This is a genomic window from Collinsella sp. AF36-3AT, assembly GCF_003475205.1.
Taxonomy (GTDB): Bacteria; Actinomycetota; Coriobacteriia; order Coriobacteriales; family Coriobacteriaceae; genus Collinsella; species Collinsella aerofaciens_AF.
On the sequence record NZ_QROZ01000011.1, the window covers coordinates 1 to 57,671 of the forward strand.

Consider the following 57,671-nt stretch of genomic DNA (forward strand, 5'->3'; position numbering starts at 1 on the left):
GCTGGGGTAGAGGTGGTAGAAGCCGTCGAAAAGGCTCTTGAAGCCAAAGGCTTGCTGCCAGTCCGTCATTCCGGCGCGCGCCATGCCTGCGCGGTTGTAATGGTTGAACCCGGCGGCGCTTGACATGCCCGAGCCGATGCCGACGATGATGGCGTCGGCATCGTCGATAAGGCTTCGAAGCCTATACGCTTCCCTCTCTAGAGACGGCATTGGGCAATCTCCTCGAAAGCCGGGGCCATATCGCCGTCAACGAGAATCGTCTCGCACGATGCATCGGGCGCCATAGCCTGGCTGTAGTTGAACACGATGTAGGTGGCGTGCTCGCAGACGTTCGCGATCTGGGCGAGCATGTGCTTTATGATGCCGTTGCGCAGTCCCACGCCAAGTTCGAGGATGGTGACCCTGCCGTTGCGATGGGCTTGCACAAGGCGCTCGAGCTCCTCGAGCTGGGTCATGGCGAGGGCGTCTGGATGGGCGAGGCGCCGCTCGTCAACCGACGTGCGCGTGCTCCCCTCAGTCTCGAGCACGCGCTCCTCGTCGAACCCGGCGCGCGCGAAGTGCCCGTCGATGTTGCATGTGACCACGAAGGTGTCGGCGTGCTCCGTAAGACGCCGCAGCCCGTTCATGAGCGAGCCGGGCTCATATTCGAGATACTCCTTTTGATGGAACCGCTCGGCCCATCGGCGTCGCACGCTGGCATCCGGGGAAGCGAGCCCCTGCAGTATGCAGCCGATGCCGTCTGCCTGAGCGAGGTCGCCGTACGCCTCTTGGAAATGAGCATCGGCGCAGAAAAGGTTGAGCCCCTCCGCCATGTCGAGTCCGTTGCTAGCGCCGATGATGACAAGATCCGCTTCGGCTAGCGCCCTGCCTATGCGAACTGCTTTCGCCGTCTCCATGCGCTACCTCCCCAGCGTCTTGCGCACGTCGGCGAGCACGTCGGCGATGTCGGCGCGAACGGCGAGCCCCCGATCCTCGATCGCGCGGGGGAGAAACTGCGTCTTGTTGTTTACGGCGATGTAGCTGGCCTGCGGTAACTGCGCCGTGAGGGCCCAGAACGGCTCCTGGATAAACGCGGGCGTCATGCGGCCCACACCCAGCTCGAGGAAGAGGATCCTCTGCCGTGCGTGCGCGTCGAGCCAGTCGGACACCTTGCGGTACTGCTCCTCGTAGAGTTCGCCCTGCAGGAAGTTGCCGTAGCCGCGAACCCAGGGGAACGCCTCTGCTCCGCAGTGCGGGCAGCGCGGCACGAGCTCTGTCGGAACCTCCAGACCGTCTCCCATGGCCTCTACCATGTGGGAGACCGGCTCGACCGCGTTCCACACCTCGTCGGTGCAACAGTGGGAGCACTGAAAGAAGCGGTGGTCGCCTTGGATCTCTGCCACTTTCTCCCAGGGATAGAGCTTCACAAACTGCGTGTCCTGGTTGGTGGTGAGCACGAAGAAATCCTTCTCGGCGAGAATGGTGTCGAGGTCCCTGTAGGGCTTGCGCAGCGGGGCGTTGAGCGTGGTGTCGAGGAAGGTGGCGAGGTATCCCCAGCGCGCCTCGGCGGTGGGCCAGCGGTAGAACGACCCCTCGAAAGCGCCCTTGAAACCGTAGCGCTCGGCGAATTTGCCGAAATGCCTGCGATAGGTTGCGTTGTCCTCGTAATAGAAGTCGCCGCCGCCCGCCGCGGAGAGCCCAGAGGCCCCGCCCACCAGCACGCAATCGGCTTCCTCGATCATGCGGGCGAAGTCCCTGATTTGCTGGTCGTAGGGCTCGGGCTCGCGGTCACTCAGCTCATAGGGCGTGCCGCCGCTGCGGTAGGCGGCCTGAAGGGAAAACGATTGGTTGGTGAGCTCGATAACGAGCTGCTCGTACAGGGTCACTGGATACCTTCTTTCAGCTATTATAAACAGGTGTCTATAAAAAGTATCCATGTCGATTTGCTTAAGAGCAATGAACAGCTTCGGCCTGCTGTCGATAAACGAGCGTTTGCCGGGCATTGTCGAGCGTTGCAATTGGAGGGGTAATGGAAGCGGGGAAGATCGATCGTCGCCGACGCTATACACTCTCGGTCATACGGGAGGCGTTCTTCGCGCTGCTGGCCGAGGTCGGCTTCGCGAAGATGACGGTAGCGGATATCTGCCGCCGCGCCGATATCAACCGTGGCACGTTCTATCTGCACTACGAGGACAAGTTCGCCCTGCTCGACGCGCTTATCGACGAGGCCTTGGCGGCGGTGCCGCCGCTCGAGGGAACGGAGGCGGGTGCCCTCTGCCAGCGTCCGCCGGCAAACGATGACTATTATCTGCTCTACTCGGATGACGACGCGTACGCCCGGGTGGCACAGCGCGTCGTCGAGCGCGGCGCCGAGCAGATGATTCCCTCGATCATGGAGGAGACTGGGCTTTCGCGCGAGGACGCCTATCTGCTCTTCGTCCACAACGTCCAGGGAAATCTCGCGGTCAACCGCCTGCTCGGTTGGAGGCGAGGGCCCGAGTTTGCCCACGCTCAGGAGCTGCTCAGCGCCTATTCCGAAGGGGGCATGCGGGCGGTGTCTGCCCGCTATGATTCTCGTAGTTCATCTTGACCACGGGTTCATTTCAAGTAAGCAGTGCAGCTATGAGCTGAGGATAAAGCGCCACAGTGTGCCCCGCGTTCTCGACTTCCCGGCAGAAACGTGAGTCCTTTGGTTAACGCATCTCAAGATTGAGCGTTGGTTCCGCTTTTGATTTGGTGGCATGACGGAGTGGACGGCATGGCATTGTCGCATCGCCGTGCTGTCGCAGCGCCAGACGTCTTCGTGGCTGCCGTTCAGCCCTCGTCGAGCTCCTTCAGCCGGGAGAGGCAGCGGTCCAGAAACCCGCTCCTAGCTTGCGCGGCAAGGAGTCCGTCGCAAAAGCGGTCGCCACGAACGCACCACGTGATGCATGCACGTATCAGGTCAATGTCCCCATGGTCGATGTCGCAGCTGTCTATACCTTCCGAGGTGTCGATGCTATGGCGTTCAAGCGTCTCGAAGTAGCTGGTGTCCGCGAACCCGTCCAGTCCATAGAAATCGTCGACGAAATCCTCGAGTCCGAACGTCCCGCCCCCAAACTCGACATTCATGTTTCTGTCCGCCAGCTTGCCAGCGTACTTGGTTAGTCTTTCGAACATGTTCGCTCCTTAGCTCAAAAGTCCGTTGTCGCCCAGGTAGTCCACGAAGGCATCGATGATCCGTGCCGTGCGAGTCGCGATGTCTATTTCGGTGAAGTCTCCCATGACTTGTGCCAGGCGCTTGAGTTCCGTGATCTTTGTTCCGGCTTTGCGCTTGCCATTGCCGTCGGTGTATCCCTCATAGTATTTGCGTTTATCGCAGAATCTGTAGTCGGCCGCGCGGATGTTTACACGCTTCTCGAGCAGCGCCTTGTTACCCAGCGCCTCCAGGCTGGATTGATCGACGAGCGGGTCTATCTCGTTGCGCTTCTTGGCATAGATGTGCTCAATTTCGAGCGTGGTGTCTAGGTCCATGAGTGGTTGATCTGGGTCTGCGTACGCCCACCAAGTGAGTATGGACTTTGTTACAGGCCTGCCGTTGGTGAACACGTAGGTTCGGAATCGCTCAGCAATATTTGCGCGATTGAAGTGGTGGTTAGGAAACTCCACCGGGCGGTGCTCCACGATGTTGATCATCTCGGGATACACTGGCGAACGCAGCGCGTTCACGCCGGGTCGCTCAATGGCGTAGGCGAAAATGAATGCCGTGATCTTGTTTAGAAAGCCGTAGAGTGCCTCGTCATCGAGGACACCTTTGCTGTCGCTGTTGGCAAGGAACCAGACGCTTAGCAGATAGGTCCACATGCCGTTGGGGGCGTAGTTCAGCACGAAGAGCCTGCGGAGCACGCGCTCGCTGAACCCTTCCTGCGCGTCGACGCGTTTCCAGAAGCCGAGCAGCGCCTCGAGATCGGCGAGCGTGGCGTCCTCCTTGAGCATGGCGTAACCATCGGCACCGAAGAAGTCGCGCAACGATGCGGTGGTCGTGTCGCGGATGCCTTTCTTCGCGCGGCGGTAGTACATGTAGCGCGTAAATAGCTCATCGGTTGGTGTGCCGCGCATGGGCCGGAAGATAGCGTTCGCTCCCTCCTCGAGTCCCTTCCAGCGACGGATGAACTCGTCCTTGCGCCCCGTGTCGGAATAATGCTTGTAGAACTGGCTCTTGAAGATGTCGGCATCCGAGAGAGGCAACCCTCGGTCGTTTAGAGTCGAGAAGATGCGTAGCGCGGTGTCCTGCGATTCCGCTTCAATGGGCAACAGTATCACATTGTTGATGACGCGTGTGGCCATGTAGACGGTGTAGGTGGGCCACTCGCTCACCAGTTGCTCAATTTTCCTCTGGAAGAAAGCGAAGTTGCGGGCATAGGCGCTCTTCCAGCCATCGCCTACATTGCCCTCTCGTAAAATCTCGAGGAATTCATTCTTGTCGTTGTCCGATGCAACCTCGGAGTCGATCTTGAGGCGTTCCATGTCGGGCTCGTCGAACTCGTCGGTTTTCCATACACAACGGGCGATTGCCTCGCGCATCTTCACAGACTGCTTATCCTTCATGTTGGTGAACTTGTCGTAGAACGCGCGGAGCAGCAGCATGATGGTGGTGAGGCGCTGCTGGCCGTCAATGATTTCGAGTTGGCCAGAGAGGTTCTTAAAGGTGACGATGGGTCCTAGGAAGTATTCGTCGTTCTCGCTGTCGAAGCGCTCGTAGTCATCGCCCGGAAAAGCGAACGCGAATAGGTCATCCCACAGCGTTGCGCATTCGTCCTCGCCCCAGGCGTAGGGCCTCTGGTAGTCGGGGATGAGGAAGTCTGATCGCTTATCGGTGAGAAGATCGCGAATCGATCGCTAGTCGATGTTGAGCTTGGACATGAGCTGTACCTTCCGCGCGGGAACAATCAAGATGACACGGATTATATCGCCGAAGTCGTCATTCGCTCTATTGCTGCGAGCTACTGAATCTGGCAACCTCTGGCCAACCCTTACGGTTTCATGTCGTGATCCATATCGGCGCTGATTAATGTCCGTGATGCTTCTGCTTGCACCTTCTTTGGAGAGCGCGAGCGAGAGATGCGATCTACAGACGTCTGAATAGCTCCATCCGTTTTGGTTACAACAAAATGTGTGCCGCGCGCCTGCGGCATGAAGAAGGGAGATTCTTGTGAATATCGTTGTATTGAGCGGTAGCCCGCGTAAGGGCGCCAATACAGATACCATGGTCGAGGCGTTTGCCGAGACCGCGCGTGAGGGCGGCAATACGGTCGAGGTCGTCCGCGTTGCCAGCAAGAAGATCGCCGGCTGCTTGGGATGCCAGTACTGCTTCGCTCATGAGGGCGTCTGCGTGCAGAAGGATGACATGGTCAACGTGATCGAGTCGCTGAAAGACGCAGATATGGTCGTCTTTGCCTCGCCTATCTACTGGTTCGATATCACTGCGCAGGAGAAGGCTGTCATCGACCGCCTGTACGCCTTCGGTGCTACGGGCTTCCCGTTCACCAAGACGGCCCTTTTGCTCGATAGCCACAGCGAGGGCGTCTATGATGCGGCGATCGCCATGTACAAGTCCACGTGCGCATACTGCAAGTGGGAGGACCAGGGCATTGTCACCATCAGCGGTATGACCGAGCGCGACAGCATGGCCTCCTCGCCCAAGCTGGAAGAGGTGCGAGAGCTCGCTCGCAAGCTCGCCTAAGGGCAAGAAGAGCGCATGGCAATCGGTGTTGGTGGAAATGCTTGCTGTCCTTACCGAGAGATAGGGGCGCATTCCCTCAAGCGCCGTATAGAACAATTTTTAAACGCAGAAAAATAACTGAAAACAAATTAATCCGCGTTAAAATATTGTCAAACAGAAGTTAATGAGGGAAGGTTGCGTATGCGTCGCAAGGCAGACGAGCTACTTAGGGAATGGCGAGACAGAGCTGATAGAAAACCTTTGCTGGTCAAAGGCGTGCGCCAGTGTGGCAAGACCTATTTGCTCAGAACGTACGCCCAGGATCTTTTCGAATCGGTTGTCTACGTTAATCTTGAGAACGACCGGTCGGCGCGAGCGGATTTTTCGGGCGGTCTTGACCCTCATTCGATTGTGCGCGCGATCGAGGCTCGTACGGGACAGCGTATCGTGCCTGGCAAAACCTTACTGTTCATTGACGAGATCCAGGCATGCGAGGAAGCGCTCACTTCCCTTAAATACTTTTGCGAAGATGCTCCCGAGTATTACGTTGCGGCTGCCGGGTCGCTTCTTGGGGTTGCCATTAACCATCAGTCGTATTCGTTCCCCGTCGGAAAGACCGACTTGATCGAGATGACTCCACTCGATTTCGAGGAGTTTCTCTGGGCAATGGGGCACGATCAGCTGGTCGATGAGATACGCTCGTCATTCGAGTTAATGGGTCCTCTTGCGCCAAGCCTTCATGAAAAGGCGCTTAGGCTCTATCGACAGTATCTTGTTGTTGGCGGAATGCCCGAGGCGGTCCAAACGTATATCGATGATCAGTCAATCATTGATGTGGCCGAAAAGCATCGGATTATTCTCGACGGATATTCCGCCGACACCAATAAATATGCTGATGAACGCTTGAGCGCAAAGACGCGTGCGTGCTTCGATTCCATTCCACAGCAGCTTGCCAAAGAGAATCGCAAATTTCAATACAAGGTAGTGCGAGCGGGGGGCAATGCGTCTCTCTTTGGAGATGCTCTCGACTGGCTTGTATTGTCGGGTACGGTGGCGCGCTGCAGCCTAGTCGGGCAGATCGAAAGCCCTTTAGAGGCCTTCGTTAACCCTTCTGCTTTTAAAATCTATCAGGCGGATACAGGGCTGCTCGTCTCCAAGGCCGGTGCTCAACGCGCCGATATTCTTGCCGGCATCGGCGGCACATTCATGGGTGCACTTACCGAAAACTACGTCGCCCAACAGCTTTCAGCCATGGGCTATCCGCTGCATTATTGGGCGCGAGATAATCGTGCGGAAATCGACTTTGTAGTAGAGAAGCAGGGATGCTTGTCTGCGATTGAAGTCAAGGCGGGAGAGAACACAAGATCTCGAAGCCTGTCCTCACTTAAAAAGACCCATCCGGGCGTACGCCTTATCAGGCTATCGACTAAGCCCTTTGGAATGAATGATGGGCTTATGTCTGTTCCACTTTATGCGGCATTTTGTCTATAGGGATGATGCTGGTGTAATGCATGGGGCCCAGGGCGCAGCGTTTACTGCGCTCCGGGCCCCGCTGCTTAGTTAAACCATGACGGTTTGGTCGCCGTCGTCCTAGTCAAACAAACTCGGCATGTCGTTTTCCTTCATGAGGGCACCGGCAGAGGGCAGGCTCTGCGCGGTGAACTTCTCGGCCGAGACGCCGGCGCCAAGAATCTCCTCGGTCGTGCCGACAGTGGTGACCGAGCGGCCCTTCTTGGCCGTGAAAGCCTGGACGCCCTGCGTGTTGGTGGTCGTCTTGGTCTTGAGCAGCGACGTGTTGAAGTTCATCAGGCGGTAGTCGCTCGAGACCAGCGCGATGTCGCGATCTTCCTTGAGCACCTGGGCATACAGCAGCTTGCTGCCACCATAGATGGCGTTTTTGAGGCGCTTGCGGTTGGTCTTGGTAACGTATCCGGCAAGCGCGACACGCACCACGCGGCCGTTCTCAAAGACGAACAGCACGTCGGCCTTGTAGTCCTCGGGGTCGATGACCCAGATGACGTTCTCGTCGGGTTCCATCTCAAGATCGGTCGGCAGGTACGAGCCCAGCTGTGCCGACTTGGTGTCCTCAAACGCCGTGACCTTGCACTTGTACACCTGGCTCTTGTTGGTAAAGACCAGCAGCTCGTGGGTGTTGGAGGACGGGAACTCGATAAAGGGTTTGTCGCCGTCCTTGTACTTGAGCGTGGTCGCCTTCTTGAGCACGCGGTCCGTCATCTTCTTGAGGTAGCCATCGCGCGAGAGCATGATCGTAACCGGGTACTCCTCGACCTCGGGCTCCAAGCTTACCTCGATAACCTCATGGGGCTCGATCCTGCCCGTGCGGCGCGGCATCACGTACTTCTTGTTGACCGCGGCCAGCTCGTCGCTGATGACCTTCTTGATGTTCTCTTCGCTCGAAAGGATCTCCTCAAGCTCGGCAATCTCACCCTCGAGCTTGGCGATGTCCTTGGTGCGGTTGAGGATGTACTCCTCGTTGATGTTGCGGAGCTTGAGCTCCGCGACAAACTCGGCCTGGGTCTCGTCGATGTCGAAACCCTTCATAAGGTTGGGCACAACCTCGGCTTCGAGCTTGGTGCCACGGATGATGGCGATGGCCTTGTCGATGTCGAGCAGGATCGCCTCAAGGCCGTGCAGCAGGTGCAGGCGCTCGGACTTTTTGCCCAGGTCAAAGTTAATGCGGCGACGCGTGGACTCAATACGCCACTTGACCCACTCGTGCAGAATCTGGCGCACGCCCATAACACGGGGATAGCCGTCGACGAGCACGTTGAAGTTGCACGAGAACGAATCCTGCAGCGTGGTCGAGCGATAGAGCTTGGCCATGAGCTTGTCGGGGTCGACACCGCGCTTAAGGTCGATGGCGATACGCAGACCCGAAAGGTCGGTTTCATCGCGGATGTCTGCGATCTCCTTGACCTTGCCCTCCTTGGAGAGCTTGACGATGCGCTCGATGATGACATCGGTCTTGGTGGTGTAGGGGATCTCGTAGACCTCGATGATGCGCTCTTCGGGAATCCAGCGCCAGCGGGAGCGAATCTGGAAGCTGCCCAGGCCAGTCTCGACGATCTTCTCCATCTCCTCGCGGCGGTAGATAATTTCGCCGCCGGTCGAGAAGTCGGGCATGGGCATGTACTCGAGCAGGTCGCAGTCGGGATCCTGCAGGTAGTGCATCGTGGCGGTGCAGACCTCGTTGAGGTTGAAACCGCAGATGTCGGACGCCATGGCGACGCCGATGCCCTTGTTGGCCGAGACGAGGATGTTGGGGAACGTGGTGGGCAGCAGGCGCGGCTCCTTCATGGCGCCGTCGTAGCTGTCGACGAAGTCGACCGGGTCCTTGTCGATGTCCTTGAAGATCTCGGCGCTGATGGGGGAGAGCTTGGCCTCGGTATAACGAGAGGCGGCGTAGCTCAGGTCGCCCGAATAGTACTTGCCAAAGTTGCCCTTCGACTCCACGAAGGGGGCAAGCAGCGCTTCGTTACCCGTCGCCAGGCGCACCATCGTCTCGTAGATCGCGGCGTCGCCGTGCGGGTTGAGCTTCATGGTCTGACCCACGATGTTGGCGCTCTTCTGGCGCTCGCCCTTGAGCAGACCCATCTTGTACATAGTGTAGAGCAGCTTGCGATGCGAGGGCTTAAAGCCATCAATCTCGGGGAATGCGCGCGAGACGTTGACGCTCATGGCGTAGGGCATGTAGTTGACCTCGAGCGTCTGCGTGATCGGCTGGTCGGTGACCTCGGAGTGCAGGCCGATGACGTTCTCGGCGTTGACCTGCTTTTTCTTTGGCTGGTTCTTCGTCTTCTTCTTTGCCACGATTTCCTCTTGAACTTCTTATAGGCCGTCGTTATCGATTTGCTGCTACTGCAGGTCCAGCTGGTCCAGGTATTCCTTGCCGTGCTCGGAGATATGGCGCTTGCGGCCCGCCTCGTCGTTGCCCAGCAAAAGGTTGAACATGGTTTCCATCTTGGTGACGTCCTCGGGCTCCACCTTGATCAGGCGGCGCGTCTCGGGATTCATAGTGGTGAGCCACATCATGTCCGGGTCGTTCTCACCAAGACCCTTGGAGCGGTTGATGGAGCACTTTTGGTCGCCGACTTCTTTGAGGATGCCGTTCTTCTCGAGCTCGGTGTAGGCAAAGTAGGTCTTCTCTTTGCAGTTGATCTCGTAGAGCGGCGACTCGGCGATATACACGTAGCCTTCGTCGATAAGCGTGGGCACCAGGCGATAGAGCATGGTGAGCACGAGCGTGCGGATGTGATAGCCGTCGACGTCGGCGTCTGTACAGATGATGACCTTGTTCCAGTTGAGGTTGTCCAGGTCGAAGGCACCGAGGTTCTTGATCCGCTTGTCCTTGATCTCCACGCCGCAGCCCAGCACGCGCATAAGGTCCATGATGATGTCGGACTTAAAGATGCGCGGATAATCCTCCTTTAGGCAGTTGAGGATTTTGCCTCGGACGGGCATAACGCCCTGGAACTCGGCATCGCGCGAGGTACGAATGGCGCCTGCTGCCGAGTCGCCCTCTACGATGTAGATCTCGCGGCGGCTCTTGTCCTTGGAGCGGCAGTCGATGAACTTCTGCACGCGGTTGGCCATGTCGGTCTTCTGCTGCAGGTTGGTTTTGATGCTCTGGCGCGTCTTTTCGGCGTTCTCGCGCGAACGCTTATTGATGAGCACCTGCTCCATGATCTTGTTGGCGGCATCTTTGTTCTCGATCAAGTAGGTCGAGAGGCGCTCCTTAAAGAATGCCGTCATGGCCTGCTGGATAAAGCGGTTATTGATGGCCTTTTTGGTCTGGTTCTCGTAGGACGTCTGGGTGGAGAAGCAGTTGGTCACCAGTACCAGGCAGTCCTGGACGTCTTGCCACTTAATGCCAGTCTCGTTTTTGTTGTACTTGCCCTGTTGCTTAATGTAGGCATCGATGGCGCTGGTCAGAGCGCTGCGGGCGGCCTTCTCGGGCGAGCCGCCGTTCTCGAGCCACGATGAGTTGTGGTAGTACTCCTGCATCGTAAGGGTGCGCGAGAAGCACATGCACGCGGTGATCTTTACGTTGTAATCGGGCAGGTCCTCGCGATCGCGACCGCGACGGTCGGCCTCGATAAAGAAGGGCTCGGTAAGGTAGTCGGCACCGACCTTCTCGAGCACGTAGTCCTCGATGCCCTTGGGGTAGCAAAAATCCTCTTCGGAAAACTCGCCGTCGTCGCCTTCGATGCGCAGACGGAAGGTCACGTTGGCGTTGACCACGGCCTGGCGGCGCATGGTCTCGCGATACCAGTCGTGGGGAATGCTGATCGAGGTAAAGACCTCAAGATCGGGGCGCCACTTGATGGTGGTGCCGGTGCGGTTCTCATCGCTGGGCTCAATCTCGAGCGCCTTCTTTTTGGTGCCGACGACCTTGCCCTTCTTAAAGTGCAGGGAGTACTTGTTGCCGTCGCGCCAGACGGTGACGTCCATGTACTCGGAAGCGTACTGGGTCGCGCACGAGCCCAGGCCGTTGGTGCCGAGCGAGAAGTCGTAGTCGCCGCCCTGGTTGTTGTTGTACTTGCCGCCGGCGTAGAGCTCGCAGAAGACGAGCTCCCAGTTAAAGCGCTTCTCGGAAGGGTTCCAGTCGAGCGGGCAGCCACGGCCATTGTCCTCTACCTGAATAGAGCCATCGCGAAAGGCGGTGAGGGTGATGAGCTTGCCGTAGCCCTGGCGCGCCTCGTCAACGGCGTTGGACAGGATCTCGAAGGCGGCATGCGCGCAACCGTCGAGTCCGTCCGAGCCAAAGATGACGGCGGGGCGCAGGCGTACGCGCTCCTCGTCCTTGAGCTGGCGGATACTGTCGTTACCATAGTTTGCGGTGTTTTTTGCCATACTCGCTCTCTCGGTGCTCCTTTGCTGCGTTTTAGTCATATAGATAGTCAAGGTAGCATAGCCCAGGCCTTGGGCGATTCCAACCAACACGAATTCCATCGAACAATCGTTCGGATTAACGGGTAAAACGTGTCGTGCGGATTGTTGTTCCGAATCGAACATTGGGACAAGCGTCTCGTTTTATGGGCCACGGGCGTGCGTGTGCGAGTCCCTTTGGCCCATAAGGAACGCTGGCGGGTCGTTATTTGGGCCGTGGGTCACTTCGCCGGCGTCGTGTTTCGTCATACGCTCATAGTGGAAGCCGATGCCACGGGGTCGACTTGGGACTCGGGCAACGGATGAGCTGCAAGCCGAAAGGAGCGGTGAGGATGATGAAGCCCATGACGAAGAAGCTGCTGTTAGGAATTCCCACCGTGACGCTTTCGGCCGTGCTGGCATGTACGGTGGCCGGCTGCGGCGGTAATGCGCCGAGTGGCTCGGGCGGGAGCGCACCTGTGCAGGAGAAGGCCGAGAAGCCCAAGGCCTATGAGTCGCAGACGGTCGAGGTGGCAGGCATTACCTATGAGTCGGTGGCTCACGGTACGTTCTATCGCGGTGATGCCAAGAAGCAGGACGGCTTTTACCTGCACATCAAGATTACCAACAACAACACAAAGAACAGGACGTTCAGTTCCTTTAACGTGCATGCTGCCCAGGGCGATCTTGAGGCAGGCGACCCGTTGTTTACTTCCGGCAAGGCGGCCGTGCTCGACTACGTTGCAAGTGAGGCTCCCGATGAGCTTCACGAGGGCATCGATCTTTCCAAGAGGCCAGATATCGGCCCGGGCGAGACCGTTGAGTACGTGTATTTCTGGGCGCCCAAGACGGCGTACTACGGGCCCATCACTGTCGAGTTCGTAGACGCTTACGCCCCCGCCAAGAATCATGAGGCCATGCACTTTGACACCACGGGATGCGAGACCAAGGAGTTCAAGGCGGCCGGCGGCGTGGCCGATTCTGGCGAGAAGGCAGATTTAACGGGCATCGACTGCGCATCGTACAGCATCGAGGCCGCCGATGGGTACACGCTGGATTCGTCCGACGAAGAGCACGAAAAGGCAAACTTCTTCCACGACGAGACTGGAGGACGCCTGAACATCAGCATCTTCCTACGCTCGCCGGAGGAAGAGGTTGCAAGCCTAGAGCAGGTCTACGAAGGTAAGGAGACAACAACCGACCAGGTCGAGTACAACGGCATAACGTGGCTGCGCTTTACCGGTCCCGACAACGGCCATACACTGTTTGCGACGGCTCCCGCAACGGGTGAAACCGTCCGCGTGTCGATTGGCTGGAAGATCGATTGGGACGCCGCCGTGCCCATGATGGAGGCGCTGAAGCTCAAGTAACGCCGCAATTCTTACGTCAGGCGACTCAGGGCTGGCTCCGAGTTATCGGGGCCAGTCCTTTTTGGTGCTCGATGAGCCGAGCCGGCGTCTCTCACAAAAATAACTAGGAGCTAGCGAGACTTATCCGAATTGACCTCATTGGCGGTGTCTTTTTCGAGCGCCGTGCGGCGGGCGCTGTAGGCGATGAGGCCCGCGCCTGCCGCGGCGAGTGCTGCAGCGGCTGCTGTAAGGGGAGCGTTGACATCGCCCGTGCCCGCAAGCGCGCCCGCTTTTCCGGAGCGCTTGTTATTGCCGTGGTTCTTGCCGCTGCCGGAGCTGCTTCCGCCGGAGCCGCCGCCCTCGTCAGTACCGCTGCCACTCGAGCCACCATCGCCGTCTGCTGTCATCGGGGCGTCGTGAAGTCCTGTCGTATCCGCGCTGCCGCATACGCCGACCTGAACTTCTGAGCGCTCGCATGCCGCGTCGGGCACATGAAGCTCGTGCAGCACGGCACCCAGCGCCGAGTTTGCACCCGGTCGAATTTCCTCGAGCGTTACGGGATCGAGCGCCACCAGATTACGCGCCTTCGCATACAGCGTTACGCGTTTGCCCACTTCGTCGCTCCAACTCTCGGGGATGGCGAAGCTCATGCGAAACTGTGCCGTGCAACCCGGTGCCAGCACGGCGTTGCCGTTGTCGGCTACCAGCGGGTGCATTGCAAAACGTGCGCCCAGCGTCTCGAGCGCGTACTTCACGTGTGCCATGTCGTTGGCCGAAGCGTCCTCGGCAAGCTCTGGATCGTAGATCGAAACCATGCGTGCGTTCACTCCGAATCCGATGGATGCGCTGGAGAACGGCTGGTTGGAGCCCTCTCGGTACAGATCGATCGTGCCGGCGGTGAGCAGCGTGTTGCCGTCGTTTCGCACCGTGACCATGAAGGATTCGCCTGCTGCTCCGGGCACCACCGCGCCCGAGGTAGCAACGGCGCCCGTCGGAGTGGCACACGCCACCAAGGGCACTTCGATGCCGTGTAGTTCTGCCTCGCTCTTCTCCGCGCTCACAATGTGCGTGGCGAGCGCGGAGAGCATGCCCCCCGACGTCAAAAATGTCGTTATCTGATCGACGGGATGGTCCAGCTCGCACATCACGAACGGCTCCGTAAACAGATCACCTGCCAAGGTGCTGGCGAAGATGCGGAAGTGCTTGCCCATCACTGCTACTGGGTTGCCTTCTTCGTCGTAGGTTTGCCCCACCTTGCCATCGGTGTTCTCTACATAGAGCACGCACCTGCCGTTGTTGCTTACGCTAAACGATGCCGGGCCACAGCCCGCGGCGCCCACGGGCTGCGTTGCAAATGCCGATGCGCCTCGTGCCCAAGTAATATGCTGCAGTTGCTCGTTGACGGTTGCCAAAAAGCCCGAATGTTGTGGCCACGGCACCGCGTGGGGCACCGCGGCGTCCGGCGGCATAACGCCCCAGCCCGCGATAGACTGGCCAATCACGGCGTACGAAGCGCAGCCGCAACCGTCTGCGGTCTCGTATGCAACGGGCACCACCATTTTGCCGTTGATATTCTCGGGCTCGCCCAGCTCGATACTCGACGGTGCCTGCGGAAAGCGGAGAACTTGGCGGAACGTCAGGCTGTCGCCCAAATCATCCGACCACAGGGCAAAGCACTCCAGCGCAACCTTAGCCTCGCTGCCGAGCGCCTTTTCTGCGGTGGTTCCGCGGCGGTGGAGGTAGGCGCCCGACAGACGTCCGTCGACAAGTGTCTTGCCCACCGTGATGCGTGGGCACTGCAGGCAATGGTAGCCATCCTCCTGAAGGCGGCCGCGCGAGATGCTGCGCCATGACGTATGCGATATCACGCGAACTCCGTCGTTGCTTATGCGCAGGCGCACAACGGACAGTATGCCGGATGTGCTCGCCGTATCGAAAAGGGTGTTGTCACCGGCGGGGCGCTCGCCCGAGACCAGCAGCACGTAGGCGTCCTGGTTTCTCCTCCCGTCTGTATATTCCACCACGTCGAAGTCGTAATCGTATATGCCGTCGCGCTCCACGTCGCCCTCGCCAAACCCAAGGGGGAAGTCCACGGGTGTGGGAGCGGACCACGTGCCGTTCGTCTTTGTATGCGCCACCAGGCGCGAGCGGCCATTGTCGCCGTAGCGCACCGAGGCGATACGGAACAAGCACTCCACGCCGGCGATTATCGCCAGCTTCATGTGGGCTTCGCTGAGCACGCCAGCAAACAGCACGTTGTCGCTCGAGGGCCTGATGCCGCCACGCTCGTCCTCCGACACGCCGGCAGAATTGGCGTTGGGGTCCGCAACGGCGTTCGTCGCCTGCCCGATATAGGTGTACTTATACATTGGCGCGGCGTTTTCGTCGTTCTCTATCAGTGCATGGACGAAATGCTCGATCTGTCCCGTGTCGTCGCTTTCTGCATCCGCCTCGAGCTCAATGCGCGTGACCGCTTGATCCCAATCGCGCACGACAGGCGCGGCGTTTACGGCAGTGGCCTTAACCTCGGCGCGTGCGAGCAGCTCGGCGTTGGTGACGATGGTGGCCGATGCGATAAATTGCGGCACACCACCTACCTCGATGTTGCCGGGCGTGCCGAAGCGGGCATCCAGCGTATAAGGTGTATCTCCACCCAAGGCCAGCTCAGAGCGCTGGAGCACATACTGGTCGCCGTTGTTCACCGACATATTCCACGAATCGGCGAGTGTGGGCCACGATCCCGACCAAGCCTTGGTGGTCCACTTGAACATGACGAACTGGAGTATCACATCGACATCGACGTCTGCACCTACGCGCAGTCGCGGAAGCTGGTGTCCATCCGCCTTCTCGTACCCAATGAACAACGTGAGGGATGCGGCGCCGCGCACGGCAGACGAGGCGACGCCTGCAACGCCGGCTCCAAAGGTGACGGCAAGCCCGATCTGGATGGTGAAAGAGCCCGACGTGTTGGAATAGTCGAGCGAAATGTTCTTGAAAAACGCCGCGCCGCTACCGTGCGTGTGGGCGCCCACGGCGAGCGCCAGTTTTGCCAGCACCCAGGGGTTGACGTTTAGGAAAAACGGCACCGGTCCCAGGGTAAACTGCTCAGTCCAATTGAGGTCGGTTCTTACTTGGAAGAGGGCCTTGATATTGCCGAATGCGGGATCGTTGTTGTCACCCCAGGTTTTGCCCACCCAGTCGTAGGCGAGCGAGCCGTACAGCTGTGTGGCGATATCCATCGTGAACAGCAGCGTGCAATGGTGGCGAAGGAGTTTGGTGTTTCTTGGGTCGGTGCCCGAACCGGCACTCATGCGCTTGTACTGATTCCACTTCCCCTCCATTTCGTCGAGGTAGCGGTTTGCCTGCTTGGCGCCCGACTCGCGCGGCGATTTCTTCCAGTATTCCGGATCAGGGTTGCCCGAATCGTTCATATAGCCGACTGGTTTGTATCCTCCGCCAAATAGTACGTACCCGGCAAACGAGAAATCGAAGAGGATCGGAAATGTGGGCATCCAACACGTGAACTTATTACCACCGATGCCGGGAAACGCCGCTGGGAAATCAAACGGAGTAATCTCTTGGTCCATGGTGGTGGGGACGATAGTGGTCGATCCGGATTCCGCCTTTGCCGCCGGCGCGGTAACAACGGCCATGGAGGAGGAGAGTGTATAGGTTTTTCCCTGATAGTCGAGGACAAAGCGCAGCTTGCACCCTTCTTCCAGAAGGCCCGATGCCGCATCGAGGAACTTGTCTTCGAGTGTGAACGTCGCCAGATTATCCGCGCCCGATGCGCTGGCCTTGACTTGGCCAATCTGCGTGACGGTTTCGGATGAGCTGCCCGCGGCGGGCGTCACTTTGTTGATGCGCAGCGTTGCCTGTCCACCCTGTGGCAGATACGCCTGCACGGTAAAGGCGTGCGTATCGGGCTGTTCGCTTGCTGCTTCGTCCGCTGGCAGTGCCATAAACGTGGCGTCGGCGTATTGGATGTCCCATTCGTCGAATGTGAGCTGGCGGAAGTACGGCTCGCCGTCGGAAAGCGGACGCGTGGGCGCGGTTATGGCGGTGCCGCCCTGGATACGCGCAAGGGGAATCTCGACATCACGGTAGCCCGCCATGCTAATGGAGATGCCGCCGTTAAAGTCGTACGCGTCGAGAAGCGTTGCCTCGTCCACGTAGCCTTCCGAAAGCGGCGCGACCTCAAAGATGGCCGTGCCTTCTTCATCGGTCGTGGCGGCGAGCTGCTTGCCTGCGGCGTAGCGCGACGTGAGCGTGACCTTGGCGCCTGCGATAGGCGTATTCTTGTTGGCGACGTCGACCACCACCACGCCGAACATGGTGCGCGAGAGCACCAGGACCTTGAAGGGGTCTTCTTCGTCGGCATAGGCCACGGTGGGCGCGAACGGCAGCAGGAAGGCATTTTCGCTTCCCGGCACGCGAGGCAACATAATGCTCGCTAGCGAGGACGCTCCGGCAACAAGTAACGAACGGCGATCAAGCATCTTGGGCTCCCATCCCGCAAATATCGGTGGAAATAATCCAATTTTGCGAGAAGGCGCCCCGTGGCGGTAGTGCCATTCAAGGGTCAAAATGTCCAAATTGATCGAGCGAAGCGCTGGGTTCCGGAACGCGTTCGATGCGCTTGGCAGCCCGGTCGCTAACGCAACATATGCGCGACCAGCTCGGCGCGTGTGCCGATGCCAAGCTTTGCGTATACGCCGGATAGGCGGTTTTTGACGGTGCCCGGCGATACTCCCATATGGCGTGCGATTTCGGCGTTGGTCCACCCACGACAGGCGAGCATGGCCATGGTGAATTCCGTGGTCGTTAAATCGTCGGCCACGTCCTCGCCCGAATCGGGGTTGTGGATGCGCCGCCAGCCGTAGCTGAAGCGGTACGTGATCTCGATGATGCGCGCGAAGTCGTCAGGGTATTGCGTTTTTAGGCACGCCTCGATGAGCCCCTGTAAAAGGCCGTGGTGCTCGCCAATGAGCTCGATAAGGCCGTCGGGACGCGCAATGTTCCAAGCGGTTCCGAAGTGTGCCTTTGCGGCGTCGATGTCCTTGAGGCTCATGCATGCCATGGAAGCTGCCAGGTGCAGGAACAGTTCCGAGATGGGATAACTTTCCTGTTTCATAATCAGGGCGTTTTCCGCCATGCCCAGACTGCGGCCGTATTCGCCGCGCAGATACAAGGCGTGCGCCATCACGTAGCTGGCGAACAGGCGCAGGCCTTCGGGCAGATGCGCCGCAAGTGGATAAAACTCTTCGGCAGAATACGGGGAAGGCAAGTGCAGCAGGACGCTCGCGGCCGAGGCGAACAGGATATGCGTGGCGTGGACGGCGGGCGATTCCTCGTCAGTTGGCGTATCGAGGATGCCCGCAAGGCAACGGCGGGCATCGGCGATACGGTTGAGCGACAGGCTGGCATATCCGCAGATAAAGCATGCGGAATAGCGTAGCGCGGGATCGGTGGCGTCAAGATAGGGGCGCGCCGTCTTGGCAGCGAGGGCGGCTTGTCCGCGAAAGTACAGCGCTTCTGCCGTGGCAATGGCGCGCGAATCGGGGTCGGAAATGCCTGCAACCGCAGCGTCAATCTGCCCCGGCACAAAGGCGGTGCACATCAATGGCATGGGAACGCATGGGTAGCCATCGCAGTCCATCTTCCATCTCCCAACAGCTGGCAACAATAGCAGCAATTGTACTCCTGTTGCTCGGGACCCCTTTCGTTTTACTGTTCGGTTAACGCTGCGGATCGTTTTGGAAGGCTTACGAGCATGGTGGTCCCGTTCTCGGAACTTGCTTCGACCTCTACAGCGCCACCGTGAAGCGCTGCAATCTCCCAAACGAGCGCTAGCCCGAGTCCTGCGCCGCCGTATGCCCTGCTGCGGGATTTGTCTAGACGAAAGAATGGCTGGAAGATGCTCTCTCGGTACTGCTTGGGTATTCCCGGGCCCTGGTCCTCGACTCGCAGGAACACGTGGTTGTCGCTGTCGCTGATGGAGACGTTGACAGTCGAGCCGGGGTGGCTGTAACGGATGGCATTTTCGACCAGGTTAAACACCAGCCGATAGAGGAGCGTGTCGCTCCCGATTACTAAAGCGTCTCCAGCACAATTGAGGGCTATGCCCTTATTTTCGGCAAGTGGCGCAAGGTCGGTGAGGACCTCTTCGGACAAGGGGCCAAGTTCCACATCGTCCTCGCAAGGAACGCTGCGGAGCTCGCTCATCTCGAGCAATACCTTGGCCATTCGAGACATGCGCTCGGTTTGTTCTTGTAGCAGGCCGAGCAGCTCGGCTGTTTCGGGTTGCAAACCGGAGTGCTCGGAGATGAATAGTTCAATCTGTGCTTGCATAAGGGCGAGCGGGGTGCGCAGCTCGTGTGCGGCGTTGCCGGTAAACTGACGCTGTGCAGAGAACCCTTCGCCAAGACGAGCGATCATGTCGTTGAAAGAGGCGCTGCATCGTTGTAGCTCGGTGGGCACATCTTCATTGAGTCTGATTTCGCTTAGGTTGTCAGGCTGCACACGCTCAACCTGGGCTGCAAAAGCCCGTAGCGGTTTGAGTGCACGGCCGCTCACAAAGTATGCCAGCGCGCCGCCAAGGAGTGTAACTCCAGCCGTGATGTACCAGGCTGTCGTGCCAAAAGACTCCTGTGCGTCGTTTACGACGATCGTGACCTCGTCATCGAGGCTTCCCTTCGTTGGGTCAAACGCTTGAGGTGCATCTACGCCGGCTGCGCTAAGGGCCGAGATGTCGCTGCCGATGGCATCCATGTAGCGCATGCCCGTATAGCCGACCAGACAGTTCGTCAGCACGCACGCCGCACACGTCAGCAGTGCCGTCATGATCGTTATGCGCCATTGCAGCGAAAGCCCTTTCATTCGCCATCCTCCATAACGTAGCCCTCTCCAATCCGATTGCGAATCGGGTCGTATCCCAAAGCGCTGCGCAACTTTTTGCGGAGTGACGAAATATGAACGCGGGTTGCGTTGCTAAAGCTGTTCACGCTGCTATCCCAAACGTGCTCGATAAGCTCCTCTTGGCTTACCGGACGCCCCTGATTAAACATCAGGTATTCCAAGATTCCCGTTTCCTTGCGCGTAAGAGATAAAGCCTCGCTGTCCACGGAAGCGATGCGCGCCTTGGTGTCAAAGCGGAGCTTTCCGCAGGCTAAAACTATGTCGCTTTGTGTAAAGCGTCTGAGGGTAAGGCTACGAATCCTTGCCGCAAGCTCGTCCAGATGAAACGGCTTGGTGAGGTAATCGTTGGCGCCGGCATCGAGTCCGGCGACTTTATCGGATACTTCGCCACGTGCGGACAGAATCAGTACCTTAGTCTCGCAGTCAGTTTTCCTAAGTTCCCTGAGTACGGTCATGCCGTCGATGCGGGGAAGGTTGAGGTCGAGTACCACGAGGTCGAAGGCCTCAACGTCCAGTAGGTCGAGCGCCTCCTGTCCGTCGTGACAGCAGTCGACGCTGTACGCCAGGTTTCGCAAGCTGCGCGCGATTGCGTCACACAGCGCCCGCTCGTCCTCGACGATCAAAATACGCATAACAGTCTCCTTGCACATTTCAAATCGCGCTTAACACGGATTTTATAGCCGATATGGTCCAATGGTCGCGTAACGAAAGGAGTGGTCAGGTTGTTCAAAGCGGTAAAACCCGTGGTACAGGTCGCTTTGTTGATCGTCGGAATTGCCATGGTGTGCTTTGGCGTTATGCGTGGCGAGGCGGATGCCGTGCTGGCCAAAGCGATTAGGCTGTGCTTGGAGTGTATCGGAATTGGATAAAAGAGAAAACACTGCGTCGCATGTTTTGGCTCGATTTCGCGGATTCATTCAGGCGGCGGCGACGCTCGTCACCAACATTCACCTGCCAAACTTTGCCAAAGGCGGCATCTATCAGGGCGCGGGAAAAACGGTCTGCGTACCTGGACTTAACTGCTATTCGTGCCCCGCGGCATCGGGTGCGTGCCCCATCGGGTCGTTCCAGTCGGTGATAGGTTCATCCAAGTTCAACTTTTCTTATTACGTCACCGGTACGCTCATTTTGCTCGGCGTGCTGCTGGGACGCTTTGTATGCGGCTTTCTGTGCCCGTTTGGCTGGCTGCAGGAGCTGCTTCATAAGATTCCCGGAAAAAAGTTCTCCACGAAAAAGCTCAAGCCGCTCACGTACATCAAGTACGTCGTGCTGCTGTTTGCCGTGGTGCTGCTGCCCGTCTTGGTGATTAACGACGTGGGCATGGGCGACCCGTTCTTTTGTAAGTACATCTGTCCGCAGGGCGTGCTCGAGGGCGCCATTCCGCTGGCCATTGCCAACGCCGGCATTCGATCTGCGCTGGGGCAGCTCTTTACCTGGAAACTTTTCGTTCTTATTGCCGTGGTGGTGCTGAGCGTTTTGTTCTATCGCCCCTTCTGCAAATGGATTTGTCCACTCGGCGCATTCTATGCGCTCATGAATAAGGTGTCCCTACTGGGGATTCGGGTCGATGCATGTAAGTGCGTCTCGTGCGGCAAGTGTTCAAAGGTTTGTCAGATGGACGTTGATGTGGTCCGCGCGCCCAATCATGCCGAATGTATCCGGTGCGGAAAGTGCATCGGGGCCTGTCCCGTCGATGCCATCAGCTATCGCTATGGCCTGGATGTGTCGGCGAAAAGCTTCCCTTGACTGCCGATAAAAAGTAAACAAGCTTCGACAAAACGGAGGAATGACCATGAAGCTTTCTAAGATTGCGGCCCTGTTTATGGTGCCGGTATTGGCCTTGTGCCTTGTGGCATGTTCGGCGCCCGGTGGCAATGCGAGCGAATCTGCGAGCTCCGATCCTAAGATTGCAGAACTCACTGCGCAGGAGCCGACCAATGCCGACGAGGCCGCCGAGCTGTATGCGAAGCTCATGGAAAAGGAGAACGATATCCTTTCGAGTGATAACGCGCTGTGGGAAAAGGTATTCAATGCGGCAAATAAAGACTCGGCAATGATTGAGGACGGCAGCAATTACGGCGATTTCCTGCTCAAGACCATCGACGGCGCCAAGGATGAGTTCACGGCGGATGAGCTTAAGACGCTCAAGGCCGGTGCGCAGCAGATCAAGGAGATCGAGGACAAGCTCGAGAGCTTGGAGAAGGAGTTCCCCGGCTGTGGAAACACGCCGAGCGAAGGCGAGAGCGTCGACGCTTCGGCCGCTGGCATGACGGCTGGTGCCAATGCTTCGAGCGAGGCGACGAAGTTCCCCAGCTTTACGGGCAAGGACCTGGATGGCAACGACGTGAGCAGCGACGAGCTGTTCTCTAAGAACAAGGTCACCGTCATGAACTTCTGGTTCACCACGTGCAAGCCGTGCGTGGGCGAGCTGGGCGATCTTGAGAAACTGAATAAGGAGCTTGCCGAGAAGGGCGGCCAGGTCGTGGGCGTCAACTCCTTTACGCTCGATGGCAACAAGGGCGAGATTGCAGATGCCAAGGACGTGCTGAGCAAGAAGGGCGTGACATATAAGAACATCTGGTTCAAGTCGGATAGCGAGGCCGGTAAGTTTACGTCAAATCTATTCTCGTTCCCGACAACGTATGTCATAGATCAGAATGGCAACATCGTAGGGGATCCAATCGTGGGAGCCATCAGCTCCGCTGAGCAGCGCGCAGCGCTCGACAAGCTTATTGACCAGGCGATTGCGAATAGCGAGCAGTAGAAAACGCGTAAAGCATAGCGATGATCGTGCGCCGCTGTGCGAAGTAGTCCGCTACCTTTCAAGATAAGCTCCACCATATAGAGGTCCCGCTCGGGACCTCTTCTTTTGGGCGCCGCCCCGTTCGTTTTTTGATGCGGTTCCCTACATTCCTCACTGGCGTCGGTGAAAAATGGGGATAGAGTAGGACAAACGCGTCGAATACGAACGGCGGGGGAGAGCGGGCGAGTGCGCCCGCGTGGGAGAGGTTGCCGTCCATGCTGGAGCTCAAAGGAATTTGCAAAAGGTACGTTGCGCAGTCGTTTACGCAGGTGGCGCTCGACAACGTAAGCCTGTCTTTTCGCGATAACGAGTTCGTGGCCATCCTGGGTCCTTCGGGCTCGGGTAAAACTACGATGCTCAACGTCATTGGTGGACTCGACCATTTCGATTCCGGCGACCTGCTGATCGATGGCATCTCGACCAAGGACTTCAGCGACCGCGATTGGGATGCCTACAGAAACAATCGCATTGGCTTTGTGTTTCAGAGCTACAACCTCATTCCGCATCAGACCATTTTGGAAAACGTGGAATTGGCGCTTACACTCACGGGCGTGGGACATGCCGAGCGCCGCCAGCGTGCGCGTAAGGCGCTCGAGGCGGTTGGTCTGGGCGAGCACGTTGACAAACGCCCGAACCAGCTTTCGGGCGGGCAGATGCAGCGCGTAGCCATTGCCCGCGCCTTGATCAACGACCCCGAAATCGTGCTGGCTGACGAGCCGACCGGCGCCTTGGACTCAACGACATCCGTGCAGGTTATGGATTTGCTCAAGGACGTTGCGCGCGATCGTCTGGTCATCATGGTCACGCACAATCCCGAGTTGGCATACAGGTACGCCACGCGCATCGTCACCCTGGCGGACGGCAAGATCACCGACGATTCAGATCCCTTTGATGCTGCCGAGGCCGCGCGTCGCGAGGCCAAGCCCACGCGCAAAACCTCGATGAGCTTTGTGACGGCGCTGGGGCTTTCTGCCCGAAACCTCATGACCAAGAAGGGCCGTACGGCCATGACTGCCTTTGCAGGTTCGATTGGCATTATTGGCATCGCAGCGATTCTGGCGCTGTCCAACGGCGTAAACGGCTACATCAAAAAGGTCGAGGAGGACACGCTCTCGAGCTACCCGCTCACGATTTCCAAACAAGATTACGACCTGTCATCCATGATGGGCGGGCATGGGGCTACCGATGAGGAGGCGTCCAAGGGCGAGGGCTCGTCCGATGACGCTACCGGTGGCAAAGCTAAGGGAACCGACAAGATCCCTGTGGTCACGGCCGTAAAGGATATGTTCGCAAGCGTTAAATCTAACGATATGACGAGCTTTAAGACATGGCTTGACGACGGTGGCGACGGTATCGACAAAGAGGTCAACGCTATCCAGTACGGCTATGGCGTGACGCCGGTTGTCTATCGTGCGGGCAAGGGCGACGAGAAGCCCGTCCGGCTTGTCCCCAACGCTATGACCGAGGCCATGAGCGGAGGCGCGAGCTCGGCGGCAACGGTGAGCATGGAATCCATGGGAACCTCGGTCTTTAACGAGATGATTGACGACCAGAGTCTGCTCGACAGCCAGTACGATGTCGTTGCCGGCCATTGGCCTACGTCTGCCAACGAGGCCGTGATGGTGCTTTCGAGCCGCGGAACAGTGGGCGACTACACGCTCTACAGTATCGGCGCGCTGGATATCGATGAGCTCAACGACCTGGTTAACAGTGCCATGACGGCCGACGGCAAGGTCAAGACGCCCAAGACCGGCAGCGACTTTACCTACGACGATGCACTGTCCACGACGTTTAAGGTGTTGTCGCCGGCCGATGCCTATCGCAAAAACGAAGAGACCGGCATGTGGACTGACATGTCTGGCGACGCCGACTTTATGAAAGCCAAGGTTGCCGACGGTATTGACGTGCGCATTGTGGGCGTGGTGCGACCCAACGAGACGGCAAACGCGAGCGCGTTATCGCCGGGCATTGTCTATACGCATGCGCTGACTCGCCAGCTTATGGAGCGTGCTGCCGATTCGCAGATTGTGCAGGAGCAGCTTGCCCACCCCGAGACGGATGTCTTTACGGGCAAAACCTTCGACGAGCTGCAGGGCGAAGCCAAGCAGGGCGTGGATTTGGGCAGTATGTTCAGCGTAGACGAGGCGGCACTGAAGAGCGCGTTCTCACTCGATACGTCTGCGCTCTCGGGCGCGGCAGGTGGCATGGACCTTTCTGGTCTCGATTTGTCCGGGTTGGACATTGACCTTTCGGGTGTTGGGCGAGACATCGATTTCAGCGACATCATGGCCAAAGCGCCGGCTCCAGATTTCTTGGGTATCTTCGATGGGTTGGAGCTTGCGCCCGAGCAGATGCGGCAAGTGGGGGTGCTCGCCAACCAGCTGTTTGAGGGCTTTCTGCGGTCTGATCAGTTTAAGGCGCTGTCGCCCGAAGATCTTAAGGACGCGTCAAAGCTCGCTGCCGCATTCTCGGCGTATCTTGAGCATGATGCCGCAGCCCAGCAAATCCTGGCCCAGCTCAAAGCGCTCGGCGGCGATGCCCTGGCCGAGCGCCTGCAGCAGGCGATGACCGACTATGTACAAAAGCAGCTGGCTCCGTATCTGCAGCAGGCTATGGATCAGGTGATGAAGACAATTAGCGAACAGATTGCGACGACCGTATCGTCCCAGCTCAAGTCGGGCGCGGCAGGACTCATGGACCAAATGGCGACGCAGATGTCTTCGAGTTTTGCCAACTTGGCGAGCGCGATGCGCGTGGATGCGAGCGCCTTTGCTCGTGCCATCCACTTCAACATGGATGCCGAGGACCTGAGCTCGCTCATGATGAGCTATGCCAAAGCGTCAAAGCTCACCTACGACAATAATCTGACCACGTTGGGCTATGCGGACGAGGCGGACCCCATCTCGGTCAAGATTTTCCCGCGCGACTTTGAGGCCAAGGAGCGCGTACTCGATCACATCGATGCGTACAACAAGCAGGTCAAAGCCGTTGGCCACGATGAACAGGCGATCTCGTACACCGACTACATGGGCATCATCATGGGTTCGGTGACCGACATCGTGAACACCATCAGCTTGGTGCTCATCGCATTCGTGAGTATCAGTTTGGTGGTGAGCTCCATCATGATCGGCATCATCACCTACATCAGCGTGCTGGAGCGCAAAAAGGAGATTGGCATCCTGCGCGCGATTGGCGCGTCAAAGCGCAACGTGGCCAACGTATTTAATGCCGAGACCTTTATCGAAGGCCTCATTGCCGGCGTCTTTGCCATTGTCGTCGTGGTGGCCGTGAGCTTTCCGGTTAATGCCTGGGCGCTTGCGGCCAAGCAGGTGCCCAACCTGATGAGCCTGCCCGTTCAAGACGCGCTGATGCTCATTGTAATTTCGGTGCTGCTGACGGTCGTTGCCGGCCTGCTGCCGGCTCGCAGCGCATCCAAGAAAGACCCTGTGGAAGCCCTGCGTTCCGAATAATGCGACAAAGGGACAGTCCCTTTGTCGCATTGGGGGACCAATTACCGTTCGGCACGTTAAGGGTCCCCGCTCCCCGCTTAACACTTGACGAAGGATCTCCATCTTTATATACCTATCGGTAGGCATATAGGTTGCATTGCCGATAGAAACGGAGTAACCATGACTCTCATCGCACCAGCCGAAAAGGACCGCCCCCGTGAGAGCGGCGCATTTGCTTGGATTGTCGTTATTGCGCTCGGTTTAATGTCTGCGGGAACAACCGGCACCTACAGCATCATTGCCGGCTCATTCATCGCTCCTGTATGTGAAGACCTGGGCTTTGACTACACTTCTTTCTCTTTCTATTTCACCGCGATTCTTCTTGGCCTTGCGCTTGGGCTTCCGCTTTTGAGTCGTTTCATTCCAAAAGTAATCGGCAAACCATGGCATATTTGCGTTGAACTCGTCCTTATTGCCGCCGGCGCCGCAATGGCGTTCTACACCGAGGTCTGGATGTTCATCGTCTCCGCCGCAGTGATCGGCATCTGCTTTTCGTTCACAACGGGTGTCTGCATGTCCGATGTCATTGACCAATGGTTCAGTAAATCGTCTGGTCTTGCTATCGGCCTTGCGTGGGGCGTTAATTCTCTCTGCACGCTGCTATTGAGTCCTGTCATTACACTGGTCATCGAGCAGCAAGGCTGGCGTACGGGTTACATCGTACTTGCGGCCGTTTCTGCAGCCATGATATTGCCCACAAGCGCATTTATCATTCGCCTTAAGCCTTCTGATCGCAATATGCTTCCGTACGGAGAGACTACCTCCGAAACCCATGAGAGCCACAGCGCCGATGAAAAGGAAGATGTCTCTTCGGGCATGGCGCTCCGCGATGCCGCGAAAACGCCATCTTTTATTCTCTGCGCCTTTCTGCTCTGCGTGGCGCAACTCACCTGCTGCATGAACCAGCTGTTCCCGACCTATGCAAGCGAGGTCGGCTTCAATCCCATCGTGGGAAGCCTAATGGTTTCGGCGGCTTCGCTCTCCGATATTTTCCTAAATCCCTTCGTAGGCAAAACATGCGACAAGCTCGGTGCTATTAAAGCAACGGTCGCATGGACGGGAGTCAGCATTCTTTCATTCCTACTTCTCATCTTTGGCGGAAGCAACGAGACCGTTTCCATCATCGCGGCCGGCGTAAACGACGTCATGTTCGCCATCGTTGGAACTGCAATGCCGATGATTCTCCTCTCGCTCTTCGGATCACGCGATTTTGGAAGGATCTATTCGATTATTTGCTCAGCGGGCTATGTTGTCGGAGCTTTCGGAATGCCAGTCATGATGAAGGTTTACGGTATGGCAGGGTCTTTCCAAGGAGTATTCGTTTTCTGTATCATCTGCAACCTTCTGATTGCGACATTTGCTTTAGTTTCCGGTCTCCTCAATAAGACTACCGCGAAATAACCTGACCAACGAACTGCCCTTCAGCCCTGTCATTTGTCTCCGCAAGTTAAAACGAAATTGGGGCCGATTCCAACATAGCTGGAATCGGCCCCAATTTCTATTCAACAACTTTTGCAATCATCGCGAACACGGGTTTCGGACCATTCCGCGACCCCGCAAGTCGTCGCATCGCGCTTGTCAAGGTGCCTCTGTTATTACGCGCCTATTTAAACATGAGTTCGACGATTCCTGCCCAAACAGCCTTTTCATCGATGTCTTCATCTTGGGCAACGGTATTGCTCGCTCCCTCAAGTACGGTGTAAAGAATCTGCACGTACAGCATGACGTCTGTTTCATCGGAAAACGCGCCAATTTCTAGGCCATGGAGAAGGATGTCTTTAAGCGCGTCCATAGTTCGGTTGATCGCCGTTGCCTGACGTTCCTGAACTGCAGGGATTCGATTTGCCTGAATACTGACCTCGGCCAGCACGCGACGGCGCTTTTCATCACTACGATAGCCACCTATAACCGAATTGCCGAGCTCGATAAGCGCCGCCTTGAATCCGTCCCTATCGACTATTAGCGAGTAGTCGCGCTGATAGTCGATAGTCGGAAACATACTATCTAAGAGCGTGGTAAAAATATCCTCTTTAGAGGGAAAGTAGTAGTACACCGATGGCTTGGATATACCGACACGGTCGCAGATTTTTCCAATGGACGCCTTGTCGTAACCGACTTCTGCCACAAGATCATACATTGCGTCCAATATTTTTCCCTTTGTGCTCACGCTTCACTTCTCCATTGCAAATCACTTCCGCATTGCCAACATTATTAAGAATGGCAACGGAACATCAATTCGTGTCCAAACACGACCACTATAAACGGTGAACGGTAGGTATCGACAGGCGAATGGCAATTATACAAAAACACCTACCGAACGGTAGGTATAGTAGTACTATAGCTGGTGTAACCCCGCTATTGTCGCGGCCGGACAGCATTGCGGGAAACCCGACGGAAGGACCAACCATGTACGAGAACTATCGTATGCCGGGCGAGTTTGAGAAGCGCTCCAACGTCTATGTGACATGGCTTCCCGATTACATTCGCGCAGAGGGCTTCGATAATCGCCAGCCCTGCGTTGACGTAATTAAAGCTTTGCTTGAGTATGGCGACGTTACGGTCAACCTCAACTGTGGCACCCCCGGCTCCTACGAGGAAGCCTGCTCGCGCCTTAAAGAAGAAGGGGTGGATTTCGACCGTATCCAGATTACGCAGTTCGAAGACTCCAACTTCTACGTTCGCGACAACGGCCCCAGCATCATGGTCGACGACGAAGGCCATTCCTATATGGTCAACCCCGCTTGGACCTATTATGGCGTGTGGGACAAGAACTCCCCAGAGTGCCAGTCCGCACGCAGGGCAGCTGTTCACATGGCGGTTGCGCTCGGGTGCTTCGATATCGTCAATTCCGAAATGGTTTCGGAGGGCGGCGACCGCGAGTTTGACGGTCACGGCACCCTGATCGCCATCGAGGACACGGAATGCCGCAAGCGCAATCCCGAGTTCTCAAAAGAGGAAGTGGAGGCCGAGTACAAGCGCATCTACAACCTCAACAAGGTTATCTGGCTGCCGCAGCCTATGCTTGAGGACGACGACTATCGACTGGGCATCCTCGACGAGAAGGAAGATGGAACTCCTGTCTTCGGCATGAGCTTCGCCGCCCACATCGATGAGATGTGCCGCTTTATCACCCCGAACAAGATTCTTCTTGCCGAGGTATCCGATGAGGAGGCCGCCTCGAGCAAGGCGGGCGCGGAATCGCGTCGTCGCATCGACGCCGCCTACGAGATTCTACGCGCCGAGACGGACTGGGAGGGCAAGCCCTTCGAAATCGTTCGCATACCCACTGCCGAGCCGATCGAGGTTGTCATCGCCCCCGGCGACGAGGACTACGAGCTGTATAAGGGCTTCATCGACGAAATGTGCGGCAAGTTCATGGATGGCACCCCTTGGCCCGAAGGCCCCGTTCACTTTTATGCCGCAGCAAGCTACTGCAACTTCCTCATCTGCAACGGCGTCGTTCTTGGCCAGCGTTATTACCACGAAGGCATGAGCGAAGTCGTGAAGGAGAAGGACGAGCAGGCCAAGGCGGTTCTTGAGAGCTGCTTCCCCGATCGCAAGGTCATCATGATCGACTCTCTCGCGCTTAACCTGTCCGGCGGCGGCGTGCACTGCTGGACCAAGGACGTGGCCGCCAGCTGCTAGCAAGTTCTTAAACTTGCGCTGCCTGATCCAAGCGCCACATTTACAGTCCCCGAGGGATATCCGTGTTTCCCTCGGGGGCGCATTCGACACTTACCCATCAAACAATTGAAAGGAAATAGGCATGAACAACAGCCTTCGCGGTCGCGACTACCTTAACATCCACGATCTTTCCTCTGAGGATTTCCGTTACCTCATCGATCTTGCCTGGAACCTCAAGGCCCAGAAAAAGTCCGGTGTCGACCAGCGCTACTTCCCCGGCAAGAACGTTCTCGCCAACTTTGAGTGGGGCTCGACCCGCACTCGTTGCGCCTTTGAGACCTCTTGCAACGACCTGGGCATGGGCTTCACCTATCTGACCAACTCCCACATGGGCGATTGCGAGACCATCGAGGATGCCATGCGCGTCTTCAACGGCATGTATGATCTCATTGTCTATCGTGCACAAAAGGACGAGCAGTTCCTCTATGATGTCGCCGACTTGGTCGATATTCCAGTCATCAATGCCCTCACCCTCGGCGATCACCCGACCCAGATGCTCGCTGACGCTCTCACGATGGAGGAGCAGTGGGGTGGTCTGCGCACGAGCCGTGGCAAGAAGATGGCCTTCGTTGGCAACTGCGCCGGCGCCCCCGTGTGGTATGGCCGTCTGTGCGCGATGCTCGACATGGACTTCCTCGCCATCGGCCCCGACGACCTCCGTCACCAGATGTGCAAGGAAATGATCGAGGAGGTTGAGGCCTGCTACGCCAAGTACGCGCCTAACAGGACCTTCACCATCACCTCTGACCTTGATGCTCTGGACGGTGTCGACGTAATCGTTACCGAGGAGTGGCGCTACATCAACCCCGAGTGCGGCGACGAGGTTCTGGACCCTGACGACTACAACTCTTGGCTTGGCGACGCCGAGTCCCTGTACCCCTATCGCGTCACCAGTGAGCTGTGCAAGCGCACCAACAACCCCGACATCTTCTGCATGCACGAGCTCCCCTCTGTTCACAACGCAAATCACCGCGTTGGCAAGATGTTGCTCGCCCAGTGCAAGAACGACCTGCATCGTGAAATCATCACCGAGGGCTTTGAGATTGCGGACGAGTGCTTTGAGGCCAACGCGTCGGTCATCTTCCGTGAGGCAGAGAACCGTCAGCACACCATTAAGGCCGTTATGTGCGCCCTTCTGGGTCTCTAGGAGCTGTATCAATGGAAAATGCAAAGTTAAAGAGCAGCAAGGTTTACGCATGGGTTCTCGTGATCGCGCTCGGCCTCATGTCTGCCGGTACGACCGGATCCTATAGCGTAATCGCTGGCTCCTTCGTCGCGCCCGTGTGCGAGGAGTTCGGATTTGACTACTCCATCTTCTCGTATTACTTCACTGCAACGCTCATTGGTCTTGCAGCGGCTCTTCCGTTTGTCGGAAAACTCATCCCCAAGGTTGTTGGCAAGTTTTGGCTCCCCGTCGTTGAGCTTATTCTGCTCGCCGCTGGCGCAGGCATGGCCTTCTACACCGAAGTCTGGATGTTCATCGCAGCTGGTGCTTTGATTGGCGTTTGCTTCGCCTTCACTACCGGCGTCGCCATGTCCGATGTTATTGACCAGTGGTTCAAAAAATCTGGCGGCCTGGCAATTGGTCTCGCTTGGGCAGTGAACTCGATTTACATGCTCATCATGAGTCCCGTCATCACCTCTGTCATTGAGGCTGCTGGCTGGAGGACTGGTTATCTGGTGCTCGCTGGCGTCTCCGCCGTGCTCATTCTTCCCGCTTCCATCCTGATTATCCGCTATAAGCCCCAGGACAAGGGCATGCTGCCCTATGGCTATGTCGAAGGCGAGACGGTCGCCGAGACCGAGGAGACGACCGAGGATAGTGCACGTGGCGTTAGCTACGCACGCGCTATTAAGTCGCCTGCATTCTTTTTCTGCATCGGCTTCCTCTGCCTCGTTCAGCTTACTTGCTGCATGAACCAGCTGTTCCCCACCTATGCCGCCGAGGTCGGCTTTAGCCCCATGGTGGGTGGCTTCATGGTTTCCGCCGCATCGCTGTTCGACCTGTTCCTCAACCCGATCGTCGGTACCACTTGCGATAAGTTTGGCAGCACCAAGGCCATTCTGAGCTGGCTCGCCGTCTCGATTCTCTCCTTTGTCATGCTCATGATGAGCAGCGGCAACTCGACGCTCAGCATTCTTGCTGCCGGTGTTAACGACGTCATGTACGTCATCGCCGGCACCGCTCTGACCGTTTTGGTGATGGACGTCTTTGGCTCCCGTGACTTTGGTCGCATCTTCGCGCTCATCTGCTCCGTGGGCTATATCGTCGGCGCCTTTGGCATGCCCGTCATGATGAAGGTATACGAGCTTGTCGGCTCCTTCCAGGGCGTTTTCATCTTCTGTATTGCATGCAACGTCATCATCGGTCTGTTCTTGCTGCTGGCAAAGAAGACTGGTAAGAGCCTCTCTTGGGACGAATAGTTCGATTCGTCTTAGTCATACGCTGTAGGAGTTAATCTGCAGCAGCTTTAGGGCATCGGCTAACGCCGGTGCCCTTTTTCATGGAATGTGACAAAGGGACAGTCCCTTTGTCACATTGGGCGCCTAGCTCGTTTTGCCCACCAACGTGATACGGATGCTTGGATGGGTGTACTCGTCAAATTCATCCTCGGGATCCGTGTCAAACGAATAGTACGTTTTGATGGGGTTGTCACTCGTCCTGATGGAGATTCTCTCGTAGAGCGAACCGTTCAAAAAAGCCTGCCTAAACTCTTCGGGGAGCTTTTGCGGTGCTAGGAGCTCGGGACTCACGGTCTTGACGTCTACGGTTTGGACGACAGAGGAAAGTTCGTCCAAGTCGAGCTCGATGCGGGCGAGGTTGTCCTCAAGGCTCGCGTCGGGGTCGATCTCTGCTATGTAACTCACTTCCTTGAGCGTTCCCTTGTTGTCGAAATCCAGGTACGTATAGGTCTTCTGGGTATCGGAGTCGCCGTCGTGAAGGTAGCCGCGGACGTGATAGCCGTAATCTTGATATCGCTCGTAAGGGTCATCGGCGGACACGTACTCGCATGCGGGTTCTAGCGTCTTGCGGGCGATGGCGATCTGCTCGGCCGCGGCCGCGGCGTTCTGTTGCATCTCGATGTTTCCCTGCGCCAGCTGCGGGATATAGGCACCGCACACGATTGCGAGGGGCAGTGCCACAAGCGCGACGATCCACTTTTTTGCACGGGGGATAGGCACGCCACAGGCCTCTGCCATGGCCTTTGCGTTGGCAAAGCTTTCGGCAAGCACGTCTGCCGCGGTGGCGACGGCGCCTACGGCAGCGGCGACTTCTGCCGCGCCACCCAGGTTGCGCGCGGTCTCGTTGTCGCTGTTCTTGAGCAGGCGCGCGGCGGCCTGCGTGCCAATAACGCCCGCGATTTGTGCCGAGCGGTCTTTCTCGGACTGCTCGACGGCGAGTCGGCGCTGCATTTCTTTCCACTGCTTGCCGCGCATGCCAAAGCGCGGCGCGAGCGCGCAATAGCAGAAGATGATGAGCTCGATGGCGGTGAGCGCCAGGGCGGCCATCATGCCCGTCTCCTGGAAGCCTTCGTGATGGAAGACGATGTCGTCAATCATTTCGAAGGGAATGATCGAAAATGGCAGCACGAACGCCATGACAAGCGCCGCACCGGCAACTTTGGGGCAGATGCAGTATCGCTGGATGCGCTTGCGTTCTTGTTCGGTGAGCTGCTGCATGGGGTCCTCGACTCTCATCGTTTTTCGGGGGCGATGCGCACACGCTCTTGAGTATAAATGAGTAGAGGGTGTGCGCTGTTCAGACATAGTGATCAACAGCGCGTTATTGGCAATCGTTGCGCAGCGACTGCTGGAGGGGTAGTTAACGCCAAGTAACCGCCTCCGCCTTGTGGGTGGCCTCAAGGACAAGGCATAATGCATGTGACAAAGGGACTGTCTCTTTGTCACATTGATGTGAAAGTGGATGTCGATGATTCTATCGCTGGCCCCTATGGAGGGGATTACCGGACATGTGTTCCGCCGCGTGCATGCGGAGTGCTTTGGTGCGCTCGACTGCTACTACACGCCGTTTTTGCCGCCGCCGCGGGTGGGAAACCGCTTTGGGGGCAAGGCGTTTAAGGAGATCGATCCTGCCAACAACCAGGGGCTCAATGTAGTGCCTCAGCTGATGTCAAAGAACGCGGACGAGTTTGTGTGGGCGGCGCAAGTGCTCGCCGACATGGGCTACCGCGAGGTCAATCTCAACCTTGGCTGCCCCTCGGGTACGGTTGTCGCCAAGGGCAAGGGATCGGGCTTTTTGCGCAACTTGGACGAGCTCGAGGCGTTCTTGAGCGATGTGTGCGAACACTCGCCGTTGCCGGTGTCGGTAAAAACCAGGCTGGGGCTGGAGAGCGACGACGAATACGAGCGCGTGCTCAACCTGTACTGTCGCATGCCGCTGGCAGAACTGATCGTGCATCCGCGCGTACAAAAGGACCGCTATACGGGCTCGCCGCGCAAGGAGTTCTATGGCGAGACGCTGGAGCGTGCGCCGTTTCCGGTCGCCTACAACGGCGACATTTTTGATCTTGAGGATATGGATTCGCTGGTGGAGGCCTATCCCGGGACACGCCATGTGATGCTGGGGCGTGGCTTGCTCGCGAATCCCGCGCTCGCTCGTATGGTCAAGGGCGGCCCTGCTGCAACGGCTGCTGAGCTGCAGCGCTTCCACGACACGCTGTTTGCGGCCTATGCGGACGAGATCGGCGGTAACGCGGTTTTTCGCATGAAGGAGTGGTGGTTCTACGCCAAGTGCGCTTTCGCCGATCCTGCTACTGTTCACAAGCTCGTACGCAAGACCAAAAAGGTCGACGAATACCGCGCTGCCGTCGATCGCGTCTTTCGCGAGCAGCCACTTGCGCCTATAGCCCGCTTTCACGGCTAGTTGATCGTTGGGGACGTTCTTTAAAGACTAGTCATTTAAGAACGTCCCCAACGACTAGCCGCAAAAAGCTGTACGCCAGCATCCAAAGATGTCGAAAAATGTCGACTTTGGATGCTGACGTACATGTTTGGGTCGTATGGGTTGGGGCGAGTCGGTCGCAACGCGAGTGTTAGAGCAGGTTCTTCTGTGCCCACGCGATGATGTCGTTCGATTCGTAGAGCGGTTCTCCGTCGATGAACAGGCAGGGAACCTGGCGTTTTCCGCCGACGGCGATGAGCGTCTGCTCGGCATCGGAATCGGTCGAGATATTACGCTCGGGGATGGTCACGCCGTTATCGGCCAGGAAGCGCTTGACCTTTATGCAATACGGGCAGCCGGTCATAACGTAGAGCGCGAGTTCGTGATCAGTAGCCATAGGTCTCCAATCGGTTGAGGTTTCGATTGAAATACCCAAAGCCGCCGCGGTCTATGCACGCGTCAACGACGACTCGATTGCCTGTACCAGAAACGCCGTGGCTCCGGTGCCGCAGGGGTTGTCGTAGTAGTCAACAAAGCGCTGGTCGGCAAGATAACCATTGGCGAGGCCCAGGTATGCTTCGTCCTGGGGCTCGTGTCCCCAGTTAAGGCCAATCCATCGGCGGTGCATTGCGACAAGCTTGCGGGCTTCGTTACTCTTTGGATCGCCGTCGCCCATGGCAATCGAGAGCTGGCCCAGAATAGCGCGTTCAAGTTCCTTCATGTCGTTCCATGTCTCGGGATCCATATCCAGCAGTGCTTCGTTTGCGGCGTCGATCGCCTCGTCGCCATAGCGCGCTCGCGCCTCGGCACCGTAGCGCTCCTCGTTTTCGTGCACGGAGCGCCAGCGTTCCAGTTGCGGCAGGACGGCGCCCATGAGCGAGACGGCTTCGTCGAGCGACATGCCGGTGTTTTGCGCCAGCCGCGGGGCACAGTCTTCGATCATTGCCTCCATGGTGGTGTCGTAGGTGTACTTGCCGTGGTCGTAGCACCACTTGCAGTAATGGTCGGTCGTGGCGCCCGCAGCATCGGTGCCGCAGTCGTCGGGCGTGAGTATCATGCCGCAGCTCTGGCAATAGTGCTCGGGCATTTCGAGCAGATGAGACAGCGGCTTGCCGGTCACGGCGGCGATGAGCTTCATCATGTCGATGCCCGGTGTGACCTCGCCACGCTCCCAACGGCTGACGGCTTGGCGTGTGACGAAGAGCTTGGCGGCGAGCTGCTCTTGGGTAAGGTGATGGGCGCGACGGACGGCGATGAGCTTTTCTGCAAAGGCCATAGCGGCTCCTTTCTGCTGCTTGATGGCTTAAGCATACGCGGCAGCAGGTGCCTTTCCAAGCAACCGTTGGTTGCACGACGGGGGACCGCGGCGAAGAATTGCGCGCAACGCCTCACATCTCCATGCCGTACAATGACCGGTATGGAACCTATCGCACACATACATACCGACCTGCCGCAGAAGTTCGGCATTCCGCGCAACAGCTTTTTGGCGCCCCATCTGCAGGGGCGCATCGTCTTTGAGCCGGAATTTGCCTCCAACGCAGCAGTTGAGGGTCTGGATTCCTTCTCTCACCTATGGCTGCTGTGGCGTTTTGAAAACGGCACGCCCGGCGGCACGGCTAAGGACATAGCTGCCGATGCCAAGTCGCAGGACAGGTCCGGCACCAACGCAAAATGGTCGAAAACCGTGCGCCCGCCGCGTCTGGGCGGAGCCGAGCGCGTGGGTGTATTTGCCACACGCAGTCCGTTTCGCCCTAATCCCATCGGTCTTACCTGTGTCAAGCTCGATCGTGTCGAGCTCACCGATGATGGCCCGATCATCCATGTGCTGGGGGCCGATCTGCGCGACGGCACGCCCATCTACGACATTAAGCCCTACATTCCGTTTGCGGATTGCCATCCAGATGCGACCGGCGGCTGGATTGAGGATGCTCCGTGGCAAGAGCTCGATATCGAGTTCCCGCAAGCGCTGCAGGATATGATTCCGCCCGCAAAGCTCCCCGGCTTGATAGAGGTCCTTCGCCAAGATCCGCGCCGCGCGGGTAGCAAACACGAGCCAAACCGCGTCTACCATCTGGCTTACGCTGGGCTCGACATATCCTTTACGGTTGATGGAACCAGGTTGGCGGTAATCGCCGTCAACGACGCGCGGGACTAGCCGGCCATTCGCCGGCGCCCGCCAAATTCAACGCCAAACCCTCATGACAAAATCGCCCACGCTGGTGGACAATAACGCCTACCAAAACAATCCGCTTTGCACGGGAGCTCAGCATGAAATACGACTTTACTTCGCTTATCGACCGCCACGGCATGGACGCCATCGCCGTTGACTCCTGGGGTGAAATCCCCGGCATGGCTCCGAACGCGCCCGACGAGGGCTTCGACCGCATCCCCATGTGGGTGGCGGACATGAACTTTGCCACGGTGCCCACGGTCCAGGAGCACATCATTCAGCGCGCCCAGCATCCCATGTTTGGCTATTTCGATCCTCGCCCCGAGTACTTCGACCGCATCATCGAATGGCAGAGCCGCCGTAATGGCGTTAAGGGCCTGCTCCCGGAGCATATCGGCTACGAGAACGGCGTGCTGGGCGGCGTCGTGTCGACCCTGCGCGCGTATGTCCAGCCGGGCGATGCGGTGCTGGTCCACAGCCCGACCTACATCGGCTTTACCAAGTCCATCGAAGCCGCGGGCTATCGCATTGTCCACAGCCCGCTTAAGCTCGACGACCAGGGCGTGTGGCGTATGGACTTTGAGGACATGGAGCGCAAGCTCGCCCAAAACCACATCCATGCTGCGGTGTTCTGCTCGCCGCACAATCCCTGCGGCCGCGTATGGGAGCGCGACGAGATCGAACGTGCCATGGACATCTATCGCCAGCACGATTGTGTGGTGATCTCGGATGAGATTTGGTCCGATATCATCCTGCCGGGCCACAAGCATATCCCGACGCAGTCGGTGAGCGAGGATGCCCGCATGCGCACGGTCGCCCTCTATGCGCCGAGCAAGACGTTTAACCTGGCGGGCCTGGTCGGCAGCTACCACATCATCTATAACGAGACGCTGCGCGATCGCGTGTGCGCCGTGTCCAATAAGACCCACTACAACGAGATGAATGTCCTTTCGATGCACGCGCTTATCGGCGCCTACCAGCCGCAGGGCTACGAGTGGCTCGATGAGCTTAACGAGGTCATCGAGGGCAACATTGACTACTTCTGCGATTACGTGGACGAGCATTTTGAGGGCGTGTCCTATTCGCGCCCGCAGGGCACCTATATGGTGTTCCTGGATTGCACGGAGTGGTGCCGCGAGCATGGCCGCGATATTCAGTGGCTGCTCGATGAGGGCGCGCGTGTGGGCGTGGGCTATCAGGACGGCCGTCCGTTCCACGGACCCTGCCACATTCGCGTGAATCTGGCACTGCCGCTTTCGCGTGTAAGGGAGGCGTGCGAGCGCTTGGACCGCTACGTTTTTAATGCACAGTAAGTGAGCGCTGCATGCGGGGCCGTCTGCCAGATTGGCTGGAAGGCCCCGTATGGTAAAGCATCTGTAACCATTGAGCGCACGCGCGGTTTTGTCTGCTAATATCTTTGCCCTTGAGTCTGTAAACAGGATTGTCTGGAGCTCGATGAAAAGACCTCGTCGCTCGGCCGCCATATCGTTGTTTGTTGCGCTTGCAGTGGTGAGCGCCTTTGTCGTGGCGATAGCTGGCTGTTCCGAGTCGAATGACGGGGCCGCGGCGTCTGCATCAGAAGGCGCGGCCGCCTCGCAGGTCAAAGATGACGGCCTTAAGACGCTCAACGTCGGTAGCGATCTCTATCCGCCGTTTGTGTATAGCGACGAGTACGGCAATATCGTCGGCCTGGATGTCGAGATTTTGACCGAGGCTTTGGCCCGCATTGGCTACAAGCCAAAATACCAGCTGATCGACTGGGAAAAGAAGAAAGAGCTGCTGGCAAGCGGCGAGCTCGACTGCGTCATGGGCAGCTTTACTATGACGGGCCGCGAAAACGAGTATCGTTGGGCCGGACCGTACCTTGCAAGCCGACAGGTGGTTGCTGTCGATCCCGAAAGCGATATCTACACGCTTGCCGATCTTGAGGGTAGGGTCGTGGCGGTCCAGTCCACCACCAAGCCCGAATCGATTCTGCTCAATCGTACCAATGAAAACGTTCCGCAGATCAAGGAGCTCTACAGCTTTTCGGACCGCTCGTACTTGAACCCGGCGCTTGTTGAGGGCCTGGTCGACGCCATCGCCGCACACGAGTCCTCGCTGCTCACCTACGAAAAAGACTATGGCGTGACGTATCGCATTTTGTCTGAGCCGCTGCTAGAGGTTGGTTTGGGCACCGCCTTCGATATCAATGACACGCGCGGCATCGACGTTAAGCTCACCCATGCCTACCAAGAAATGCTTGCCGATGGCACCATGGAGCGCCTGGTGTCAAAGTATTTTGATGACCCTTCGCCCTTTTTGAATATGGAGGGCCTGTCGTGATCGATGCACCCGACCACACTACAGAGAAGCGGGGCGACCGTTCGGCCCTGGCATGGCTCCTTGTCGCCCTGTTGGGGATAGCGCTCTCGGCTGCTGCCGGCGCGATGAGCTACGGTTACACGACGGCCCAAGCCGAGCAGCGCTTTTCCGACGTTGTCGATTACGTGGCGACACAGAGCCTTTCCTACGATGCGTTCAACAGCGCCTATGCGACTAAAAATCTGATTCGCGTTATGGAGATTGCCGGAGAGGTAGCGCGCGATATGGAGCGTGATGCCTCGGCGGATAACGCCACACTGAAGCAATATGCCGATCAGTTCAACGTGACGGCGCTGATTGTGACGGACGCATCGGGTAACTTGGTGTCCGAGTCATCGACGGATAACGTGGGCTACGAGTCGCTTGCTGCATATCTTAAAGAGACGCCCGTGCTGGAAGTGGCGACCCATCCGCTTAAGTCCTATACCGCTCGCATTACGCTTGCGGATGATTCGGTCGCAGACATTGGCTGCGTGGCCCGGCGGGACGGCGAGGGCATCGTTGTCGCGGTGAGGCACCAGAGCGCCAAGGCGGTCGCGAGCAATACGCTCAAGTTGCAGAGCTTGCTCGATGGTTACGAGACCATCGATAGCGGCAATATCGTGATCGAAAACGATGGCAAGGTCGTTGCGACCAACGCTGTCGAGCCCACCATGTCGGGCGTGTTCGATTTGCCTGCGACGGATGCCGTCATTGTCGACGGTATCAAGGAGCGTTGCCTGGCTGGTAGGGTCAGATTGGTCAACGCCAACGGCGAGTGGTATCTGGGCACATTTGGTAAAGCGCGCAACTTCTACGTGTACACCTATGCCCCCGCGCGGCGTTACTTCGAGACCGTCGCTGCTGTTGTTGCCAGTGTGTTGGCGCTCTACGGCGGCGCCATGGCCGCTGTTGTGATGATGCGCCGCCGTGCCGAGCACCAACACTTGACCGACCTGTTGCAGCAGGAGCGCAACTATGGCGACAAGCTGGCAAAGGCAGCGCGCGAGGCGTCGTCTGCCAACTCTGCAAAGGCGGAGTTTCTGCGCCGCATGAGTCACGATCTACGCACGCCCATCAACGGTATTCGCGGTATGGTCGAGGTGGGCGATGCCAACGCGGACAACTTGCAAAAACAGACCGAGTGCCGCTCAAAGATTTGGACGGCGTCGGGGCTGCTACTCGACCTTGCGAACGAGGCGCTCGATATGAGTCGCCTGGAGAGCGGGCAGGTCGATCTGGAGCTCGTGCCCACAAATTTGGTGGTTCTCACCCGTGAGGTGCGCGATATTCTGGAGCGCCAGGCCGAGGAGCGTCTGGTGACAATTATCTGCGACCAACAGGCCCTTGACCATCCCTATGCACGGGCGAGCGTGACGCACCTCAAGCGCTTGTTGGTCAATATTGCCGGCAATGCCGTCAAGTACAACCGCCGGGGCGGCTATGTTCGCCTGACGTGCCGCGAGGTGGAGCCGGTGGACGGCGTCCCCGTCTATGAATACACGATCGCCGATAACGGTATTGGTATGAGCGAGGAGTTCCAGCAGCACCTCTACGAGCCGTTTACTCGCGAGGAACAACAGGTGGAAGGCGCTTCATCGGGAACTGGCCTGGGCGCGTCTATTGCCAAGCAGCTGGTCGAGCTTATGGGCGGAACCATGAGCTTTACGAGCGCCTTGGGGCAGGGGACGGCGTTTACCATCCGCCTGCCGCTTGAGAAGTGCGAGCGCTCCGAGATTCCCCAGGCAGCTCGCGTGGGTGCGGGCGACAGCGACGCGCTCCAGGGCCTGCGTGTTTTGCTCGTAGAGGATAACGACCTGAATGCCGAAATCGCACAGTTTGCGCTCGACCGTGCCGGTGCCATCGCGACGCATGTGAAGGATGGCGAGTCTGCCGTCGAGACGTTTGCCGCGAGTGCGCCGCACGAGTACGATGTGGTGTTGATGGACATCATGATGCCTGGCATCGATGGCCTTGAGGCCACGCGTCGGATTCGAGCACTCGATCGCGAGGATGCCGCGACCACGCCGATCATCGCCGTGAGCGCCAACGCCTTTGCCGACGACCGTAGGCTCTCGCGCGAGGCGGGCATGAACGCGCATCTGAGTAAGCCCGTGAGCTCGCAGGAACTCATTGAGGCGCTTGCGCACATAGCCGCCGACGCTTCATAAGCATATGGCCCGGTTCCAATGTTGGTTGGAACCGGGCCATATCGCTATTTGCAAGACCTGCTTTTAGGCTTACTTTTCATGAATCTGTTTGCCGCAAAGATGCTCAATCGAAATCTCGTAGAGTTGGACGCCCTTGATATCTTTGGCGATTTCTTCCTCGACTTCTTCGGCAGAAGGGTAGTACTTAAGCGCGAGCTGACGGACTTTGTCCTCGATAAACGCGGGGGCCTCATCTACCAGGCGGCAACGGCCAAAGACCACGGTACTCATAACGTAGGGAGCCCAGTCGTCGTCCTTGTACCACTCGTTGCCGTACACGGTAAAGCAGACTTTGTCGTCACGCTTGAGTGAATCGACCTTGTGGCCAGCCTTGGCGCCATGGAAATAAATCTTGTCGTGCTCGGTGTCAAAGAAGTAGTTGACGGGAATGGCATAAGGGTAGCCATCGTCGCCGTTGACGGCAAAGACGCCGCGCTTGCAGGCGGCAAGCAATTTGCGCGCTTCCTCGTCAGTGATGGCGCGTTTCTTTCGACGCAGGGGCCTAAACACTGTTGGCTTCCTTTCTAGCTGTGTATGGTGGTAGAGCACAAACTATAGCGAAACAGTTCCGTTTTTCTTGATGCGGGCGAGGATGTTTTTGAGCTTGTTAAAGTCGAGCGGTTTGGGCAGATGGGCGTTCATGCCGGCATCGTGTGCCGCCTTGGCGTCCTCGACAAAGGCGTTGGCGGTGAGCGCGATGATGGGGGTGTCGTCCGCATCGGCCTTCTCGCTCAGGCGAATCGCACGAGTCGCCTCGTAGCCATCCATGCCCGGCATCATGATGTCCATCAGGATCGCATCGAAGCTGCCGGCGGGGCGACTAGTGTATAGATCGACCGCTTCGTTGCCGTCGGCGGCGCGAGTTACGACGATGCCTTCGCTTTCGAGCAGCGCCTGGGCAATTTCGGCATTGAGCTCGTTGTCTTCGGCCAAAAGAACGTTCATGCCGGCAAGCGAGCAGCTGATCGCCTGCTCGTCCGCACCTTCTCTTGCCTGAGGGTTCTTGTCGATATCGAGCGGAATCTGGACGTTGAACGTACTTCCCACGCCAACCTCGCTCGAAATCTCAATCGTGCCGCCCATCATGTCGATGAGCGATTTGACGATCGGCATGCCCATGCCAGTTCCCTGAAATTTACTGCGAGCATCGTTGCCTTCTTGGGCAAACGGTTCGTAGATGTGCTTAAGAAACTCGGGCGACATGCCGATGCCGGTGTCCGAGACGTTAAAGCAAAACACTGCGTGCTCGTCATCGAGCGGTTTGACAGTCGACGAGAATGTGACGGTGCCACCGCGCTTGTTGTACTTGATGCTGTTGTCGAGCAGGTTGACGAGGATTTGTCGAATATGGGTGGGGCTGCCGATCATGTATTGGTCGACAGCGTAGGGCTCGCTGGTGTCGAGCATTGTTATGCCACGATCAGATGCGCGGAGCTTGCACAGTACGAGCGCATCGTCGCACAGCTCTTTGAGGTTGAATGATTCGTGCTCGAGCGTCACTTTGCACTCCTCGATCCTGCCCATCTCGAGGATGTCGTTAATCAACGACAGTAGGTGGTTGGCGGCAACACGCGCCTTGGCGCGGCTTTCCCTGGCGACCTGCATGTCGCCTTCTTTCAATTCCTCAATTTCGATAAGGCCCAGCATGCCGTTGAGCGGTGTGCGGATATCGTGGCTCATGCGCGTGAGGAAAGCGGTTTTGGCGGCGTTGGCGGCGTCGGCTTTCTGGCGTTCTTTCTGCGCGCGATGAAGCGACCAGATAAGGACGACGATGCCGGCGAGCAATACGCAGATGATAACGGTCGCAACGGCGATGCGGTTGCGGTAGATAAACCGGAACGTGTCCGATTCTTGCGCGGAGTACGATGCAGGCGAATAGCTGCTTGCAGAGAGCGATTCGCCTGCATTGATGATGCCCTTATTAATGATTCCCAACAGCTCGGGTTTGCCGCGCGAAATCAAGCACGATAGTTGCGCCGTGTTGGTGAGTTCCTGTGTTTCGAAGTCCTCGATGTTGTGGGCGTCAAGGATGGTTTGCAGACGCGTGCTGGGGACAATGATGCAACTTGCCGTCCCCTTATTGAGGGCTTTGAGCGCCTCGTCGGCATTCGGAAATTCGGTTACCGTTGCATCGGGGAATAAGCTCTCGAGCTCAAAACGGTTGACGATCGCATTCGCTGTACAAGCGATATTCTTAAGGTCGCCGTCCAGGTTGTTGCTGCTGTGAATGGCGGTCAGGGAGACCGTTCCCATCGGGTTCGACTGGACGGCTCCCCCTTGCTCGGCAAGCCAGTAGTCGCGAAACAGCGGCAGCGCGACATCGATGGTTCCTTTGGAAAGGGCTTTGACCATTTGCTTGTTGCTCGAGACCGCGACTGTTTTAACCGTAATGCCAAACTTGTCGTGCAATGTCGTTGCAAGCGAGGCGAGCGACCCTTCCATCTCGCCGTCGTCGTTTTGCGTGCAGTAGGGAAGTTCGTTTTTAAGATAGCCGAGCGTAATGGTGTTGCCGTTTGCTTTGAGCCAGGAACGCTCGGGGCCAGTGAGTGATGATGAGCCGCTGTTTTGGGCCGAGTAGTTCGATTTGACTTCGTCGTTATAGCGCGGGTTGGTGCGGTTGATTGCCGCCATGGCCGAGTTGATGTCGTTCATCAGATCGGGGCGGCTTTTGGGGACGGCAAAATAGTAGTCGCTCGAGCCTACGTAGAACATGGGCGACGCGTCGGGCGACGAAATGGTGTCGTTCATGATAATGGCGTCGACCTCGCCGTCTGAAAGTGCCTCAAAGAGGGCGCTTCCGGTGTCGATTTCTTTATAAGTACAGGCGATGCCCTCGTTGGCGAGCCACTGCTGGCCGACGACGGTTTGCATAACGCCAGAATTGCAGCCGATGGTGAGGCCTTGAAGCGCTTGGGGGTCACCCTTGGTCAGATCGTCGCGATCGGGCCTGGCGTAGATGTAGTAGCGCTCGGTGCCCTCGGGGTTCGAGGAAAAGAGCAGCTTCTGCTCGCGCTCTGCCGAATACGAGATGTTGGGCATGAGGTCGATTTCGCCCGCCTCGAGCATGTCCAAAAGCTCGGTGAAAGTGCCAGGAACGTATTCGTATTGCCAACCCTTTGTGTAGTACGAGAGGGTCTGGAGGTACTCATAACCCCATCCCGAGAGGCGCTCGCCCGGCGTGCCTTCCTGGAAGCCTGCGTTGTTGACGAGCCAGCCGACGCGGACCGTCTTGACCTGCTGGTCGGAGTCGGCGGCAAAGGCCGGGGTGGGCATGACGGTGCTCAGTATGGCGAGCGCGGCAAGCGCGACGGCTAGGGTGCGATATAGAGCTAAGCGAAGGACGGCGGAAGGTTTCACATGCAATCCTATCGAGTCGAGACGGTACCGCATTAGGATACCAGCTCAGCTGGCCAGCTGCCGGACGCGCCGCTAAGTGGTCGCGCCCGGCACTGGCGACTAGTCATTGGGGACGTTCTTAAACGACTAGTCATCGGGGACGTTCTTGTTTGACTAGTCATTTAAGAACGTCCCCAATGACTACTTTCTGCCGGCACAAAAGGAACGTCCCCAAGTGCCGGATGTGGGACAATACCGAGCGAATGTGATTGGGCGTCTGGGAAAAGGGGTCGCGATGAACAAGTTGAGGACGCTTGCCGACCTGTCGCGCCGCGTGCGCGAATATCGCCGACGCCAGCGCTAGAGGGGGCTAAATGAATATCACGGTATACCTGGGCGCGAACGTCGGCAACGACCCGGCGTTTCTGCCCGCGGTGCAGGAGCTGGGCGACTGGATTGGCGCCAACGGCCACGCGCTGGTATACGGCGGGTCCAAGTCGGGGCTGATGGGCGCGCTCGCCGATAGCGTGCTCGAGGCAGGTGGACACGTGACGGGTGTTGAGCCGAGCTTTTTTATCGAGGCCGAGTTTCAACATGACGGTATCGACGATCTCATCGTGACGAGCGATATGGCCGAGCGCAAGGCCAAGATGATCGAGCTCGGCGATGCATTCATTGCCTTTCCCGGTGGGACGGGCACGCTCGAGGAGATCGCCGAGGTCATGTCTGCTGTGTCGTTGGGGCATCTGGGCGCACCATGCATCTTGTACAACCTGGATGGGTACTACAGCGACCTCAAGGCGCTACTCGGGCACATGATCGATAAGGGCTTATCGAGCCCGCAGCGCCAGATTGGCATTTACTTTGCCGACGATTTGCGCGAGATTGCCTCGATTATCAACGGATAAGTCTTGAGCCTGCCCCACTATGACTCCCAATGGTGCCGTTTGCGGCGCAGATGGTTGGCTCGTTCGGGCAACGCTCGCTCTACAATTAAACGTATCTATGTCGACTTTGACCGCGGGAGGACTCGATGGATAACCTTGCCAAGCCCACAAACCGCGCGCTGTTTTTGGTCAACGTTGCCGTGACCGGTGCGTTTGCGGGTGCTGCGGTCTGGTTGTTCTTCTTTGCGATGGAGCGCGGTATCGACTATCTATGGACCGAGATTCCGCACGCGCTGGGCGTCGCTTCGCCCGAGCTTGCCAGCGGTCCGTTCGGTTTTTTGCCGTACCCGTTTTTCGTCTGCCTGTTGGGCGGCCTGCTGATCGGTCTGTACGAAAAGATGACGGGCACCAAGACCGATGACCTCAACCAGGTGATGGCCAAGGTAAAGCGCGACGGCCGCTACCCGTACGACAACCTGGGCAAGCTTTCGCTTGCGGCGTTGCTGCCGCTGCTGTTTGGCGGAAGCATTGGACCAGAAGCCGGCCTGACCGGCGTCATCGCGGGTCTGTGCAGCTGGGTCGGCGACCGCATGCGCCGCTTTGGCGCCGAGTTTAGGGAGCTCACGCTGTTGGGCATCCAGGCCGCCCTGACGGCGCTCTTTACCGCGCCCGTCTTTGGCTTTGTGGCGCCGCTCGCCGGTAGCGCCGACGGCCAGGGCGCCAACGGCGATGGGGACTCAGCGTCCGACGAGATCACCATCAAGCTTCCCAAGGCGCAAAAGACCGTGGTCTACGGCATTGCGATTGCCGGCGGTCTGGGTACCTACCTGCTGCTCGGCCAGCTTATGGGCGGCGGCATGGGCATGCCCAGGTTCGAGGCCGCCGTGGTGGGCAACCTGGAGCTTACCTGGCTCATTCCTCTGTCGTTGATCGGAACAATCTGCGGCTGGCTGTACTTTGTTTCTGAGCACGCGAGCGAGGCGTTGGCCCACGCCATAGGGGAGCGCCCTGTCGTCAAAGCCATGCTGGCCGGTCTGGCGCTCGCCATCTGCGGCACGGTTTTGCCCTACACCATGTTTGCCGGCGAGACACAAGCCGATGTGCTCATGGAGACCTATATGACCATTCCCGCTGGTGTGCTTATTGCAACCGGTCTTGTCAAGGCCATGCTGACGCCCGCCCTCATCAACATGGGCTGGCGCGGCGGCCACTTCTTCCCGGTTATCTTCTCGGGCGTGAGCCTGGGCTACGGTCTTGCCGTCCTCACCGGCGCTGATCCGGTCTTTTGCGTCGCTGTCTGCACCGCCTCGACGATGGGTGCGGTCATGCGTCAGCCAGTCATGGTCGTGGGCCTGCTGCTCATGTGCTTCCCACTCAAGGGTATCGTCTGCATGATCATCGCCGCCGTTATCGCCGCCGGCATTCCGCTGCCCAAGCCGCTGCGCAAGTAACATGGTGGTGCGCGGCCAATACAGGCATTCCAGGCCCGGCGTGAGAATGTAGCGTCTGCTGGGCTGCTGTTCCAACAGTCATTAATAAAATATGCCAGATGACGGAGGTGGAACGGCGCAACAAACCACGGCCAGCGCCTAGATCTCGCTCGGCATCGGCGCTATTTCCAAATCGCGAGCGCCGCAGTGCCCAAGATGATGAGGGCGAGACCGATGGCGTTGCGTCGCGAGACTTTTTCGTTGAATGCCAGGCGCGCAAATAGTACCGATACGAGAATCGATAGTTTGTCGATCTGCACCACGACGCTCACCTGGCCTGCGGCGATGGCATAGTAATAGAGCAGCCACGATGCTCCGGTCGCGATGCCCGATGCCGCGAGAAATACGAGTTCGCAGCGGTCTACGTGCACGGCTTGGCCCATCTTGCCTTTAGCTGCCACGATTGCCCATGCCATAACCAGTACCACACAGGTACGGATTGCCGTGGTCAGGTTTGACTCGACGCCTTCGATGCCGATCTTGGCGAGGACGGAGGTGAGTGCTGCGAACACGGCGGCGCCGAGGGCGTAAGCGAGCCAGGTCCGGTCTTGCTGCTGCTCGGGTCCGGCAGACTGCTGCTTCTCGATCATTAAAAACGTGCCGAGGGTGATGACGGCGGTTCCCACGAGCTTAACCGCAAGGTTGCTCGTCTCACCAAAAAGCGCGATGGCGATCAGCGCGGCGAGCACGGTGCTCATCTTGTCAACCGGTACGACCTTATTTACGTCTCCGATGCTCAGCGCCTTAAAGTAACAGATCCACGAAGCTCCGGTAGCGAGTCCCGAGAGGATGAGAAAGAGCCAGGATCTGGGTTCGATGATGCCAATGGTTCCAATGGATCCAGAAATACCCGCCATTGCCCAGGCGAAAACGAGCACCACGCAGGTGCGAATGGCCGTCGCGACATCGGAGTCGGTCTGCTTGATGCCGCATTTGGCCAAGATGGATGTGATGCCGGCAAAGAATGCTGACGCAAATGCTGCGACGACCCACGACACGGGCGCGGTGCCTCCTTGGTTAATGGGTTTATCCTGCGAGTTTTATGGACATGAGGATACCGCCCCGCCATGAAGGTTTGATATGGCCGCGGCGAGACGGGGGTCATGTTGCGGGGAGCCATTTGGTTAAGGATCGAATTGAAGGTGAATGTTTTTCCGAGAAGTGAACGAGTCAATATGGACCCCTGGAGCATGCACACTTTTTTCGAATAAAACCGCTGGATTTCTAGGCAAAAAGCGCAGGAACTAAGCCCATAAAAATGTCGATGATACAGGGTACTGATTTTACTCGTTCACTTCTCGGAAAAACATTCACCCTCGATATGCTGTCGGCTTCTCTTTGGTTGCCAAGATCTAAACGGTACGCCGTGAAGGGTGGTAGCGACGTTGTTGCTGCTTCTCTTATCTAGTAAATGAGGTGGGGCGCCGCCCAAGTCCTTTAGCTGTCGATCACAGGTCGCGTGCCCGGTAGACCTTGGTGCTGATGGCACAGCTGACAACGCCAAGGACGACCGTTGCCAGCGCGACGGCACCACACAGGCAACCGAGGACGGCAAGATCGGGATTCGTCCCTGCAATCGACATGAGCTGGTTGCTGATGGGGTTGAATGAGTTTAGCGTGACCATGATAAGGCACATGAATAGGGCGTACAGACCAACGGATAGGCGTTGCGCCTTCATGTATTCAAATCGAAAGAACAGAGGCAGTACCAAAAACACCGCCATGAGGGAGAAAAGCATCGATATTGCCGAGGCGATTGCGGTCTCAAAGACGGTCTCTCCCGTGGAGGGGATACCCACGCTGTTTAAGATCGGGATGGCGACGATACTCAACAGCACGGCCGCGCACGCCATGATGACCGAGAAAATAGTGATGCACAGGTAGCGTGCGCTGACGATGTCTTTGCGTGAGATGGGCAGCGTTGCCCGATAGCGCTCCCATCCGTTTTGGTTGTCGAGCCCGGCCAGCGACGTCATGGCCATGATAGGCGACATGGCACTGATCGCGAAGGCGCCGGCGGCGCTCATGTCGGAATCACCATTCGATGCCCTGACGGCGGTCAGCACGACGAAGATGAACAGGCCGACACCTGCGATGCTCGGGACGAGCGTGCGAACGATGGGAAGCTCGGACATAATGGCGCGTTTCATTTCAAAGCCCCTTTCAGCATGAAGCGAAGATAGTCATCAATGGTTGCCCGATCGCAGGGAATCTCGGGGAAGGCCTCGAGCACTTCGCGGTGGTTGGGCACGAGCACGTCCACGCTGTAGGCGTGGCGGGCGGCGCGGGTGCCTTCGACGCAAGCCATGAGCTCGGCGGCCTGTGCCTGGGTGCAGTGGGCGATGCCGGCGCGGTCGGTAATGTCCTCGCGTGGCAGGTCAAACACAATCGAGCCGTTATCGATGCAGATGACGCGGTCGGCAGCACGATCGAGATCAGACGTAATGTGGCTCGAGAGCAGCACGCTGCGCTGGCCGTCGGCGACAAAGGCGAGCAGCTCATCGAGCAGTTCCTCGCGTGCCATGGGATCGAGGCCCGCGGTGCCTTCGTCCAAAACGAGCAGCTTGGCATTGTGGCTGAGCGCGCAGGCGAGCTGCAGCTTCATACCCATGCCGCGGGAGAGGTCCTTGACCTTTGTCTTGGGATCGAGGCCAAATCGGTTGATGAATCCGGCGAACGTTTCGCGGTCCCACGTGGGGTACGCCGGGCCTACGAGCGCCTCGATCTGGCCGACCTTGAGCGTGGAGGGGAAGGGGCATGTGTCCAGCACGAGGCCGATGCGAGAGCGCAGGTGGCGTTGCGACTCATCGGGCGCGTCGGTGCCACAGCGCTGCCCAAACAGGTGCACCTCGCCGGCATCGAGCTTTATAAGCCCAAGCGTGGCGCGAATGGTCGTCGTCTTGCCGGCGCCGTTTGCGCCCACAAAGCCAACAATTTGGCCGGGCTCCACGGCCAACGAGACGCCACGTAGCGAAAAGCGGTCGCTCACGCGGCGTGAGATGCTTTTGAGTTCTAGCAAGTTTTGCATGGCATAGCCTTTCTTGCAGATGGTTACTGCATGGTTTCGGGGGCTACCAGGTCGAGCATCTCGTGCAGTTTATCGCGCGTGACGCCCACGGCTTCGGCTTGCGTTGCTGCCTGTGCGAGCAGCTCTTCGATATGGCAGAGCTGATTTTCGCGCAAGAGTTCTTGGTTGCCCTCGGCGACAAAACAGCCCTTGCCCTGCACAGTGCAGATAAAGCCGAGTTGCTCCAGGTCGGCGTAGGCGCGCTTGGTGGTGATGACACTCACGCCAAGATCGCTCGCGAGTGCACGGATGCTGGGGAGTTTGGCTCCCGCAGCAAGCGTGCCCGAAAGGATCTGAGCTTTGACCTGCGAAGTTATCTGCTCGTAGATGGGCTTGTCGCTCGAATTGGATAGGATGATGTCCACAGCGGCTCCTTAGCTGATGGGCTACACGTGTATATAACCGGTAAGCACAGTATATACACACTATGTACAGTTGAGCAAGAGGAAATTACGGGGCTGTCCGTCCCTCTACTCATTCATCTCAATCTGTAACAGTAAGACCCGTTTTGGATGACTAACTGTTACAGATTGAGATCTTTCTGAGACGTCCGACCGTTTGTCTCAATTTGTAACATCTGGAGTTGTTTTTGGCAGCTAACTGTTACAGATTGAGATTTTGTCGACAGGTCCATTCATTTGTCTTGATCTGTAACATCTAGATCCGTTTTTGCTGGCTAACTGTTACAGATCAAGATATTGGCTGCCCGCCCTGTGCGTTCATCTCAATCTGTAACATCTGGAGGTCAAAAACCCTTCTAGGTGTTACAGATTGAGACAAACCGTCGCGGAACACCGCTGACATTCCACCGTCCGAGTCCCAACTGATGAATTTGTCCTGATAGGTGCCCTATGGCGGGATTTCGCGGCTACAATAGTACGGTTTCAACGACGTAATGCACTCAATGCAAGAAAGGATCCGCATGGCAAGCCTGTCGGATGAAATCTCGTCGCGCCGCACATTCGCGATCATCAGCCACCCGGATGCCGGTAAGACCACACTTACCGAGAAGCTGCTGCTCTATACCGGCAGCATCCAGACCGCCGGTTCGGTCAAGGGCAAGAGCTCGGCCAAGCATGCCGTCTCGGACTGGATGGACATCGAGAAGGAGCGCGGTATTTCCGTTACCTCCTCGGTACTGCAGTTCACCTATAACGGCGCCTGCGTCAACATCCTCGATACTCCCGGCCACCAGGACTTCTCGGAGGACACCTACCGTACCCTTATGGCCGCCGACGCCGCGGTCATGGTCATCGACGGCGCCAAGGGCGTCGAGGCCCAGACCAAAAAGCTCTTTAAGGTCTGTACGCTGCGCCATATTCCCATCTTCACCTTTGTGAACAAGCTCGACCACGAGGCTCGCGACCCCTTTGAGCTCATGGAAGAGATCGAGAACGTTCTGGGTATCAATACGTATCCCATGAACTGGCCGATCGGCAGTGGCCGCAACTTCCGTGGCGTGTTCGATCGTCAGACCCGTCGCGTCATTGCCTTTGAGGGCGACGGCCACGCCAACGCCACCAAGAAGGTCGCCGAGGTCGAGGCCGAGCTAGGCGATCCGGCCATGGATGAGCTTATTGGCGAGGAGAACCATAAGAACCTGATGGACGACATCGAGCTGCTCGATGGCGCCGGCGACGAGCTCGACTTGGATGCCGTGGCGTGCGGCAAGCTGAGCCCGGCGTTCTTTGGCTCGGCGCTCACCAACTTTGGTGTGGAGCCCTTCCTTAAGGAATTCCTGCGCCTTGCCCCGACGCCGCGCGCCTACACCGATACGCTCACCAGCGAACCGGTCGCGCCCGCCGAGAACGACTTTAGCGGCTTTGTCTTTAAGATCCAGGCCAACATGGACAAGAACCACCGTGACCGCATTGCCTTTGTGCGCATTTGCTCGGGCAAGTTCGAGCGCGGCATGGATGCCTTCCATATGCAGGGCAACCGCAAGCTCAAGCTGGCTACGGGCACCTCGATGATGGCCGACGACCGCGCCATCGTGGACGAGGCGTACGCTGGCGATATCGTGGGCCTGTTCGATCCGGGTATCTTTAGCATCGGCGACACCGTGTGCTCCGGTAAGCGCCACGTGCAGTATCCGCAGATCCCGACGTTCGCCCCCGAGATGTTCGCCCGCATCACGCAGGTCGACACGCTCAAGCGCAAGCAGTTCGTCAAGGGCATGGAGGAGCTTGCCCAGGAGGGCGCCATCCAGATCTTCCGCGAGCTGGGTGCCGGCATGGAAAGCGTCATTGTGGGCGTGGTCGGCGTGCTGCAGTTTGAGGTGCTCGAGCGCCGCCTCAAGGCCGAGTACCGTGTTGAGGTTCGTCGCCAGCCACTGCCCTATACGGACATCCGCTGGATCCAGAACGACCCCGACACCATCGATATCCCGGGCCTTTCGCTCACGCGCGATACCCTGCGCGTCGAGGACATGCGCGGCGGTAAGCTGCTGCTGTTCACGAGCCCGTGGAACGTGGACTGGGCAACCGACCACAACCCCGACCTTGTCCTGTCGGAGTTTGGCAACGTAACGTTTTAGTGCGCCGGCGCGGTGGTCCTGCGGGGCTGCCGCGCCGTTTGCTTGCCTGCCGCCGCGTGAGCGGCTATCATACCCACCGTCGCCTCAAGACCGTGGCGGCCGAGCAGTTCGGGTCCGATATCCTGCTCGTTAAACCTAAAACCAAAGGAGTACATAATGATCAAGAAGGTCATGGAGGACTACAAGGTCCTGTTGCGGAGCATTCCCGCGGCAACGGTTTCGCTGTTTTTCGTGAGCGTCATCATGATGAACCTGCTGGCCAACAAAGAGCTCATCAGCCTGCCGTATCTGGCACTCGATTGCGGCTTTGTGGTGAGCTGGGTTTCGTTTTTGTGCCAGGACATGATCTGCAAGCGCTTTGGCGCCAAGGCATCCATCAAAATCTCTATCCTCGCGCTGGCGGTCAACCTGGCCGTAAGCCTGTGCTTTTGGCTGTGCTCGCTCACGCCCGGCATGTGGGGCGCCTACTATGACACGGGCATGATCGAGGTCAACACCGCCCTTAACGCCACCATCGGCGGCACCTGGTACGTGGTGTTGGGCTCTTCGCTGGCAATGCTCGTTTCTGCCGTGGTGAACTCCACGCTCAACCAGTCGCTCGGCCGTATGCTCAAAAAGAATAACTTTGCGAGCTTTGCCTTCCGTTCCTATGTGTCCACGGGTGTTGGCCAGTTTATCGACAACCTGGTCTTTGCCATTGTGGTGAGCCACACGTTCTTTGGCTGGACCTGGGTGCAGGTTCTTATGTGCTCGCTGACGGGTGCCGTCGCCGAGCTGCTGTGCGAGGTCTTCCTGAGCCCCGTGGGCTACAAGGTCGTGCGCGGCTGGGAGCGCGAGAATGTGGGTGCTGAGTACCTCGAGCGCCACGCAACCGCCTAAGGAGCAGATATGCGGGTTTTGATCACGGGCGCTTCGGGCGGCATCGGGGCCGCGTGCGTGCAACGCTTTTTGGACGACGGCCACGAAGTCGTGGGCTTTGATCTGCTGCCGGCGGCGATCGAACACGAGCGCTACCGCCATCTGATCGTTGATGTCCGCGAGCCGGACTCGTTTCCAGTTAACCTTGAACCCCAGGTAATCGTAAACGTCGCCGGTACACAGGATTCGGCCGACGACATTGCCGCCAACCTGCGTGGCACCATCAGCGTGACCGAGCGCTATGCCTTTGTGGGGGAGGGGCTTGCCGCCAAGCCGGCGCCGGCCATTACATCCGTGGTCAATGTGGGGTCGGCGAGCGGGCATACGGGATCGGAGTTTCCCGCCTATGCCGCCAGCAAGGGCGGCGTTATCGCCTACACCAAGAACCTTGCAAACCGCCTGGCGCCGCAGGCCATCGCCAACAGCGTGGACCCGGGCGGCGTTATCACGCCGCTCAACCGTTGCGTGATGGAAGACGAACACCTGTGGAACCAGATTATGGAGCTCACGCCGCTTAAACGCTGGGCCACCGCCCAAGAGATCGCCGAGTGGATCTACTTTGTGGGCGTGACCAACCGGTTTATGACCGGGCAGAGCCTGCTGATCGATGGCGGAGAGGCCGGCCGCACACAGTTTATTTGGCCCGAATAGGAAACGCGCCCGATGGCAAGATCGCTGTCGGGCGCGTTTTTGATGTATCGATTTTTAGCCGAGGCAAGTCCAGTTGACGGGGGTCGAGCCGTACTGTTCGAGTAGCCGATTGGCTGCTGAGAAGGGGCGCGATCCCATAAAAGCGGGGAGTTCTGCCGTGGCGCGGTTTGCCGAAAGCGGCGAAGGGTGTGTGGAGGCCAGGCAGAACTTGCTGCTTTCCCTGTCCGCGCCGGTCGCGGCGAGCTTGCCCTCGACCATCTGCTGGGCAAAGCGGCCCCATGCCAAAAAGACGACCGGCTGGGGCAGCTGGCAGCAGCGCTGAATAACGTAGTCGGTGAGCGTGCTCCAGCCCAGCTTGGCGTGCGAGTTCGCGGCATGTTCGCGCACGGTGAGCGTCGTGTTGAGAAGCAGGACGCCCTGTTGTGCCCAGGGGGTTAGGTCTCCCGTGGCGGGAATGGGGCAGCCCAGATCGGCGTTGAGTTCCTTATAGATGTTGCGCAGGCTCGGCGGCAACTTGGTTTGCGTCGCAGGCACCGAGAAAGACAGACCCATGGCCTGGTTGGGTCCGTGATAGGGGTCTTGACCCAAGATGACTACCTTGACCAGGTCGGCCGGGGTGTAGGCGAGGGCATTGAGGATGTCGTCTTGTGCCGGGTAGATGGTCTGCTCGGCACGCAGGAGGGCGATGCGCTCGAGCAGCTGGTTCGTAGTGTCACGTACCGGCTGCGGCGCATCGCCCAACCAAGTTGCTATGTTGCGGTCGCGAGTTACAGCGTCCATAGAACTCCTTTAGGGCAGATGCTATGTTGGCATCTATTGTAAAGGCGTCCAGAGACCTTTATGCCACGGCTGCATGAGGAGTGGGCCTACGAGACGTGCTCGGGCGCTCCTGCCATACGAGCGTGCCCATGTGCGCGAAGGCGCGGAAGCTCGACGGTTGCCACCATGACGCCGGTGAGGATGAGGGCGGCGCCAAAGAAGGCGATGGGGCTCAGGACCTCGCCGACCAGGAAGAACGAGAAGACGGCGGAGCAGACCGGCTCGAGCGAGAAGGCGAAGCCGGTGGTCTCGGCAGGTACGTGGGGCTGCACGAGCGTCTGGGTGATAAAGCCGTAGGCAGAGCAGATGAGTGCAAGCGCAACGACAACGACGATCTCGTTCGGCGTGCTGGGAAGCGTGAAGCCGCCAAAGGTACATGCGGCGATGCCCGAGAACAAGCCACCGAAGCCCAGCTGCCAAACGCCCAGAGCCAGCGGATCGACTTCCTCGACAAAGCGCTTGGCTACGATAATGTGGCCGGCATAGATAAAGGCCGAGAGCAGCATGATGATCGCACCGGGATTCAGGCTGGTAAAGTCGGCGCCCGAGAGCAAAAGCATGCCGCAGGTGACAATGGCGGTGCCGATGAGCACCTTGCGCTCGGGGGCGCGACGCAGCAGGGCCGCGTTGGCAAACGGTACGATCACGACCGTCAGGCTCTGCAAAAAGCCGGCGGTGGAGGCAGAAGTGAGGCTGGAGCCCAGGCACATGCAGGTGAGCTCGGTTGCCATGATGGCGCCGATGATGGCGGAACGAATCATCACGTCGCGGTTGATGCGCAGCGCGTGCTTGTGGAAGAGCAGCAGACAAGCTACAAAGGCGATGATGCAGCGCAGCGCGACGATGCTCGTGGCATTCATGCTGTCCATGCCGATCTTCATGAGGGGGTACGAAAAGCCCCATGCGACGGGAACGGAAAATGAGAGCGCGATTGCTTTTTTGCGATCCATGGGACTCCTTTTGTTACAGAACGGTTTCGCAAAAAGGATTCTGCTCCCAGATATGGATGTAGTAAAGCGAATGTATCTTCAGTATGATTAAGAAATACTAATGTTGGAAGAAAAAGCCCTGGCAAAACGTTTTACGGCTACATCGATGTGGAGGCACGATGGCATCGCGGTATCAGATTGTATGTATGGTGGTCGATTGCGGCAGCCTGAAACGTGCCGCCGACGAGCTGGGCTATACGCAAAGCGCGGTGAGCCAGGCCGTCAAGGCGCTCGAGCGCGAGCTGGGCACCACGATTATCGAGCGTGGCAAGCAGGGCGTCTCACTGACGCGCGACGGCAAACAGTATCTGCCGTATCTGCGCCAGATCGTTACGGCCGAGGCCGAGCTTGAGGGCAAGCGCCAGGAGTTGCTGGGGCTTTCGTCGACCGACATTCGCATTGCGACGTTTACCAACGTGAGTCGTACTGTGTTGCCGCGTGTGATCCGCGACTTTGGGGCCCTGCATCCGGGCGTGCGCTTTACCCTCAAGCAGGGCGATTACACGCGCAATGCCCAGTGGGTGCACGATGGCATGGTCGACTTTTGCTTTACAGCGCGTGGATTTACCGAGGGGCTCGAGAAACGCGTGGTCTATCACGACGAGCTGGTGGCGCTGTTGCCAGCCGTCCATCCACTGGCGGCAAAGGAAAAGGTGACGCTTGCCGACCTGGCGTCCGAACCGTTTGTGCTGCTGGATGAGGGCGAACAGAGTCTGGTGCTCGATGCGTTTGCCGCGCACGGGCTATCGCCGCATGTGACGAGTGAGGTCACCGATGACTACACCATTATGGCGATGGTGGAGGAGGGCCTCGGTGTGAGCATGCTCTACCGCCGTACCGTCGAGGGCATGCGGGCCGATATTTGTGTGCGCCCCATCGTGCATGCTCCCTCGCGTGACGTAGTGGCAGCCTGGCGCAGCTGGGACACCATGCCTATCGCCACGAGGCACTTTATCGACTATATGAGCTCACATATTGTCAATTAATGACTGGCATGGCGTTGAGTGCGGTGTTTAGCGGGCTGTCGCTTTGGCTTGGGCGGCGCGATAGGTGCGTGCCGGGTGGCAGAGTAGTACCGCCACGACCATAAAGAACGCCGTGGTGCCCAGGCTGATGGGGTAGACCATCATGATGTTCGCAAAGGTGCGGAAGTGCGGGAACACGCAGAATACCCAGTAGAAGCGGATGCCGCAGACGCAAATCATGGTGATGAGGGCGGGCATGAGCGAGATGCCAAAGCCGCGCAGATAACCGGACATGTTTTCGTAGAACATGCTAAAGGCGTACGCCGGGAAGATCGAACACACGCGGATATAGCCGATCGAGACGATGTTGGGATCGCTGTTGAACAACGCCAGGATCTCGCGCCCCAGACCGACGATGACGATAATCGTGGTGAGTGCAACGATGCCGCCTTCGACCAGGCAGACCTTGAGCGTCTTGGTGCAGCGGTCGATCTGGCGCGCGCCGTGGTTTTGTCCCACAAAGGTGGTGCAAGCCTGGCTAAAGCTGTTGAGCAG

At 58.1% G+C, this 57,671-nt stretch carries 46 protein-coding genes and 2 pseudogenes (1 of these 48 running past the window's edge); 23 read left to right on the plus strand and 25 right to left on the minus strand.

Translation table 11 applies throughout. The annotated features are described in order from the left end of the window. The 3 genes and pseudogenes from DW003_RS08810 to DW003_RS08820 form a co-directional block, all read right to left on the minus strand. Positions 1-210, minus strand: a pseudogene (locus DW003_RS08810) (hypothetical protein); the annotation flags it as partial. After that, positions 198-896, minus strand: coding sequence for a hypothetical protein (locus DW003_RS08815; RefSeq protein ID WP_118388683.1), 699 nt, complete (start codon positions 894-896; stop codon positions 198-200). The pseudogene DW003_RS08810 and the gene DW003_RS08815, both read right to left, overlap by 13 nt. 3 nt (positions 897-899) lie before the next feature. Then, positions 900-1,916, minus strand: a complete 1,017-nt coding sequence (locus DW003_RS08820; RefSeq protein ID WP_117758303.1) for an NAD-dependent protein deacetylase — start codon at positions 1,914-1,916, stop codon at positions 900-902. Between the two features lie 92 nt (positions 1,917-2,008). Between DW003_RS08820 and DW003_RS08825 the strand changes: the two genes are divergently transcribed. Then, positions 2,009-2,569 carry a TetR/AcrR family transcriptional regulator gene (locus tag DW003_RS08825; RefSeq protein WP_117758298.1) on the plus strand — a complete coding sequence of 187 codons (561 nt, stop codon included), beginning with the start codon at positions 2,009-2,011 and terminating at the stop codon, positions 2,567-2,569. 224 nt (positions 2,570-2,793) lie between these two features. Here DW003_RS08825 and DW003_RS08830 read toward each other — a convergent pair whose 3' ends face one another. Then, complete coding sequence (locus DW003_RS08830) at positions 2,794-3,138, minus strand: DUF6508 domain-containing protein (protein ID WP_117758297.1); 345 nt, start codon at positions 3,136-3,138, stop codon at positions 2,794-2,796. A 9-nt stretch (positions 3,139-3,147) separates the two neighbouring features. Next, positions 3,148-4,851, minus strand: coding sequence for a DUF262 domain-containing protein (locus tag DW003_RS08835; RefSeq protein WP_255413736.1), 1,704 nt, complete (start codon positions 4,849-4,851; stop codon positions 3,148-3,150). A gap of 319 nt (positions 4,852-5,170) precedes the next feature. On the opposite strand from DW003_RS08835, the gene DW003_RS08840 reads away from it, so the two are divergent. Together DW003_RS08840 and DW003_RS08845 are read left to right on the plus strand one after the other, a co-directional pair. Then, positions 5,171-5,701 (plus strand): flavodoxin family protein, encoded by a 531-nt coding sequence (locus DW003_RS08840; protein ID WP_117583296.1) that lies wholly within the window; start codon positions 5,171-5,173, stop codon positions 5,699-5,701. 180 nt (positions 5,702-5,881) lie between these two features. Further along, positions 5,882-7,171, plus strand: a complete 1,290-nt coding sequence (locus DW003_RS08845; RefSeq protein WP_117583295.1) for an ATP-binding protein — start codon at positions 5,882-5,884, stop codon at positions 7,169-7,171. Between the two features lie 99 nt (positions 7,172-7,270). On the opposite strand, the gene DW003_RS08850 is transcribed toward DW003_RS08845, so the two are convergent. Continuing rightward, on the minus strand, positions 7,271-9,511 hold the full coding sequence (locus tag DW003_RS08850; RefSeq protein WP_117766807.1) for a DNA gyrase subunit A: 2,241 nt from the start codon (positions 9,509-9,511) through the stop codon (positions 7,271-7,273). Between the two features lie 45 nt (positions 9,512-9,556). After that, complete coding sequence (locus tag DW003_RS08855) at positions 9,557-11,554, minus strand: type IIA DNA topoisomerase subunit B (RefSeq protein WP_117766809.1); 1,998 nt, start codon at positions 11,552-11,554, stop codon at positions 9,557-9,559. Positions 11,555-11,922: 368 nt separating this feature from the next. Between DW003_RS08855 and DW003_RS08860 the strand changes: the two genes are divergently transcribed. Next, positions 11,923-12,939, plus strand: a complete 1,017-nt coding sequence (locus DW003_RS08860; protein WP_117766811.1) for a hypothetical protein — start codon at positions 11,923-11,925, stop codon at positions 12,937-12,939. Between the two features lie 110 nt (positions 12,940-13,049). Here DW003_RS08860 and DW003_RS08865 read toward each other — a convergent pair whose 3' ends face one another. The 4 genes from DW003_RS08865 to DW003_RS08880 all read right to left on the minus strand — a co-directional run bounded on the left by DW003_RS08865 (position 13,050) and on the right by DW003_RS08880 (position 20,468). Continuing rightward, positions 13,050-17,417 (minus strand): hypothetical protein, encoded by a 4,368-nt coding sequence (locus DW003_RS08865; protein WP_118388685.1) that lies wholly within the window; start codon positions 17,415-17,417, stop codon positions 13,050-13,052. A 155-nt stretch (positions 17,418-17,572) separates the two neighbouring features. Beyond that, positions 17,573-18,577 (minus strand): helix-turn-helix transcriptional regulator, encoded by a 1,005-nt coding sequence (locus DW003_RS10015; protein ID WP_199665677.1) that lies wholly within the window; start codon positions 18,575-18,577, stop codon positions 17,573-17,575. Positions 18,578-18,645: 68 nt separating this feature from the next. Beyond that, a complete protein-coding gene (locus DW003_RS08875; RefSeq protein WP_118388687.1) occupies positions 18,646-19,797 on the minus strand; it encodes a cell wall metabolism sensor histidine kinase WalK in 1,152 nt (383 codons plus the stop codon). Next, the gene (locus tag DW003_RS08880; RefSeq protein WP_187361922.1) at positions 19,794-20,468 is read right to left on the minus strand and encodes a response regulator transcription factor; all 675 of its coding nucleotides are present in this window, start codon (positions 20,466-20,468) and stop codon (positions 19,794-19,796) included. Before DW003_RS08880 ends, DW003_RS08875 begins: the two co-directional genes overlap by 4 nt. Before the next feature lie 90 nt (positions 20,469-20,558). Here DW003_RS08880 and DW003_RS10160 point away from each other — a divergent pair, with 90 nt between their 5' ends. The 5 genes from DW003_RS10160 to DW003_RS08905 all read left to right on the plus strand — a co-directional run bounded on the left by DW003_RS10160 (position 20,559) and on the right by DW003_RS08905 (position 27,549). Further along, the gene (locus DW003_RS10160) at positions 20,559-20,705 is read left to right on the plus strand and encodes a CD1871A family CXXC motif-containing protein (RefSeq protein ID WP_040219972.1); all 147 of its coding nucleotides are present in this window, start codon (positions 20,559-20,561) and stop codon (positions 20,703-20,705) included. Next, positions 20,698-21,582 (plus strand): 4Fe-4S binding protein, encoded by an 885-nt coding sequence (locus DW003_RS08890; RefSeq protein ID WP_233545560.1) that lies wholly within the window; start codon positions 20,698-20,700, stop codon positions 21,580-21,582. Before DW003_RS10160 ends, DW003_RS08890 begins: the two co-directional genes overlap by 8 nt. A 46-nt stretch (positions 21,583-21,628) precedes the next feature. Then, the gene (locus DW003_RS08895) at positions 21,629-22,600 is read left to right on the plus strand and encodes a TlpA disulfide reductase family protein (protein WP_118388693.1); all 972 of its coding nucleotides are present in this window, start codon (positions 21,629-21,631) and stop codon (positions 22,598-22,600) included. 254 nt (positions 22,601-22,854) lie between these two features. Further along, complete coding sequence (locus tag DW003_RS08900) at positions 22,855-26,109, plus strand: ABC transporter ATP-binding protein/permease (RefSeq protein ID WP_118388695.1); 3,255 nt, start codon at positions 22,855-22,857, stop codon at positions 26,107-26,109. 159 nt (positions 26,110-26,268) lie between these two features. Further along, the gene (locus tag DW003_RS08905; protein WP_118384811.1) at positions 26,269-27,549 is read left to right on the plus strand and encodes an MFS transporter; all 1,281 of its coding nucleotides are present in this window, start codon (positions 26,269-26,271) and stop codon (positions 27,547-27,549) included. Between the two features lie 202 nt (positions 27,550-27,751). Here the strand turns inward: DW003_RS08905 and DW003_RS08910 are convergent, their stop codons facing one another. Next, positions 27,752-28,315 carry a TetR/AcrR family transcriptional regulator gene (locus DW003_RS08910; protein ID WP_117563584.1) on the minus strand — a complete coding sequence of 188 codons (564 nt, stop codon included), beginning with the start codon at positions 28,313-28,315 and terminating at the stop codon, positions 27,752-27,754. Between the two features lie 239 nt (positions 28,316-28,554). Between DW003_RS08910 and DW003_RS08915 the strand changes: the two genes are divergently transcribed. The 3 genes from DW003_RS08915 to DW003_RS08925 all read left to right on the plus strand — a co-directional run bounded on the left by DW003_RS08915 (position 28,555) and on the right by DW003_RS08925 (position 32,256). After that, positions 28,555-29,793, plus strand: a complete 1,239-nt coding sequence (locus DW003_RS08915; RefSeq protein WP_118388697.1) for an agmatine/peptidylarginine deiminase — start codon at positions 28,555-28,557, stop codon at positions 29,791-29,793. 121 nt (positions 29,794-29,914) lie between these two features. Beyond that, positions 29,915-30,979, plus strand: coding sequence for an ornithine carbamoyltransferase (locus DW003_RS08920; protein WP_118385379.1), 1,065 nt, complete (start codon positions 29,915-29,917; stop codon positions 30,977-30,979). Positions 30,980-30,990: 11 nt separating this feature from the next. Beyond that, positions 30,991-32,256 carry an MFS transporter gene (locus DW003_RS08925; protein ID WP_117635842.1) on the plus strand — a complete coding sequence of 422 codons (1,266 nt, stop codon included), beginning with the start codon at positions 30,991-30,993 and terminating at the stop codon, positions 32,254-32,256. 123 nt (positions 32,257-32,379) lie between these two features. Here DW003_RS08925 and DW003_RS08930 read toward each other — a convergent pair whose 3' ends face one another. Beyond that, entirely contained in the window at positions 32,380-33,513 is a 1,134-nt protein-coding gene (locus DW003_RS08930; protein ID WP_118388699.1) for a hypothetical protein, read from the minus strand. Between the two features lie 250 nt (positions 33,514-33,763). On the opposite strand from DW003_RS08930, the gene DW003_RS08935 reads away from it, so the two are divergent. Further along, complete coding sequence (locus tag DW003_RS08935) at positions 33,764-34,717, plus strand: tRNA-dihydrouridine synthase (protein WP_118388754.1); 954 nt, start codon at positions 33,764-33,766, stop codon at positions 34,715-34,717. 169 nt (positions 34,718-34,886) lie between these two features. Here DW003_RS08935 and DW003_RS08940 read toward each other — a convergent pair whose 3' ends face one another. After that, the gene (locus DW003_RS08940; RefSeq protein ID WP_118388701.1) at positions 34,887-35,132 is read right to left on the minus strand and encodes a glutaredoxin; all 246 of its coding nucleotides are present in this window, start codon (positions 35,130-35,132) and stop codon (positions 34,887-34,889) included. Between the two features lie 51 nt (positions 35,133-35,183). Continuing rightward, positions 35,184-36,011, minus strand: coding sequence for a TipAS antibiotic-recognition domain-containing protein (locus DW003_RS08945; protein ID WP_118388703.1), 828 nt, complete (start codon positions 36,009-36,011; stop codon positions 35,184-35,186). Positions 36,012-36,152: 141 nt separating this feature from the next. On the opposite strand from DW003_RS08945, the gene DW003_RS08950 reads away from it, so the two are divergent. The 4 genes from DW003_RS08950 (at position 36,153) to DW003_RS08965 (ending at position 41,419) form a co-directional block, all read left to right on the plus strand. After that, entirely contained in the window at positions 36,153-36,890 is a 738-nt protein-coding gene (locus DW003_RS08950; protein WP_233545561.1) for a tRNA (N6-threonylcarbamoyladenosine(37)-N6)-methyltransferase TrmO, read from the plus strand. A 113-nt stretch (positions 36,891-37,003) separates the two neighbouring features. Next, positions 37,004-38,218 (plus strand): MalY/PatB family protein, encoded by a 1,215-nt coding sequence (locus tag DW003_RS08955; protein WP_118388707.1) that lies wholly within the window; start codon positions 37,004-37,006, stop codon positions 38,216-38,218. A gap of 142 nt (positions 38,219-38,360) precedes the next feature. Continuing rightward, complete coding sequence (locus DW003_RS08960; RefSeq protein ID WP_118388709.1) at positions 38,361-39,230, plus strand: ABC transporter substrate-binding protein; 870 nt, start codon at positions 38,361-38,363, stop codon at positions 39,228-39,230. After that, a complete protein-coding gene (locus DW003_RS08965) occupies positions 39,227-41,419 on the plus strand; it encodes an ATP-binding protein (RefSeq protein WP_118388711.1) in 2,193 nt (730 codons plus the stop codon). Before DW003_RS08960 ends, DW003_RS08965 begins: the two co-directional genes overlap by 4 nt. Before the next feature lie 69 nt (positions 41,420-41,488). Here DW003_RS08965 and DW003_RS08970 read toward each other — a convergent pair whose 3' ends face one another. Beyond that, positions 41,489-41,968, minus strand: a complete 480-nt coding sequence (locus tag DW003_RS08970) for a pyridoxamine 5'-phosphate oxidase family protein (protein ID WP_118388713.1) — start codon at positions 41,966-41,968, stop codon at positions 41,489-41,491. 42 nt (positions 41,969-42,010) lie between these two features. Then, positions 42,011-44,815, minus strand: coding sequence for a transporter substrate-binding domain-containing protein (locus tag DW003_RS08975; RefSeq protein ID WP_158573222.1), 2,805 nt, complete (start codon positions 44,813-44,815; stop codon positions 42,011-42,013). A 353-nt stretch (positions 44,816-45,168) separates the two neighbouring features. Between DW003_RS08975 and DW003_RS08980 the strand changes: the two genes are divergently transcribed. Both DW003_RS08980 and DW003_RS08985 read left to right on the plus strand, forming a co-directional pair. After that, entirely contained in the window at positions 45,169-45,702 is a 534-nt protein-coding gene (locus tag DW003_RS08980; RefSeq protein WP_118388717.1) for a TIGR00730 family Rossman fold protein, read from the plus strand. A gap of 125 nt (positions 45,703-45,827) precedes the next feature. Continuing rightward, a complete protein-coding gene (locus DW003_RS08985; protein WP_118388719.1) occupies positions 45,828-47,132 on the plus strand; it encodes a chloride channel protein in 1,305 nt (434 codons plus the stop codon). Positions 47,133-47,293: 161 nt separating this feature from the next. Here DW003_RS08985 and DW003_RS10165 read toward each other — a convergent pair whose 3' ends face one another. The 5 genes and pseudogenes from DW003_RS10165 to DW003_RS09005 form a co-directional block, all read right to left on the minus strand. Beyond that, on the minus strand, positions 47,294-47,761 hold the full coding sequence (locus DW003_RS10165) for an EamA family transporter (protein ID WP_370448118.1): 468 nt from the start codon (positions 47,759-47,761) through the stop codon (positions 47,294-47,296). Then, positions 47,756-48,169: pseudogene (locus DW003_RS10170) on the minus strand (EamA family transporter); the annotation flags it as partial. The gene DW003_RS10165 and the pseudogene DW003_RS10170, both read right to left, overlap by 6 nt. Before the next feature lie 450 nt (positions 48,170-48,619). Beyond that, positions 48,620-49,321 (minus strand): ABC-2 transporter permease, encoded by a 702-nt coding sequence (locus DW003_RS08995; RefSeq protein WP_118388723.1) that lies wholly within the window; start codon positions 49,319-49,321, stop codon positions 48,620-48,622. Further along, positions 49,318-50,199, minus strand: a complete 882-nt coding sequence (locus tag DW003_RS09000; protein WP_118388725.1) for an ABC transporter ATP-binding protein — start codon at positions 50,197-50,199, stop codon at positions 49,318-49,320. Before DW003_RS09000 ends, DW003_RS08995 begins: the two co-directional genes overlap by 4 nt. A 23-nt stretch (positions 50,200-50,222) precedes the next feature. Further along, positions 50,223-50,603, minus strand: a complete 381-nt coding sequence (locus DW003_RS09005) for a GntR family transcriptional regulator (protein WP_118388727.1) — start codon at positions 50,601-50,603, stop codon at positions 50,223-50,225. A gap of 557 nt (positions 50,604-51,160) precedes the next feature. Between DW003_RS09005 and DW003_RS09010 the strand changes: the two genes are divergently transcribed. The 3 genes from DW003_RS09010 to DW003_RS09020 all read left to right on the plus strand — a co-directional run bounded on the left by DW003_RS09010 (position 51,161) and on the right by DW003_RS09020 (position 54,343). Then, entirely contained in the window at positions 51,161-52,774 is a 1,614-nt protein-coding gene (locus tag DW003_RS09010) for a peptide chain release factor 3 (RefSeq protein ID WP_118388729.1), read from the plus strand. A gap of 156 nt (positions 52,775-52,930) precedes the next feature. After that, positions 52,931-53,653: a VUT family protein gene (locus DW003_RS09015; RefSeq protein ID WP_233541151.1), complete on the plus strand. Its 723-nt coding sequence runs from the start codon at positions 52,931-52,933 to the stop codon at positions 53,651-53,653. 9 nt (positions 53,654-53,662) lie between these two features. After that, on the plus strand, positions 53,663-54,343 hold the full coding sequence (locus DW003_RS09020; RefSeq protein WP_118388731.1) for an SDR family NAD(P)-dependent oxidoreductase: 681 nt from the start codon (positions 53,663-53,665) through the stop codon (positions 54,341-54,343). Between the two features lie 54 nt (positions 54,344-54,397). On the opposite strand, the gene DW003_RS09025 is transcribed toward DW003_RS09020, so the two are convergent. Together DW003_RS09025 and DW003_RS09030 are read right to left on the minus strand one after the other, a co-directional pair. Beyond that, a complete protein-coding gene (locus DW003_RS09025) occupies positions 54,398-55,123 on the minus strand; it encodes a uracil-DNA glycosylase (RefSeq protein ID WP_117640584.1) in 726 nt (241 codons plus the stop codon). An 86-nt stretch (positions 55,124-55,209) separates the two neighbouring features. Further along, positions 55,210-56,112, minus strand: coding sequence for a DMT family transporter (locus DW003_RS09030; protein WP_118388733.1), 903 nt, complete (start codon positions 56,110-56,112; stop codon positions 55,210-55,212). Positions 56,113-56,270: 158 nt separating this feature from the next. Here DW003_RS09030 and DW003_RS09035 point away from each other — a divergent pair, with 158 nt between their 5' ends. Next, entirely contained in the window at positions 56,271-57,137 is an 867-nt protein-coding gene (locus tag DW003_RS09035) for a LysR family transcriptional regulator (protein ID WP_118388735.1), read from the plus strand. A 27-nt stretch (positions 57,138-57,164) separates the two neighbouring features. On the opposite strand, the gene DW003_RS09040 is transcribed toward DW003_RS09035, so the two are convergent. Next, positions 57,165-57,671 carry the 3' end of an MATE family efflux transporter gene (locus tag DW003_RS09040; protein ID WP_118388737.1) on the minus strand. The gene runs 876 nt beyond the window's last position, so the window shows 507 of its 1,383 coding nt (coding positions 877-1,383); its start codon lies beyond the right edge, outside the window; it ends in the stop codon at positions 57,165-57,167.

Coding starts and splice junctions, on each gene's coding strand:
- DW003_RS08815 (WP_118388683.1), bottom strand. CDS start 896: ATGGAGACGGCGAAAGCAGTTCGCATAGGCAGGGCGCTAGCCGAAGCG.
- DW003_RS08820 (WP_117758303.1), bottom strand. CDS start 1,916: ATGGATACTTTTTATAGACACCTGTTTATAATAGCTGAAAGAAGGTAT.
- DW003_RS08825 (WP_117758298.1), top strand. CDS start 2,009: ATGGAAGCGGGGAAGATCGATCGTCGCCGACGCTATACACTCTCGGTC.
- DW003_RS08830 (WP_117758297.1), bottom strand. CDS start 3,138: ATGTTCGAAAGACTAACCAAGTACGCTGGCAAGCTGGCGGACAGAAAC.
- DW003_RS08845 (WP_117583295.1), top strand. CDS start 5,882: ATGCGTCGCAAGGCAGACGAGCTACTTAGGGAATGGCGAGACAGAGCT.
- DW003_RS08855 (WP_117766809.1), bottom strand. CDS start 11,554: ATGGCAAAAAACACCGCAAACTATGGTAACGACAGTATCCGCCAGCTC.
- DW003_RS08860 (WP_117766811.1), top strand. CDS start 11,923: ATGATGAAGCCCATGACGAAGAAGCTGCTGTTAGGAATTCCCACCGTG.
- DW003_RS08865 (WP_118388685.1), bottom strand. CDS start 17,417: ATGCTTGATCGCCGTTCGTTACTTGTTGCCGGAGCGTCCTCGCTAGCG.
- DW003_RS10015 (WP_199665677.1), bottom strand. CDS start 18,577: ATGGACTGCGATGGCTACCCATGCGTTCCCATGCCATTGATGTGCACC.
- DW003_RS08875 (WP_118388687.1), bottom strand. CDS start 19,797: ATGAAAGGGCTTTCGCTGCAATGGCGCATAACGATCATGACGGCACTG.
- DW003_RS08880 (WP_187361922.1), bottom strand. CDS start 20,468: ATGCGTATTTTGATCGTCGAGGACGAGCGGGCGCTGTGTGACGCAATC.
- DW003_RS08895 (WP_118388693.1), top strand. CDS start 21,629: ATGAAGCTTTCTAAGATTGCGGCCCTGTTTATGGTGCCGGTATTGGCC.
- DW003_RS08900 (WP_118388695.1), top strand. CDS start 22,855: ATGCTGGAGCTCAAAGGAATTTGCAAAAGGTACGTTGCGCAGTCGTTT.
- DW003_RS08905 (WP_118384811.1), top strand. CDS start 26,269: ATGACTCTCATCGCACCAGCCGAAAAGGACCGCCCCCGTGAGAGCGGC.
- DW003_RS08915 (WP_118388697.1), top strand. CDS start 28,555: ATGTACGAGAACTATCGTATGCCGGGCGAGTTTGAGAAGCGCTCCAAC.
- DW003_RS08920 (WP_118385379.1), top strand. CDS start 29,915: ATGAACAACAGCCTTCGCGGTCGCGACTACCTTAACATCCACGATCTT.
- DW003_RS08925 (WP_117635842.1), top strand. CDS start 30,991: ATGGAAAATGCAAAGTTAAAGAGCAGCAAGGTTTACGCATGGGTTCTC.
- DW003_RS08930 (WP_118388699.1), bottom strand. CDS start 33,513: ATGCAGCAGCTCACCGAACAAGAACGCAAGCGCATCCAGCGATACTGC.
- DW003_RS08935 (WP_118388754.1), top strand. CDS start 33,764: ATGATTCTATCGCTGGCCCCTATGGAGGGGATTACCGGACATGTGTTC.
- DW003_RS08940 (WP_118388701.1), bottom strand. CDS start 35,132: ATGGCTACTGATCACGAACTCGCGCTCTACGTTATGACCGGCTGCCCG.
- DW003_RS08945 (WP_118388703.1), bottom strand. CDS start 36,011: ATGGCCTTTGCAGAAAAGCTCATCGCCGTCCGTCGCGCCCATCACCTT.
- DW003_RS08950 (WP_233545561.1), top strand. CDS start 36,153: ATGGAACCTATCGCACACATACATACCGACCTGCCGCAGAAGTTCGGC.
- DW003_RS08955 (WP_118388707.1), top strand. CDS start 37,004: ATGAAATACGACTTTACTTCGCTTATCGACCGCCACGGCATGGACGCC.
- DW003_RS08960 (WP_118388709.1), top strand. CDS start 38,361: ATGAAAAGACCTCGTCGCTCGGCCGCCATATCGTTGTTTGTTGCGCTT.
- DW003_RS08980 (WP_118388717.1), top strand. CDS start 45,169: ATGAATATCACGGTATACCTGGGCGCGAACGTCGGCAACGACCCGGCG.
- DW003_RS08985 (WP_118388719.1), top strand. CDS start 45,828: ATGGATAACCTTGCCAAGCCCACAAACCGCGCGCTGTTTTTGGTCAAC.
- DW003_RS10165 (WP_370448118.1), bottom strand. CDS start 47,761: ATGATCGAGAAGCAGCAGTCTGCCGGACCCGAGCAGCAGCAAGACCGG.
- DW003_RS08995 (WP_118388723.1), bottom strand. CDS start 49,321: ATGAAACGCGCCATTATGTCCGAGCTTCCCATCGTTCGCACGCTCGTC.
- DW003_RS09000 (WP_118388725.1), bottom strand. CDS start 50,199: ATGCAAAACTTGCTAGAACTCAAAAGCATCTCACGCCGCGTGAGCGAC.
- DW003_RS09010 (WP_118388729.1), top strand. CDS start 51,161: ATGGCAAGCCTGTCGGATGAAATCTCGTCGCGCCGCACATTCGCGATC.
- DW003_RS09015 (WP_233541151.1), top strand. CDS start 52,931: ATGATCAAGAAGGTCATGGAGGACTACAAGGTCCTGTTGCGGAGCATT.
- DW003_RS09020 (WP_118388731.1), top strand. CDS start 53,663: ATGCGGGTTTTGATCACGGGCGCTTCGGGCGGCATCGGGGCCGCGTGC.
- DW003_RS09025 (WP_117640584.1), bottom strand. CDS start 55,123: ATGGACGCTGTAACTCGCGACCGCAACATAGCAACTTGGTTGGGCGAT.
- DW003_RS09030 (WP_118388733.1), bottom strand. CDS start 56,112: ATGGATCGCAAAAAAGCAATCGCGCTCTCATTTTCCGTTCCCGTCGCA.
- DW003_RS09035 (WP_118388735.1), top strand. CDS start 56,271: ATGGCATCGCGGTATCAGATTGTATGTATGGTGGTCGATTGCGGCAGC.